At 66.2% G+C, this 57671-nt stretch carries 43 protein-coding genes, 1 tRNA gene, 1 rRNA gene, 4 pseudogenes and 1 riboswitch; of the genes and pseudogenes, 26 read left to right on the forward strand and 23 right to left on the reverse strand.

Going from position 1 to position 57671, the window contains the following annotated elements:
- Positions 1 to 110: 110 nt before the first annotated feature.
- From rrf to ACX80M_RS12845, 4 genes are all read left to right on the forward strand, one after another.
- Positions 111 to 227, forward strand: a 5S ribosomal RNA gene (gene rrf / locus ACX80M_RS12830).
- 422 nt (positions 228 to 649) lie between these two features.
- Positions 650 to 937, forward strand: a complete 288-nt coding sequence (locus ACX80M_RS12835; protein ID WP_056341443.1) for an HU family DNA-binding protein — start codon at positions 650 to 652, stop codon at positions 935 to 937.
- Between the two features lie 118 nt (positions 938 to 1055).
- Positions 1056 to 3206: a cytochrome c oxidase assembly protein gene (locus tag ACX80M_RS12840; RefSeq protein ID WP_459309787.1), complete on the forward strand. Its 2151-nt coding sequence runs from the start codon at positions 1056 to 1058 to the stop codon at positions 3204 to 3206.
- Entirely contained in the window at positions 3206 to 5257 is a 2052-nt protein-coding gene (locus ACX80M_RS12845) for an NHL domain-containing thioredoxin family protein (RefSeq protein ID WP_459309788.1), read from the forward strand. Before ACX80M_RS12840 ends, ACX80M_RS12845 begins: the two co-directional genes overlap by 1 nt.
- A 257-nt stretch (positions 5258 to 5514) precedes the next feature.
- Here ACX80M_RS12845 and ACX80M_RS12850 read toward each other — a convergent pair whose 3' ends face one another.
- The 4 genes and pseudogenes from ACX80M_RS12850 to ACX80M_RS12865 all read right to left on the reverse strand — a co-directional run.
- The gene (locus ACX80M_RS12850; RefSeq protein ID WP_459309789.1) at positions 5515 to 6507 is read right to left on the reverse strand and encodes a hypothetical protein; all 993 of its coding nucleotides are present in this window, start codon (positions 6505 to 6507) and stop codon (positions 5515 to 5517) included.
- 130 nt (positions 6508 to 6637) lie between these two features.
- Entirely contained in the window at positions 6638 to 8374 is a 1737-nt protein-coding gene (locus tag ACX80M_RS12855; protein ID WP_459309790.1) for a helicase HerA-like domain-containing protein, read from the reverse strand.
- A gap of 4 nt (positions 8375 to 8378) precedes the next feature.
- Positions 8379 to 8848 (reverse strand): annotated as a pseudogene (locus tag ACX80M_RS12860) (GNAT family N-acetyltransferase).
- Between the two features lie 92 nt (positions 8849 to 8940).
- Positions 8941 to 9227, reverse strand: a pseudogene (locus ACX80M_RS12865) (hypothetical protein); the annotation flags it as partial.
- Between ACX80M_RS12865 and ACX80M_RS12870 the strand changes: the two are divergent.
- A pseudogene (locus tag ACX80M_RS12870) lies at positions 9222 to 10242 on the forward strand (LLM class flavin-dependent oxidoreductase); the annotation flags it as partial. The pseudogenes ACX80M_RS12865 and ACX80M_RS12870 overlap by 6 nt on opposite strands.
- Positions 10239 to 10400: a hypothetical protein gene (locus tag ACX80M_RS12875; RefSeq protein WP_252608026.1), complete on the forward strand. Its 162-nt coding sequence runs from the start codon at positions 10239 to 10241 to the stop codon at positions 10398 to 10400. The pseudogene ACX80M_RS12870 and the gene ACX80M_RS12875, both read left to right, overlap by 4 nt.
- On the opposite strand, the gene ACX80M_RS12880 is transcribed toward ACX80M_RS12875, so the two are convergent.
- The 6 genes and pseudogenes from ACX80M_RS12880 to ACX80M_RS12905 form a co-directional block, all read right to left on the reverse strand.
- The gene (locus ACX80M_RS12880; RefSeq protein ID WP_252599199.1) at positions 10397 to 11998 is read right to left on the reverse strand and encodes an APC family permease; all 1602 of its coding nucleotides are present in this window, start codon (positions 11996 to 11998) and stop codon (positions 10397 to 10399) included. The genes ACX80M_RS12875 and ACX80M_RS12880 overlap by 4 nt on opposite strands.
- Before the next feature lie 90 nt (positions 11999 to 12088).
- Complete coding sequence (locus ACX80M_RS12885) at positions 12089 to 13732, reverse strand: GMC family oxidoreductase (protein ID WP_459309791.1); 1644 nt, start codon at positions 13730 to 13732, stop codon at positions 12089 to 12091.
- Complete coding sequence (locus ACX80M_RS12890; protein WP_459309792.1) at positions 13733 to 15271, reverse strand: aldehyde dehydrogenase family protein; 1539 nt, start codon at positions 15269 to 15271, stop codon at positions 13733 to 13735.
- Positions 15272 to 15347: 76 nt separating this feature from the next.
- The gene (locus ACX80M_RS12895) at positions 15348 to 15941 is read right to left on the reverse strand and encodes a TetR/AcrR family transcriptional regulator (protein ID WP_252614300.1); all 594 of its coding nucleotides are present in this window, start codon (positions 15939 to 15941) and stop codon (positions 15348 to 15350) included.
- A gap of 101 nt (positions 15942 to 16042) precedes the next feature.
- Positions 16043 to 16483: a GNAT family N-acetyltransferase gene (locus ACX80M_RS12900; RefSeq protein WP_459309793.1), complete on the reverse strand. Its 441-nt coding sequence runs from the start codon at positions 16481 to 16483 to the stop codon at positions 16043 to 16045.
- Positions 16484 to 16624: 141 nt separating this feature from the next.
- Positions 16625 to 17608 (reverse strand): annotated as a pseudogene (locus tag ACX80M_RS12905) (ABC transporter substrate-binding protein).
- Between the two features lie 274 nt (positions 17609 to 17882).
- On the opposite strand from ACX80M_RS12905, the gene ACX80M_RS12910 reads away from it, so the two are divergent.
- The 8 genes from ACX80M_RS12910 to ACX80M_RS12945 all read left to right on the forward strand — a co-directional run bounded on the left by ACX80M_RS12910 (position 17883) and on the right by ACX80M_RS12945 (position 29532).
- A complete protein-coding gene (locus tag ACX80M_RS12910) occupies positions 17883 to 18872 on the forward strand; it encodes an LLM class flavin-dependent oxidoreductase (protein WP_252614298.1) in 990 nt (329 codons plus the stop codon).
- Positions 18873 to 19161: 289 nt separating this feature from the next.
- Positions 19162 to 20238, forward strand: coding sequence for a LacI family DNA-binding transcriptional regulator (locus tag ACX80M_RS12915; RefSeq protein WP_252614297.1), 1077 nt, complete (start codon positions 19162 to 19164; stop codon positions 20236 to 20238).
- A 35-nt stretch (positions 20239 to 20273) separates the two neighbouring features.
- On the forward strand, positions 20274 to 21575 hold the full coding sequence (locus ACX80M_RS12920) for an extracellular solute-binding protein (RefSeq protein WP_252614296.1): 1302 nt from the start codon (positions 20274 to 20276) through the stop codon (positions 21573 to 21575).
- A gap of 13 nt (positions 21576 to 21588) precedes the next feature.
- The gene (locus ACX80M_RS12925; RefSeq protein WP_252614295.1) at positions 21589 to 22554 is read left to right on the forward strand and encodes a carbohydrate ABC transporter permease; all 966 of its coding nucleotides are present in this window, start codon (positions 21589 to 21591) and stop codon (positions 22552 to 22554) included.
- Between the two features lies 1 nt (position 22555).
- A complete protein-coding gene (locus tag ACX80M_RS12930; protein WP_459309794.1) occupies positions 22556 to 23488 on the forward strand; it encodes a carbohydrate ABC transporter permease in 933 nt (310 codons plus the stop codon).
- A gap of 3 nt (positions 23489 to 23491) precedes the next feature.
- On the forward strand, positions 23492 to 24577 hold the full coding sequence (locus ACX80M_RS12935; RefSeq protein WP_459309795.1) for a glycoside hydrolase family 130 protein: 1086 nt from the start codon (positions 23492 to 23494) through the stop codon (positions 24575 to 24577).
- Positions 24578 to 24579: 2 nt separating this feature from the next.
- Positions 24580 to 26694 carry a hypothetical protein gene (locus ACX80M_RS12940; protein ID WP_459309796.1) on the forward strand — a complete coding sequence of 705 codons (2115 nt, stop codon included), beginning with the start codon at positions 24580 to 24582 and terminating at the stop codon, positions 26692 to 26694.
- Positions 26695 to 26892: 198 nt separating this feature from the next.
- Positions 26893 to 29532 (forward strand): trehalase-like domain-containing protein, encoded by a 2640-nt coding sequence (locus tag ACX80M_RS12945; RefSeq protein ID WP_459309797.1) that lies wholly within the window; start codon positions 26893 to 26895, stop codon positions 29530 to 29532.
- Between the two features lie 222 nt (positions 29533 to 29754).
- Here ACX80M_RS12945 and ACX80M_RS12950 read toward each other — a convergent pair whose 3' ends face one another.
- The 3 genes from ACX80M_RS12950 to ACX80M_RS12960 form a co-directional block, all read right to left on the reverse strand.
- Positions 29755 to 30681, reverse strand: a complete 927-nt coding sequence (locus ACX80M_RS12950; RefSeq protein WP_252599173.1) for an AEC family transporter — start codon at positions 30679 to 30681, stop codon at positions 29755 to 29757.
- Positions 30682 to 30732: 51 nt separating this feature from the next.
- Positions 30733 to 31158, reverse strand: coding sequence for an aspartate 1-decarboxylase (gene panD, locus ACX80M_RS12955; protein ID WP_248763631.1), 426 nt, complete (start codon positions 31156 to 31158; stop codon positions 30733 to 30735).
- 106 nt (positions 31159 to 31264) lie between these two features.
- The gene (locus tag ACX80M_RS12960) at positions 31265 to 32191 is read right to left on the reverse strand and encodes a LysR substrate-binding domain-containing protein (RefSeq protein WP_252599172.1); all 927 of its coding nucleotides are present in this window, start codon (positions 32189 to 32191) and stop codon (positions 31265 to 31267) included.
- A 154-nt stretch (positions 32192 to 32345) separates the two neighbouring features.
- Here ACX80M_RS12960 and ACX80M_RS12965 point away from each other — a divergent pair, with 154 nt between their 5' ends.
- On the forward strand, positions 32346 to 33809 hold the full coding sequence (locus ACX80M_RS12965; protein ID WP_058930841.1) for an amino acid permease: 1464 nt from the start codon (positions 32346 to 32348) through the stop codon (positions 33807 to 33809).
- A gap of 400 nt (positions 33810 to 34209) precedes the next feature.
- The gene (locus tag ACX80M_RS12970) at positions 34210 to 37689 is read left to right on the forward strand and encodes a proline dehydrogenase family protein (RefSeq protein ID WP_459309798.1); all 3480 of its coding nucleotides are present in this window, start codon (positions 34210 to 34212) and stop codon (positions 37687 to 37689) included.
- A gap of 602 nt (positions 37690 to 38291) precedes the next feature.
- Here the strand turns inward: ACX80M_RS12970 and ACX80M_RS12975 are convergent.
- A complete protein-coding gene (locus ACX80M_RS12975; protein WP_056341377.1) occupies positions 38292 to 39146 on the reverse strand; it encodes a LysR family transcriptional regulator in 855 nt (284 codons plus the stop codon).
- Between the two features lie 160 nt (positions 39147 to 39306).
- Here ACX80M_RS12975 and ACX80M_RS12980 point away from each other — a divergent pair, with 160 nt between their 5' ends.
- A complete protein-coding gene (locus ACX80M_RS12980; protein ID WP_252599169.1) occupies positions 39307 to 40701 on the forward strand; it encodes an MFS transporter in 1395 nt (464 codons plus the stop codon).
- A gap of 69 nt (positions 40702 to 40770) precedes the next feature.
- On the opposite strand, the gene ACX80M_RS12985 is transcribed toward ACX80M_RS12980, so the two are convergent.
- The 3 genes from ACX80M_RS12985 to ACX80M_RS12995 all read right to left on the reverse strand — a co-directional run bounded on the left by ACX80M_RS12985 (position 40771) and on the right by ACX80M_RS12995 (position 42281).
- A complete protein-coding gene (locus tag ACX80M_RS12985) occupies positions 40771 to 41925 on the reverse strand; it encodes a N(5)-(carboxyethyl)ornithine synthase (protein ID WP_252599168.1) in 1155 nt (384 codons plus the stop codon).
- Positions 41922 to 42059 (reverse strand): hypothetical protein, encoded by a 138-nt coding sequence (locus tag ACX80M_RS12990; protein WP_167349828.1) that lies wholly within the window; start codon positions 42057 to 42059, stop codon positions 41922 to 41924. Before ACX80M_RS12990 ends, ACX80M_RS12985 begins: the two co-directional genes overlap by 4 nt.
- A gap of 148 nt (positions 42060 to 42207) precedes the next feature.
- Positions 42208 to 42281 (reverse strand) — tRNA-Gly (locus ACX80M_RS12995).
- A 252-nt stretch (positions 42282 to 42533) separates the two neighbouring features.
- On the opposite strand from ACX80M_RS12995, the gene ACX80M_RS13000 reads away from it, so the two are divergent.
- Positions 42534 to 42977, forward strand: coding sequence for an SRPBCC family protein (locus tag ACX80M_RS13000; RefSeq protein WP_058930847.1), 444 nt, complete (start codon positions 42534 to 42536; stop codon positions 42975 to 42977).
- 3 nt (positions 42978 to 42980) lie between these two features.
- Here the strand turns inward: ACX80M_RS13000 and ACX80M_RS13005 are convergent, their stop codons facing one another.
- On the reverse strand, positions 42981 to 44702 hold the full coding sequence (locus ACX80M_RS13005; protein WP_308216163.1) for a CAP domain-containing protein: 1722 nt from the start codon (positions 44700 to 44702) through the stop codon (positions 42981 to 42983).
- A gap of 138 nt (positions 44703 to 44840) precedes the next feature.
- Here ACX80M_RS13005 and dcd point away from each other — a divergent pair, with 138 nt between their 5' ends.
- Both dcd and ACX80M_RS13015 read left to right on the forward strand, forming a co-directional pair.
- Positions 44841 to 45416 carry a dCTP deaminase gene (dcd, locus tag ACX80M_RS13010; protein ID WP_252599167.1) on the forward strand — a complete coding sequence of 192 codons (576 nt, stop codon included), beginning with the start codon at positions 44841 to 44843 and terminating at the stop codon, positions 45414 to 45416.
- 322 nt (positions 45417 to 45738) lie between these two features.
- The gene (locus tag ACX80M_RS13015) at positions 45739 to 46404 is read left to right on the forward strand and encodes a hypothetical protein (RefSeq protein ID WP_252599165.1); all 666 of its coding nucleotides are present in this window, start codon (positions 45739 to 45741) and stop codon (positions 46402 to 46404) included.
- A 164-nt stretch (positions 46405 to 46568) separates the two neighbouring features.
- On the opposite strand, the gene ACX80M_RS13020 is transcribed toward ACX80M_RS13015, so the two are convergent.
- The 3 genes from ACX80M_RS13020 to ACX80M_RS13030 form a co-directional block, all read right to left on the reverse strand.
- Positions 46569 to 47750 carry a cation:proton antiporter gene (locus ACX80M_RS13020; protein WP_252599164.1) on the reverse strand — a complete coding sequence of 394 codons (1182 nt, stop codon included), beginning with the start codon at positions 47748 to 47750 and terminating at the stop codon, positions 46569 to 46571.
- 5 nt (positions 47751 to 47755) lie between these two features.
- On the reverse strand, positions 47756 to 48238 hold the full coding sequence (locus ACX80M_RS13025) for a cation:proton antiporter regulatory subunit (protein WP_056341364.1): 483 nt from the start codon (positions 48236 to 48238) through the stop codon (positions 47756 to 47758).
- Positions 48239 to 48385: 147 nt separating this feature from the next.
- The gene (locus ACX80M_RS13030; protein WP_252599163.1) at positions 48386 to 49789 is read right to left on the reverse strand and encodes an MFS transporter; all 1404 of its coding nucleotides are present in this window, start codon (positions 49787 to 49789) and stop codon (positions 48386 to 48388) included.
- 192 nt (positions 49790 to 49981) lie between these two features.
- Between ACX80M_RS13030 and ACX80M_RS13035 the strand changes: the two genes are divergently transcribed.
- The 6 genes from ACX80M_RS13035 to mnhG are packed head-to-tail and all read left to right on the forward strand — an operon-like array spanning position 49982 to position 56464.
- Entirely contained in the window at positions 49982 to 53044 is a 3063-nt protein-coding gene (locus ACX80M_RS13035; RefSeq protein WP_252599162.1) for a Na+/H+ antiporter subunit A, read from the forward strand.
- A complete protein-coding gene (locus tag ACX80M_RS13040; protein ID WP_252599160.1) occupies positions 53041 to 53631 on the forward strand; it encodes a Na(+)/H(+) antiporter subunit C in 591 nt (196 codons plus the stop codon). Before ACX80M_RS13035 ends, ACX80M_RS13040 begins: the two co-directional genes overlap by 4 nt.
- Positions 53628 to 55235, forward strand: a complete 1608-nt coding sequence (locus ACX80M_RS13045) for a Na+/H+ antiporter subunit D (protein ID WP_459309799.1) — start codon at positions 53628 to 53630, stop codon at positions 55233 to 55235. Before ACX80M_RS13040 ends, ACX80M_RS13045 begins: the two co-directional genes overlap by 4 nt.
- Positions 55232 to 55777, forward strand: a complete 546-nt coding sequence (locus ACX80M_RS13050) for a Na+/H+ antiporter subunit E (RefSeq protein ID WP_252599156.1) — start codon at positions 55232 to 55234, stop codon at positions 55775 to 55777. The genes ACX80M_RS13045 and ACX80M_RS13050 overlap by 4 nt, the downstream gene beginning before the upstream one ends.
- On the forward strand, positions 55774 to 56052 hold the full coding sequence (locus ACX80M_RS13055) for a monovalent cation/H+ antiporter complex subunit F (RefSeq protein WP_056341351.1): 279 nt from the start codon (positions 55774 to 55776) through the stop codon (positions 56050 to 56052). The genes ACX80M_RS13050 and ACX80M_RS13055 overlap by 4 nt, the downstream gene beginning before the upstream one ends.
- Complete coding sequence (mnhG, locus tag ACX80M_RS13060; protein ID WP_252599155.1) at positions 56042 to 56464, forward strand: monovalent cation/H(+) antiporter subunit G; 423 nt, start codon at positions 56042 to 56044, stop codon at positions 56462 to 56464. The genes ACX80M_RS13055 and mnhG overlap by 11 nt, the downstream gene beginning before the upstream one ends.
- A 114-nt stretch (positions 56465 to 56578) precedes the next feature.
- Here mnhG and ACX80M_RS13065 read toward each other — a convergent pair whose 3' ends face one another.
- Together ACX80M_RS13065 and ACX80M_RS13070 are read right to left on the reverse strand one after the other, a co-directional pair.
- Positions 56579 to 56842 carry a DUF4235 domain-containing protein gene (locus ACX80M_RS13065; RefSeq protein WP_056341347.1) on the reverse strand — a complete coding sequence of 88 codons (264 nt, stop codon included), beginning with the start codon at positions 56840 to 56842 and terminating at the stop codon, positions 56579 to 56581.
- A 41-nt stretch (positions 56843 to 56883) separates the two neighbouring features.
- Positions 56884 to 57426 carry a heme-degrading domain-containing protein gene (locus tag ACX80M_RS13070; protein ID WP_252599154.1) on the reverse strand — a complete coding sequence of 181 codons (543 nt, stop codon included), beginning with the start codon at positions 57424 to 57426 and terminating at the stop codon, positions 56884 to 56886.
- A 56-nt stretch (positions 57427 to 57482) separates the two neighbouring features.
- Positions 57483 to 57624: riboswitch (TPP riboswitch) on the forward strand.
- Positions 57625 to 57671 lie beyond the last annotated feature (47 nt).

Genomic DNA, 57671 nt, shown 5'->3' on the forward strand with positions numbered 1-57671 from the left:
AAAAACACAACACAATAACAACACCACACCTGCAACCAAAAGTTGCAGGAGCATGTTGTAACCAGATTTCCCACACACCCCCCTTTTTCGGGTGTGACGGGTCGAAGGGTTACGGCGGTCATAGCGTGGGGGAAACGCCCGGTCCCATTCCGAACCCGGAAGCTAAGACCCACAGCGCCGATGGTACTGCACCCGGGAGGGTGTGGGAGAGTAGGTCACCGCCGGAACATCATTACAGGTCGAGAGCCCCCCAACCACCAGGTTGGGGGGCTCTCCCATGTTAACCACCACACCACAAACACCCCACCAAACGCAGGACTAGCCCGGCACCCCACCGAAAACGCGGCACCCACCACACCCGCCGCCGTCGTGCACCACACAACCCGGCACCCGAAGTGACAGAGCGTCCGGCTGAACGTCGCACGAACTGAGAGAGCATCCGGCGGAACACTCCAGGAACTGCGAGAGCGTCCGCTGAGGGCGCAATTCCCCCGCAATTCCCTGGAAAACCGGTGATTTTAGTCAAAAAATGGCGGAAACACGCGGAATTTGCGGACCTCGGGGGCCCAAGCTGGTAAGTTTTCGAACAGTGGCTTGCACGCATGCCGCGTTCAGGCTCCAGAAATCGTGACCGTCCAGGAGGACATCAATGGCTAAGAACCGTAGTGAACTTGTTTCAGAGGTAGCAGGCAAGGCCGGCACCAGCCAGGCAGCCGTCAACTCCGTCCTCGATGCACTGTTCGAGGTATTCGAGACTTCCGTCGCCGCCGGCGAGAAGATCACCATCCCGGGCTGGCTCGCAGTTGAGCGCACCGACCGTGCAGCACGCACCGGCCGCAACCCGCAGACGGGCGAGACCATCCAGATCGCGGCAGGCCACAGCGTCAAGCTGACCGCCGGCTCCAAGCTGAAGGCTGCAGTCGCCAAGAAGAAGTAGTCTTCTTCAGCAACAGCAGCAAAGGAGCGGCAACCTCAGGGTTGCCGCTCCTTTGCTTTAAGCCGATTCTGCTTTAATCCGATTCGCCGCGCGGGCACCCGTAGCGGACAATGGATAGGTGCCTTCTGCAGCAAAATCCCGTCCCACAGCACCCCAGCCAGGCCCCGACAGGGGCGCCCCGGCCAGGGCTGGCGGCGTCGTGGGGATTTCCCGGCCGTGGCAGCTCGCGGGCCTTGCAGCCCTCTTCCTGGGACTGACGGCGGCACTCCTTTTCTCCGGCGCCGCCGCGGCCCGTGAGGTCTCTGACCCGGGGGCACTGGTCCGCTGGGGGCTTCCCGTCAGCAAGGCCATCCACAACGTGGCACTGGCGACGGTGATCGGCGGACTGATCTTCGCCGTCGGCATCCTCCCCAGAACTGCGGGTCCCCGGTCCCGGACCCACAAAGGCGATGCTCCGGAACATCCGGCGTTCGCCCGGGCCCTGGCCATTGCTGCCGCTGCGGGTGCTGCCTGGACGCTGTCGGCGGTGGCCGTACTGGTCCTTACTTACTCAGACGTTGCGGGCCAGGCCGTCGGCGGGGACGCCGAGTTCACCCGCGCGCTGGTGTACTTCATGACGGACATCGAGACCGGCCGGGCATGGCTGAGCGTGACCATCATCGCGGCCGTGGTGACCACCGCGCTGTTCGGCGTCAGATCCCTGGACGGCCTTGCCCTCACGCTGATCCTGGCGGTGGCCGGGCTGGTTCCCGCCGCCCTGATCGGCCACTCCTCAAGCTCGTCGGACCACGAAGGCGCCATCAACTCCCTGGGCCTGCACCTTGTGGGCGTCAGCGCGTGGGTTGGCGGCATCATCGTCCTGGCGCTGCTGTCCGGAATCCTGACCGGCTCGAAGCCCGGTGCCGCCGCCGACATCACCGAGCCAACGCTGCGGCGGTTCTCTTCACTGGCCGGCTTTGCGTTTGTGCTCGTCTTTGCCTCCGGCGTCATCAATGCAAGCATCCGCATCACCAACTGGGGTGACCTATTTGGTTCCCCCTACGGCCAACTGATCCTCGCGAAGACGGCGGCAACCCTTGTCCTTGGCGGCATCGGTTTGATGCACAGGCAATGGGTCATCCCCCAGCTGGGCCGCAAAGGCTCGGCCATGTCCTCACGCCGCGTCTTGTGGCAGCTCGTGCTCGCGGAACTCATGGTTATGGGAGCCACCTCCGGCGTCGCCGTGGCCCTAAGTCGGTCGGCCCCGCCGCAGCCCACCACGTTTGCGCCGGACGCGTCGCCGGCGTTCATCCTCACCGGCTACGAGCTGCCGCCTGAACTGACGCCGGAACGCTGGCTGACGGAATGGCGCTTTGACTGGCTCTGGGTGGCCGTGGTGCTCTTCGGGCTGGTGGCGTACTTCCTGGGCGTCGCCAAGGTGGTCCGACGCGGCGACAAGTGGCAGTGGTTCCGCGCCGTGAACTGGGTGATCGGCCTCCTGGTGCTGACCTTCATCACGTCAGGGCCGCCGTCGGTCTATGGCAGGATCCTCTTCTCCGCGCACATGGTGGACCACATGGCGCTGACCATGGTGGCCCCCATCTTCCTGGTGCTCGGCGCCCCGGTGACGCTGGCCCTGCGGGCGTTGCCTGCCCGCGGCGACGGCACCCGTGGGGCCCGCGAGTGGCTGCTCGTGTTTATCCACTCCAGGTTCTCCCAACTGGTCACGCACCCCATCTTCGCGGCGGCCAACTTCGCGGGCTCCATCGTGCTGTTCTACTACTCGGACGCGTTCGGCTTCGCCATGCGGGACCACGTGGGCCACGAGCTCATGATCCTGCACTTCTCGCTTACGGGTTACATCTTCATCCTGAGCATGATCGGCACGGATCCGTTGCCCCGCCGCGCTCCGTATCCCATGCGCCTGCTCCTGCTGCTGGCGACCATGGGCTTCCACGCGTTCTTCGGCGTCGCCATCATGGGCGGCACCAGCCTGCTGGCGGCCGACTACTTCGGCAACCTTGGCCGCGCCTGGGGGCCGTCCGCTCTCCTGGACCAGCAAATGGGCGGGGCCGTGGCCTGGGGCATCGGCGAAGTGCCCACGCTCCTGGTGGCCATCGGCGTCGCCATCATGTGGGCCCGCTCCGATGCCCGGGAGTCCAAGCGCACCGATCGGGCGGCCGACAGGAATAACGACGCCGATCTCACTGCTTACAACGATATGTTTGCCAAATTGGCCGAACGCGATGCCAGACTGGCTGAACGCAACTCAAAGCTGGAAGGACGCTGATGAGCGAAACCGTACGCACCCAACTCCGGGTCCGCGCCTCCGAACTGGTGGGCCGCAACTGGCTCAACACCGGCGGCAAATCGCTGGACCTCGAAGCCCTGCGCGGCAAGATCGTGCTGCTCGACTTCTGGACTTTCTGCTGCATCAACTGCCTGCACGTCCTGGATGAGCTGCGCCCGCTCGAGGAACAGTACTCCGACGTCCTGGTCACCGTGGGCGTCCACTCGCCCAAGTTTGAGCACGAAGCAGATCCCGTGGCCCTGGCCGCCGCCGTGGAACGCTACGAGATCCACCACCCCGTCCTGGACGATCCCGAGCTGGAGACCTGGAAGGCGTACACGGCGCGCGCCTGGCCCACTCTGGTGGTCATCGACCCCGAGGGCTACATCGTGGCGCACCTGTCCGGTGAGGGCCACGCTGACGGCCTGGCCGTGCTCATCCCCGAGCTGATCGCCGAGCACGAGGCCAAAGGCACGCTGCACCGCGGTTCCGGCCCGTACGTGGCGCCGGAAGCGACCTCTGGCACGCTGCGCTTCCCCGGGAAGGCTCTGTTCCTGCCCGCCGGGCGCGGTTCCGCCGGACCCGGTTCAGGCGCGCAGGGTTCAGGCGTCCAGGGAACGTCCGACGGCGGGACTCCCGCCGCCGCTGATACCGCCACCGACGGTTCCTGGCTGGTAACCGACACCGGGCACCACCGCCTCGTGGAGCTTGGCACCGACTTCGAGACCGTCCTGGCGACGTTCGGCTTCGGTACCAGGGGCCACGCTGACGGCCCGGCCGCCGCCGTCGACTCCGTCGAGCCGACCGCACGGTTCAACGAGCCGCAGGGCCTCGTGCTGCTTCCGGAAGAGGTGGCAGCGAAGGCGGGCTACGACGTCGTGATTGCCGACTCGGTCAACCACCGCCTCCGGGGACTCTCGCTCACGGACGGCAAGGCCACAACGATTGTTGGCAACGGCGTGCAGCGCCTGCTGGAAACCGGCCCCGCCCGGGTGGACGAGGACGCTGCCGGTTTCACGGGCCAGCTCAGCGAGCACCCGCTGGAGGTGTCCCTCAGCTCGCCGTGGGACGTCGTCTGGTCCACCAAGCTCAACGCCGTGGTGATCGCCATGGCCGGCACGCACCAGATCTTCAGCTTCGAGCCCCTCACCGGCGCCGTGGCAATTATCGCCGGCAACGGACTGGAGGGCCTGCTGGACGGGCCCGCCCACGAAGCCTGGTTCGCGCAGCCCTCCGGCCTGGCCGAGGACGCCGACGGCAACATCTGGGTGGCGGACTCCGAAACCTCCGCCCTCCGCAAGCTGGTCATTGACGACGGCGGCACGGTCACCGTGGAGACCGCCGTGGGCAAGGGCCTGTTCGACTTTGGCTTCCGCGACGGCCCCGCGTCCGAGGCACGCCTCCAGCACCCCCTCGGCGTCACCGTCCTGCCTGACGGATCCATTGCCATCGCGGACACCTACAACGGTGCCGTGCGGCGCTACGACCCCGCCGCCGGGACCGTGTCCACGCTGGCCCGCGGACTCTCGGAACCCTCCGACGTGATTGTGGACCACACGCACGCCGCAGGCTCCGAGCCGCTGCTGGTAGTGGTGGAGGCCAACCAGCACCAGCTGGTCTACGTGCCCATCCCCAAGGAAGCCCAGCAGGTGGACGAGGGCGCCTCGCAGACCCACCGGCCCAAGAGCCCGGTAGCCCCCGGGCTGCTCGAGCTCACCGTGCGTTTCACCGCGCCCACCGGGCAGAAGCTCGACGACCGCTGGGGAGACCCCACGCAGCTGAAGATCTCCTCCACGCCGCCGGAGCTGCTTGTGGCCGGCGGCGGAACCTCGGTGGGGCTGCTCCGCACGCTGGAACTGGCTTCCGACATTCCGGAGGGCGTCCTGCACATCACCGCCCGCGCCGCGGCCTGCGACGGCCCGGAGGACGCGGACGGCGAAATCCCGGACCACGCCGCCTGCCACCTGTACCAGCAGGACTGGGGCATCCCGGTTCTCCTGACGGACGACGGCGACACCGAGTTGGTCCTGGACCTTCGCGGAATGGACTGATCACCGCCGCCGTGGTTTAGATCAAGAGGCTACGGCTTTGCGGCGCCGGCTTGCTGAGCCGGTGTGCAGAGGCTGCCTTCTGTGACCCTCGTGTCACGGGGGGCAGCCTTTTGCGCGCCAAGGCAGCTCCCGGCCGCGGATTTCCGGGGTTAAAGCCGCCGGTCGTGAGGGGGAACCCCGGAAACTCAGGGGCTGGCGCGCCCACCGGTGGCAAAAGCGTGCTGTGCGTGACACGAGGCCCGCCGATAGCCCAGGCGCTAGTAGCTCAGGAGCGGGGTGACCCTGATGGTGTCGCCGGCGACGTCCAGGCGGGTGGTGAAGCTGAAGTCCACCTCTTCGTTGAGCGGGGACCAGACGCCCGTGAAGGAACTCTGCTGGACCGCCTCCACCTTGGCCTTCCCGTCGAGGGGAGCAACCACCCAGCGGCCGCCAAAGGGCTCGATGGATATCTCCGGGTACTCCGTGATGGTCCACTTGATGGTGCCGTCGTCCACGTTGTTGGTGCTGGCGAAGTAGAAGGGGCAGTCCGGCTGCAGCTTTTGCTGCTTCACGGCTTCGGCGGCGCAGGTGTCCAGGAATTCCTTGACCTTCGCGCCCACATCCTTCCGCAGCTGGTCGGTGGCCTCGGTCAGCAGGTTCAACGGAGCCGCCGGGACATCGCGGGATGTCACCGTGGCGCGGGTGGCGGGCGCGGCGAAGTATTCACCGTTCAGGGAGGCTTCGTATTCACCCGGATAGAACACGGCGAACGAATTCCTGCCTTGGGGCATGTTCACCGGGACGCCGTTGAGGTTGGCTTCGCTGGCATTCACCACTGTCAGGCCCACCGTGGGCAGCCGCGACGGCACAAACGCCCACGTATTAAAGAACAGCCATTCCGTGCCGGTCTTCTCCAGCACGAAATCGGTGCGAAGCTTGCTGCCATCGATTGTGTACTGCATGGGCACCATCACCTGGTTGCCTGAGCGTTCCTCCGCCTCGCCGATGCTGACGTTCGCCAGCCGGGAAGTGGCAGTCTGCAGCGCTGTGCCGTCGAGCATGGCGGCGTTGCTGGGCGGCACCGTAGCCCGCAAAAGGCCCAGCGCCTTGCCACCGTCACCCTCGTGGAGGGCGTCCAGATATTCCCGGACAGGCTGCTGTGGACTGGCCACCGTATTGTTCACCACGTTGACCCCAACGATGGCCGCGGCCACGGCAAGCATGAGGCCAAGCAGCCACCCTGCTGCCATCCTCACCAACGCCTGACTCATCTGCACTTCCCTTACGTTACCTGCAAGGCCGCTGAACACAGGTGTTGCCGCCGCCCCGTGTAGCAGGGTGCGGCGGCTTTCCTGACGCCCGACGGCGGGAAGTCCAGGGCGGGACATCGTCCGGTTTTGCCTACCGGCGGCGCCGGGACGAGGTGCCGAAGACGCCGCGGAGCAGCTCCCGGCCAAGCTGCGTGCCCAGGGAACGGACCATACTCTTCAGCCCGCCGCCCAGTGCCCCGCCGAGCGCACCGGCGATGTCGCCCACCATCCCGCCGCCGGCCGGGGCCGCAGGCGCCGGTGCACGCCGCGCGGGCGCATTAGTGTCGGCGCCACGGTCCGGCGCGGGACGGCTGCTGGGCCGGCCCAGGATTTCCTCTTCGATCCTGCGGGCCTCGGCGTCGACGTCGGCCTGCCCTGAACGTGGTTGCCCGGAACCGGCCTGCCCCGGACCTGGCTGCCCGGAAGTCCCCGGAACCGGGGGCTCGCCGGGCGCGGCTCCGCCGGTGGGCGCAGCGGCCTTGCCGGTGAGTTTCTCGTAGGCGGAGACGTTGTCCACGGCGGTCCCGTACTTGGCGAGCAATGCCGACCCGCCCACCGTGCTCTTGATGAGCTCCTCAGTGCTGGGGCCCATGACGGATTCCGGGGCGCGCAGGCGAGTGTGCGCGACCGGCGTCGGGGCGCCCTTCTCATTCATGACGGTAATGACGGCCTCGCCGATCCCCGCGGACGTGAGGGTCTCCTCGAGGTCATAATCGCTCATCGGGAACGTGGACACGGTGGCTTTCAGGGCCTTGGCGTCCTCCGGGGTGAAGGCGCGGAGGGCGTGCTGGATGCGGTTGGCCAGCTGGCCCAGGACGTCGGCGGGGACGTCCTTGGGTGTCTGGGTGACGAAGAAGATCCCCACACCCTTGGAACGGATCAGCCGGACTGTGGTGGTGATGGCGTTCAGGAAGGCCTTGGATGCGCCGTTGAACAGCAGGTGGGCCTCATCGAGGAAGAACACCAGCTTGGGCTTGTCCAGGTCGCCGGCCTCGGGGAGGTCCTCGAACAGGTCCGCCAGCAGCCACATCAGGAAGGTCGAGAACAGCATCGGCTTGGTCTGCAGCGTGGGCAGCTCCAGGCAGGTGATAACGCCGCGCCCGTCCGGGGCGGTCCGGAGCAGCTCGGCGGTGTCGAACTCAGGCTCGCCGAAGAACCGTTCCAGGCCCTGCGCTTCGAGGTTCACCAGTTCGCGGAGGATGACGCCGGCGGTGGCCTTGGACAGGCCGCCCAGTTCCTCCAGCTCGTCCTTGCCCTCGTCCGAGGTGAGGAACTGGATGACCGCGCGGAGGTCCTTGAGGTCGATCAGCTCAAGGTTGTACTTGTCCGCAAAGTGGAAGACCAGCTGCAGGCTGGATTCCTGGGTGTCATTGAGGTCCATCACACGCGAGAGCAGGATGGGGCCAAACGAGGTGATGGTGGCACGGACGGGAATGCCGTTGCCGTCGCTGCCCAGGGCCAGGAACTCCACGGGGAACGTCTTGCCGGCCCAGGCCTGGCCGATGCTGTCGGTGCGGGCCTTCAGCTTCTCGCTGCCGGCGGCCGCCGTGGCCAGGCCGGACAGGTCGCCCTTGATGTCCGCGAGGAACACGGGAACTCCGGCCGCGGACAGCTGCTCGGCCATCATGTGCAGCGTGACGGTCTTGCCGGTGCCGGTGGCGCCGGCTACCAGGCCGTGCCTGTTCATCATGGCCAGCGGCAGGCGGACCTGGGCTTCCTTGTGGAGTTCGCCGTCCACAATTGCGGCTCCCAACTCGATGGTGGCACCTTCCACGGTGTAGCCCTTCTGGATGGTGGCGAGCTTTTCTGCAGTGGTTTTGTTGGCCATGCCGCTAGCTTAGCGGGGCGGCCGGGAGATTCTTCGTGAACGCGAGCGACGTGATGATCTCCGGATCCTGGTCCAGGTCGAACTGCGGCTCATAACCCGAGGCGAGGTACAGGTGCTTTGCTTCAGGCTGGCGCGGACCGGTGGTCAGGAAGACTCGCCGGTAGCCCCGCCGGGCCGCCAGCGCCTCCAGCTCCGCCAGGACGAAGCGGGCGAGGCCGCGGCGGCGGTGCGCCGAGTGGGTCCAGATCCGCTTGAACTCCGCCGTGTCGTTGTTGTACCGGCGGAAAGCTCCGCCGGCTATGGACTCGCCGTTTCCTGGACCACCAGCAGCGCACCGCCCGGTCCCTTGAATTCCGACGCCGGGTAGCGGTTGAGTTCGTCGGCAGCGTCTCCGCGGCCAAAAAGGTCGCCGTAGCGGGAGTCGTATTCCACGGCCAGCTCATCCAGGAGCGGCCGGACCCGCGGATCGTGCATGGGAAGGTTGAGGACGGTCAGCGCGGACCGGTTCAGCGCGGACCTGTTCAGGGCTGCCGGGTTCAGTGCAGCCGGGCTGCCTATGCTGGTTTTCACGCCGCGACGCCCAGGACAGTCCTGGCCAGGGCATCGTTCTCGCGGAACGGGGCGGCATTGGTGCCAGGCCTGGCAAAGGCGCCAGCGCCCCAGCCGGACGTTCCCGCCCCACACCGAAGAGCCGACCGCCCGCCCGGCCGTGCCCGTCCAGCAGCTCGTGCCGGTCCGAGACGAGCAGCTTTCCGGTGGAGTGGATGCCGTCCGCCGTGAGCAGCTGCTGTTCGCTGCCCAGACCGGACAGGTGCAGCGACGCCAGCAGCGGGTTGAGCGACCGGGCCACCGACTCTCGTCCCTCGACCTGATTTCCCGTGGCCGTACCGCGTGGAACATCGTGACCACGGACAACGCCTGGACCGGTGCCAACTTCCGGCGCGGGGGATACCTGGACCACGCCGACCGTTACAGGCACGCTGAAGCATTCGTGGAGACGGCTAAGCGCATCTGGGATTCCTGGGAAACTGCGGAGGGACCGCGGGCCGTGTGCTCCATGAAGGGCAGCACTACACCGTGGACGTGACGCCCCGGCTGCCTCGAAGTGCGCAGTACCGGCCCGCGCTCTTCCAGGCAGGCGACTCCCCGGAAGGCCGCGACTTTGCTGCCCGCCAGGCGGATGTCATCTTTTCGGCCCACCCGAAGTTTGATGCTGCCGTCGAGTTCCGCAAGGACCTCGTGGCACGCTCGCTGAACGCGGGCCGCGGAGCCAACGCGGTACAGATCATGCCGGCCAGCGAATTCATCCTGGCACCCACAGCTGACGAGGCTGCGGCGAAGAAGGAATGGGTGCGCAGCCTGCAAATCGGTCCGCAGCAGGCCGTGGCTTACCTGGAGCAGTTCTGGGGCCGCGAGCTGTCGGCATACGATCCGGACGGGCCGTTCCCGGAGATTGATCCAGTGGTGGAGGAAACCTCCGAAACCCGCGGCAGCGGCTTCCACGGCGCCAAAGCCCGGCAGCTGGCGGACCAGTGGCGGGCAGAGGCCAACGACAAGGGCCTCTCCATCCGCCAGTTCGTCACCTCCCGCACAGCCCGCGTGGACGCCACACCTTCACGGGTTCGTACTCCGCGGTGGCGGACCAGCTGGCTGAATATGCACGGGTCGGCGCGGTGGACGGCTTCAACATCTCGCCGTGGCTGATCCCGTCCGGCCTGGATGACATCGTGAACCACCTGGTGCCGGAATTGCAGGAACGCGGCGTCTACCCGACGGAGTATCGGGGCAGCACCCTGCGTGAAAACCTGGGCCTGGCAACTCCCGCGCGCACTGCTGACGAAGCTGCTGAAGCGGCCCGCGCTTTATGAGCGCGGACCGCCCCGGCGGCTTGTGGCAGCGCCTGTGGGGGACGGTGCGCTGCAGCTACATTGGGGTGTTCGACGGCGGCTGCGCTGGGGACGGTGCCGCCGTGCCCGACGGTGGCGCGGTCAGACTGCAGCTGACGGTGTGGGAGCAGCGCCTCTAAGGTACTTTGGCGTCCGCCACACCGGTTTCAGCCGATGATAACTGCAGGGCGGAGCCCGACGACGGATGGGCTGCTACGGCCGCGGCGTGCTCGGCCAGCACGCCCGTTTGGTGGCGGATCTTCAGCCGGTACAGCAGGGCCCCGCCGCCGGCGACCGCTGCCACGAAGATCACCCCGCCCCACTGCAGGTACCACTCGAACGGCGGCACCGAGTTGTAAATCTCCTGGCGCGGCCACACCAGGTTCAGTGTCATGGCACCGCCCCACAGGACCGCGAGGATGTTCACAGGCAGTCCCCACTTGCCCAGGCTGAATCCGGGTTCGGAGCCGTCGTCGGCAAGCGGCCACTTCTTCAGGAGCCGGTTGCGCAGCATCGGAAAGGTGACCAGCAGGTAGGACAGGTAAATCAGGACGATGCTGATGCTGGAGAGGATGGTGAAGATGGCCGGCTGCATTACGTTGACCAGTAGCGGGATGACGGCCATGATCCCGACCACGATGGCAGCGACAGTGGGGGTCCTGCGGACCGGATCCACTTTGCTGAGCTGCCGGCTGAACGGCAGGTTGTTGTCTCTGGCCATGGCGAACATCATGCGGATGGCGGCAGCATGGACGGCCAGGGTGCAGACCACCACGGCCACTACGATGCAGGCGAGGAAGGCCTTGCCGAAGGGGCCTCCAAGCACGGAGAGCACCAGATACTGCAGGCCGCCGTCGGCCGCCCCGAGCTTGGGGTCAGCCAGGTCCGGGGCTGCCAGGATGCTAAAGAGCAGAATCAGGCCGCCCAGCACGAAGGATGCCGTGATGGCGCGCAGGATGGCCTTGGGTGCCGTGCGTTTGGGGTCCTTCGTTTCTTCACCCAGGGAGCTGGCGGTGTCGAAGCCGTACATAACGTAGCCGGAGGCCATGGCGCCGATCAGGAACACACCGAAGAAGCCGAGGTCGTGGCCTTCCCCGAAGCCGGCGGTGTCGAAGAAGACCTCAGGCCCCCGCACTACGTGCCACCCCAGCGCCAGGATCAGCAGCACGGCCGCGGTCAGCTCAACAAAGACGCCGATGCTGTTGATCCTGGTCATCAGCTTCACGCCGAAGGCGTTAATGAGCGTGGAGATGGAAATCATGATGCTCGCCAGCAGCACGCCGTTGAGGGCGAAGTCGTAGGTGCCCGTTCCGTCACCGATGATCTGGAAGCCGGACCAGAGCTGCGGAAGGGTGAGCTGCAGGGCCAGGGCCACGGCGCCGAGCGCCACGATGGACGAGATGAGCAGCAGCCAGCCCGCCAGCCAGGACCAGGTCCCGGAGGTGAGCCGCTTGGCCCAGTTGTACACCGATCCGGCCACCGGGTACCGGCCCGCCAGCTCGGCGAAACACAGGGCCACCGTCAGCTGGCCTGCGAAGACGAGGGGCCAGGACCACGCGTACGCCGGGCCAGCCATGGAAAAGCCAAAGTAGAACAGTTGAAAAACACCAGTGAGGATGGAGATGTAGCTGACACCTGCCGCGAAGCTGGCAAACTTGCCGATGCTCCGGTCCAGGGTCTGCGTATAACCAAACTCGTCCATGCCGCTTGAATCAATACTCTTGCTGGGTTCCGCCATGTGGACTCCTAAATCAGAAAAGCACGATAGTGATGACCGGCCGGCCGTGGCGCATGGAAGGTCGATGCCCTGCCGCCGGGACCTTGCCGCTTAGGCGAGGGACGCGGTGAGCTCCATTTCTCCTGAGGTCATGGTTTCGCCGGACCGGCTGTCGCGGATGAGGTCCGCACAGCGTTCGCCGATCATCATGACGGTGATGTTGGGGTTGACGGTGACGTGTTCCGGCATGACGGAGGCATCCGCGACGCGCAGGCCGGTGACGCCTTTGACCCGTAATTCCGGATCGAGGGGCGACATGTCGTCGTCGGCCGGGCCCATCCGGACGGTGCCGACGGGATGGTACACGGTGTTGTGCGTCTTGCGGATGTAGTCCCGCAGTTCCTCGTCCGTCTGCGCCTCGATGCCGGGTGAAAGCTCGCGTCCGGTCCACTCCGCCATGGCGGGCTGCGCGGCGATTTCGCGGGCCTTGCGGATGCCGGCCACCATGACGCGCATGTCGTGGCCGTCCGGGTCCGTGAAGTAGCGCGGGTCCACCTTGGGCTTGTCGCGGAAGTCGCGGCTGCGCAGCCGGACGGTGCCTCGGGAGCGGGCGTGCGTGACGTTCGGGGTGAGGCTGAAGCCGTTTTCCGTGGTGGGATAGCCGTGCCGCAGGGTGTTCATGTCGAACGGGACGGAGCCGTAGTGCATCATCAGGTCCGGGCGGTCCAGGCCGTCCTCGGTGGGGGTAAAGATGCCGATTTCCCACCATTGCGTCGAAGCCTCCACCATCGGCTGCCTGGCCTCGAACTGCACCACGCCTTCGGGGTGGTCCTGCAGGTGCTCGCCCACGCCGGGGGAGTCAACCAGGACCTCGATGCCGTGTTCGACGAGGTGTGCTGTGGGGCCGATGCCGGAGAGCAGCAGCAGCTTGGGCGAGTCGATGGCGCCGGTGGACAGGATGACTTCCCGGCGCGCGGAGAGGCGATGGGTCCGGCCGAACGCGGAGTCCACCACGTCCACTCCGGTGCAGCGCTTGTGCTCGTCGAACACCAACTGGCGGGCGCGCAGGCCCGTCAGCAGGGTGAAGTTTTCGCGCTCCATGATGGGGTGGATATAGGAGACGGAGCTGGAGGAGCGGGTGCCGTCCGCCCTGCGGTTGATCTGGAAAAAGTTGGCGCCGTTGATGACAGTGGTCCCGGTGTTGAACTTCGCACGCGGAATGCCGGTCTGCTCGCAGGCATCCAAAAGCGCGACGCCGGCAGGATCCACCGGGGGCACGTTCATCAGGTGCACGGGGCCTGAGTCCCCGTGGTGCGGCGCGTCCGGGCCGGCGTCCTCGTTGGTCTCCAGCCGCTGGTAGAGCGGCCAGGCGGTTTCAGCGGTCCAGCCGGTGGCGCCGTATTTGGATTCCCACTCGTCCAGATCTTCGCGCGGGGCCCAGAAGGCGATGCAGGAGTTGTGGCTGGAGCAGCCGCCCATGACCTTTGCCCGGGCGTGGCGCATAAAGGAGTTGCCGTTCTCCTGCGGTTCCACCGGGTAGTCCCAGTCATAGCCGGATTCCAGCAGTTCCATCCAGCGGTCCAGCTGCAGGATCTCGGGAAGGTTCCGGTCATCCGGGCCGGCCTCCACCAAGGCAACGGACACGTCCGGATCCTCGCTCAGCCGCGCGGCGACTGCGGCCCCCGCGGATCCGCCGCCGACGACGATGTAGTCGAACCCGCGCTCGCTGAGGTTCTCGACGTTGTCTGTATGCATCTAGTTCTCCTTCCCGTGGTCAGCGAACCAGCCGGTCACCTGGGGGCTGGTGTTCTGGTAGATGTGCTTTGCTTCCTGGTACTCGGCCAGGCCTGTCGGACCGAGTTCGCGGCCGACGCCGGACTGGCCGAAGCCTCCCCACTCGGCCTGGGGCAGGTAGGGGTGGTAGTCGTTGATCCAGACCGTCCCGTGCCGCAGCCTGGAAGCCACGCGCTGCGCCTTGCCGGCGTCCTGGGTCCAGACCGCGCCTGCCAGCCCGTAGATGGTGTCGTTGGCCGTGGCGACGGCCTCCTCCTCGGTGCGGAAGGTCTCGACGGTCACCACCGGACCGAACGCTTCATCCACGACGACGGACATCCCGCGCTGCACGCGGTCCAGGACCGTGGGCTGGTAGTAGAAACCGGCGTCGTACTGCTGCCCTTCAGGGGCCGCGCCGCCACACCGCAGCCGCGCGCCCTCCTGTATGCCGCGCTGGACGTAGGCATCAACCTTGTCCCGGTGAGCCCCGGAGATCAGCGGCCCGGTTTCGGCGTCGTCATCAAACGGCCCTCCGATACGGATTTCCCGCGCACGGCGGACCAGCTCATCGACGAAGCGCTCGGCGATTGATTCCTCCACCACCAGCCGCGCCCCGGCGGAGCAGACCTGCCCGGAGTGGACGAAGGCCCCGTTCAGGGCGTTGTCGACGGCGGCGTCGAAGTCCGCGTCGGCAAACACCACGTTGGGGTTCTTACCGCCGAGCTCCAGCGCCACCTTTTTCACGGTGCCGGCGGCGGCCGCGGCGATGCGCTTGCCGGTTTCCAGTCCGCCGGTGAAGGAGACCAGGTCGACGGCGGGGTGTTCGGAGAGCGGTGCCCCCGCCTCCGCGCCGGGTCCGGTCACGAGGTTGGCGACGCCGTCCGGCAGGCCGAGGTCCTGCAGCAGCTGCATGGCCAGGATGGCGGTGGACGGCGTCAGCTCGGACGGCTTAAGAACGAAGGTGCAGCCGGCGGCCAGAGCGGGTGCGATCTTCCAGGCTGCCTGGAGCAGGGGATAGTTCCATGGCGTGATCAGGCCGCAGACGCCCACGGGTTCGTAGACGATCTTGCTGACGACGGCGGGGTCCCCGGCGTCGACCACACGGCCCGCCTGCTGCCCGGCCAGCCGTCCGAAATACTCGAAGCAGGCGGCGATGTCGTCGATGTCGATGCGGCTTTCGGCTATCCGCTTCCCGGTGTCCAGTGACTCGGCGCGGGCGAACTTTTCCCGGCGTTCGCGCAGTTCCGCGGCGACCTTAAGCAGGAAAGTGCCGCGCTCGGGTGCCGGCACCGAAGCCCAGACGCCGGAGTCGAAAGCCGCCCGGGCCGCAGCGATGGCACGCTCGGCATCTTCCCGGCCGGCCTCGGACACTGTGGCGGCCAGCTCGCCGTCGGCGGGGTTGCGGATTTCGCGGACAGCGCCGGAGACGGCCGGCTCCCATGCACCGTTGATGAACAGGGTGGATGCTGTTTCAGTTTTTTTGGTTTGGGGGACGTCCCGAAGGGGTGTGGCGTAAGTCATACGAAGGACAGTAATGCAGATTGAACGACTGTTCAATACTTTTATTGAACAGTCGTTCAATGCTACGTAGCAGGGCTTACTCCTGCAGGGGCGCGAAGGCTATTTGCTCTGTGCGGGCAATGCTTCGCTGGATGGAGGCCTCATCAACGCCGAGAAGGGCCGTCAGCCACATGCCGTTTTGGATGACGACAATGTCAGCCGCCCGCTCCCTGCATGTCTCCCATGACAGACCCGTTTGGGCATTGGAAACCAGTGCAGCGAGGCCGTCGAGATACCGGTCGAAGGCCTCGGCGTTGATCTGTGCATAGCCCTCGTCCGCTTGGGCGAGGGCCCAAAGATGCAGGCGCAGGGACAGGTAGCGGGTGGTCAGCAGGTCAGCGGCTGCCACCCGCCGCAGGGCCTTGCGCAGTTGTTCGTCCGGGGCCGACGAGGGGTCAGGTGCGACCAGCCTAAGGTCGTGCTCGTCCACCCGGTGCAGGGCCGCCCGGATCAGGCTCAATTTGTCGTCGTAGTAGTAGTTCACCAGGCCGAGCGCGACGCCAGCTTCGCGGGCCACGGCCCGCATGCTCACACCCGAAATCCCATGGCGGGACAGCAGATCCAGCGCCGCCTCGAGAATGCGCGACTGCCTGTCGATCTGTTCGCCGGAGTTCACGGTATTTGTCCCCATCTGGCCAGACTATTGCCAAACCCGCCGTTAGTGCATTTTCCAGATCAGGCGGACCACATCGTCAACCACCTAGACCCGGAACTCCAGGAACGCGGCATCTGTTAAGAGGCCGGTGCCACCATAAATACGTCCACAGCGTCCTCCGATTCCACCGCAAAGCCGTGTCGCTCATACAGCCGCCGGGCGGCACTTCCCTGGAGGACGTTCAGGCGGAAGGGACGGTGGTCCTGGGGCGCGTCCATGGCCTGCCGGAGCACGGCGCCGCCGAGGCCCTTTCCCTGATGCTCCGGGGCCAGGTAAAAGTGTTCGATCCACTGCGCGTCGGGCTCCGGGCAGACAGCAATCACGCCCGCATTCTGCCCAGCCACCTCGACGACGAAGGTGTGCTCCGGCTGGAACCCGTTCAGGAAGCGCTCGCGGACGCGGACCGGGTCAAAGCGGCCCAGCCGCTCAAGGTCCGGACGCATCACGACGGCGCGGAGGTCGGCGATCCACGGGCCGTCAGTATCGAGGCCGGGGCGGAGCTTGTAGGAGTGGGGCATTCCACTATTCAACGGGGCGCGTCGGAGCGCCGCAAATTCTGGTAGCGCCAGACGCAGCGAACGCGCCAGGCATTGTGGGGCGGGACACGAAGAATCCCCGCCTCGCTGAAGCAAGGCGGGGATTCTCCGTGGTTGGCGGCCCTACTTCTTCGGCAGGCCGGGCGGGTTCAGTTCGGAGGTCTTGATGGCCTCCGAGGACAGGCCCCGCCGGTCCAGAATCTCGGCGTAGCTGCCTTCCTTAATGAGAGTGTTCAGGGCAGCCTGGGCTGCAACGGCCAGGCCGTTTCCCTTCTGTGTGGTGAAGGCGATTTCGGCGGTCAGCGGCCAGCCGCCGTTGAGCGCGCCCACTTCCTTGGTCTTGCCGTCCTTCGCGGCCTTGTAGGCCGCCCCGGCGTTCGGGCCGAACGTCAGGTCCGCACGGCCGGACTGGAGTGCCAGCGTGGAGGCGGAGTCGTCGTCGTAATACTGGAACTCAACCGGCGCGAGCCCCTTGGCCTTGTTCTCTTCGTCCCAGCGCACCAGGATCGCTTCCTGGTTGGTGCCCGAGCCGACGATGATGCGCTTGCCGGCAACGTCCTTGGCTTCCGTGATGTCGCCGATGGTGGAATCGGTCTTGGCGTAGAAGCCCAGGAGGTCGTTGCGGTAGCTCGCAAAGTCGAACTTCTCCTTGCGGGCCTCGGTGACGGTGACGTTGGAGAGCACGGCCTCGTACTTGCCGGATTCAACGCCCAGCGGCTAGTCGGCCCAGGCCACGGGCAGGACCTCCACGGTCAGCCCCAGCGTCTCGCCGACAGCGTAGGCGATGTCCACTTCGCTGCCGATGAGCGTCTTGTTGTCCGTGGCGAACAGGCTCAGCGGGGCTGTGCCGCCGGTGGTGACTACGGTCAGTTTGCCGTCCGCCTTGTTGGCGTCGGGGACCAGTGCGGCGGCTTTCTCATCTACCGTCACCTTGACGCGGTTCTGCTCCGGGGCCAGATTGAACGTCTTGCCTGCTGCGCTCGTCGTAGAGCCCGACGACGGTGCTGTCGGCGCCGTCGCGCCCGGGTCCGAGCAGGCGGCCAGCGCCAGCAGCGTGACTGCTGCGAGTGCTGCACCGGCAGCCTGTCTTGTCTTGATTTTCGCCATGATTTCCCCTTGCAAGTTGCTGATTTTCGGAACGGAACGGTGTTCTTGGCAGCAACTATCCGGGACCGCTGGTGCGGGATCAAAGGCCGCCGAAACGGTGCGATACCGGGAGTAACGGCAGTTCACCGGGCGACCGCCGCGGTCACAAATGAGACTGTGGGCCACCCCACCGCAGGCCGCAGAAATAACCCGGACGCCGCCGTCGTTGTCCACAGTGTGCCCGCCGCGACCCGGCCGGCCACCCTACGCAACGCATTGAAAGGCCGGCACCGACGTGACGCTTCCCCTCTCCATCCTTGATCTGGCAACCATTGGCAAAGGCCAGACGGCGGCGGAGAGTTTCGCCGGCAGCGTGGCCATGGCACAGCGGGCGGAGGAGCTGGGCTACCGGCGGGTCTGGTACGCCGAGCACCACAACATGTCCGCCATCGCGTCATCGGCCACAAGCGTGCTGATCGCCCACGTGGCCGCCCACACCAAGACCATCAGGCTCGGCGCGGGCGGCGTCATGCTGCCCAACCACTCGCCGCTGACCATCGCCGAGCAGTTCGGCACCCTGGAAACGCTGCACCCGGGCCGGATCGACCTTGGCCTGGGCCGCGCCCCCGGCAGCGACCAGAACACCATGCGCGCGCTGCGCCGGGACCCCATGTCCGCGGACACTTTCCCCCAAGACGTCCTGGAGCTGCAGGGCTACCTCACCGGTCCCACGCGGATTCAGGGCGTGGAGGCCACCCCCGGCAAGGGCACCAACGTCCCGCTGTACATCCTCGGATCGTCGCTGTTCGGCGCCCGCCTCGCTGCCCAGCTGGGCCTGCCGTACGCCTTCGCCTCGCACTTCGCCCCCAACTCCCTGCAGGATGCCGTGGCGCTCTACCGCAGCGAATTCAAGCCGTCGGCGCAGCTCGAAGCCCCGCACGTGATCGCCGGCGTCAACGTGATCGCCGCCGATTCCGCTGCCGAAGCGCAGGCGGCTTTCCGGGCCACCCTGCGCGCCCGCGTCGGTCTGTTCTTTGGCGGCGGGCGCGAGTTCACCGACGACGAAGCGGACATGATCCTGGACTCCCCGCAGGGCCAGCACGTCTCGCAGATGATGACGTACTCGGCCATCGGCACCCCGGACGTTGTGAACGACTACCTCGAGGAGTTCGCCAAGCTCTCCGACGCCGACGAACTCATCGTGGCGCACCAGAACACCGGCACCGAGGCCAGGATCCGCTCCGTGGAGCTGCTGGCGGGGGTTGCCGGGCTGGCCCGGATCTAGGTCCGGCGCCACCGGCACGTGGGGGCGCGCCCGCGTCACGCCAAGCACCCTTTTAGGAAGCCCGACGGCGGGATCCCCCGGAATCACGCGGCGGGCGCCGCCGTCGTGGTCCAAAAGCGTGCCCTGCGTGACGGCGGAAGCCGGCCAGGACGGAACCAACGCGGCCGCCGGAAAGCACCAATGTGGCGGCGGGCCCTTGACATCCCTCAACTGAACCGGTTTAGTAGAGCCTACTGAACCGGTTCAGTGGCGTGAGTCACGGGACCCACAACCTGAAGGGTCCCACATCATGGCAGTAACCATCAGCGACGTCGCCCATGCGGCCGGGGTCAGCAAAGGTGCTGTCTCGTATGCGCTGAACAACCAGCCCGGCGTCAGCGACGCCACCCGGGGCCGGATCTTGCAGGTCGCCAAAGAGCTTGGCTGGAAGCCGAGCCTCCGCGCCAAGGGCCTGTCCTCCGCGAAGGCCTACGCGCTGGGCCTTGTGGTGGCCCGCGACCCAAAGCTCCTTGGCACGGACCCGTTCTTCCCGGCGTTCATTGCTGGCATCGAGACCACCCTCGCCGAGCACGATTACACGCTGGTCCTGAGCGTTGCCACCGCCCCCGGCGCCGAAGAGCGGGCCTACCGCAAACTGGCCGACGGCGGCCGCGTGGACGGCGTGATCCTGACCGATGTGCGGCACCATGATTCCCGGATCGGTCTGCTGCGCGAGCTCAAGCTGCCGGCCGTGACGCTCAACAGGCCGGATTCGGACTCACCCTTCCCCGCGGTGTCCATGGATGACACGGACGGCATCACGGCCGCCGTCGAACATCTTCTGGCCCTGGGCCACGTCCGGATCGGCCACGTGGGCGGCGCCCAGGAATACATCCACGGCCGCAGCCGCCGCCGGGCCTGGGAAGCGGCCATGGCCGCTGCCGGCCTGGCAGCGGATCTGTTCGCGGAGGCTGACTTCACGGCGCCCGGGGGAGTGGCCGCCACCGCGGAACTGCTCCGCCGGCCGGACCGCCCCACCGCGATTGTCTATGCGAACGACCTCATGGCGACGTCCGGCCAGTCCTTCGCCCAGTCTCAGGGCCTGAACGTCCCGGGTGACCTGTCAGTCACCGGCTACGACAACGCCGAGTTCACCAAGTACCTCAACCCGCCCCTCACCACTATCGCCACTGACCCCATGCGCTGGGGCAGAGTTGCCGCGCAGGCCCTCCTGGACCAGCTCAACGGCACCCACTCCGGTGAGGATACGGACCTGCAGGCACCTTCCCTGCTGGTCCGCGCCTCCACCGGCCCCGCCCCATCCACAACCACCAAGCCAGTCCCCCAGCAATCCCCAAAGCAAGCAAAAAAGCACACCAACCCGTAGCAGATCCCCACCGGGACCAGTATCAAGGAGTCGCAATGAAGCGCTTTACCAAAGCCACGCGAATATTGTCAGTGGCCGCCCTGACCGTAATGGGGGCAGGCCTGGCTGCCTGCGGCGGCAGCGGAGGGGGCGGCGATGGCGGTTCGGCCACGTCCGCCAAGGGGCCCATCAAGATCTGGTACTCCAACAACGAGTTCGAGGTGAAGTGGGGCAAGGCGATGGTGGAATCCTGGAACTCCGCCCACCCGGACGAGAAGATCGATGCGCAGGAGATCCCTGCCGGCAAGAGCTCCGAGGAAGTCATCGGTGCAGCCATCACGGCCGGCAACGCTCCCTGCCTGGTCTTCAACACCGCGCCTGTCGCAGTTCCCCAGTTCCAGAAGCAGGGTGGTTTGGTGGCCCTGGATGAGTTCCCGGACGGGCTCCAGTACATCAAGGACCGCACCGGTGACCTGGCGGACCAGTACAAGTCCGCGGACGGCAAGATGTACCAGCTGCCGTGGAAGTCCAATCCCGTTGTCCTCTTCTACAACAAGGACATGTTTGCCAAGGCCGGGCTGGATCCGGAGAACCCGAAGCTGGGGACGCACCAGGAACTGCTGGACACCGCCCGGACCCTGGTGTCCTCAGGTGCTGCCACCAACGCCATGTGGCCATCACCGGCCAGTGACTTCTTCCAGGCCTGGTTCGATTTCTACTCCTTCTACGCCGCCAACTCCGACGGCACCCCGCTGGTGAAGGACGGCAAGGCCACGTTCGACAGCGAGGAGGGCAAACAGGTAGCCACCATGTTCGAGACCTTCTATAAGGAGAAACTGGCCTCCAAGGAGGTCTACCAGGGCGATTCATTCGCCGAAGGCAAGGCGGCAATGTCCATGGCCGGTCCGTGGGCCATTTCCGCCTACAAGGACAAGGTGAACTGGGGTGCGGTCCCGGTCCCGGCCGCAGCGGCCAAGGCTGATGCCTCAACGTTCTCCGATGCCAAGAACGTGGCCATGTACTCCGCGTGCGAGAACCAGGGCACGGCGTGGGAGGTCATGAAGTTCGCCACCAGCGAGGAGCAGGACGGCAAGCTGCTGACCGACACCGGCCAGATGCCCATGCGCAAGGACCTCCAAACGGTCTATTCGGACTACTTCGCCAAGAACCCGGCCTACACCCAGTTCGCCGAGCAGGCCGCGCGGACTGTGGAGGTCCCCAACGTCACCAACTCGGTTGAGGTCTGGCAGACCTTCCGCACCGCCTACGCCAAGGCCGTGATCTTCGGGAACGAAAGCATCGACACCTCGTTCAAGGACGCGGCCGACAAGATCAACCAACTGGTAGCCCAGAAGTAGCGGTGACCCCCCAATGTCACTCCGCTCTTCTAGTGGGAACCCCGTCACGGGGAAACCGGCTGGTGGACCGGTGGACCGGCGGCTGGTGCCCAGGAAGCGTAAGAACTTCCTGGGCCCCCAGCCGCTGGGCCTGCTGTTCAGCGCCCCGTACGTCATCTACGTGCTGGCCGTCCTGGCGTTCCCCCTCGGCTACGCCGTCTACATTTCCTTCCACGATTTCTTCTTCACGGCACCACGGGTCAAGGTGGACCGGCCGTTTGTAGGGTTCGACAACTACATCGCCGTCCTGTCAGACCCCGCCGTTCAGCGCTCGTTCCTGAACATCGGCGTTTTCCTCATCATCAACGTCCCGCTCACGGTGGGCCTGTCGCTGCTGCTGGCCAACGCCTTGAACCGCATCACCCGGTTCAAGACGTTCTTCCGCCTCAGCTACTACGTGCCGTATGTGACCGCGAGCGTCGCCGTCGTCGGGGTCTGGCTGTTCCTCTTCCAACAAAACGGGCTGCTGAACACGCTGCTGGGGCCCCTGGCCCCAACCCCGTCCTGGCTGGTGAATTCGTGGCTGGCCATGCCTACCGTGGCCCTGTACGTGACGTGGAAACAGCTGGGATTCTTCATCCTGCTCTACCTCGCGGCGCTGCAGAACATCCCCGATGAGCTGTACGAATCAGCGGCCGTGGACGGCGGCAACAAGTGGGTCCAGTTCTGGAACATCACCGTGCCAGGCGTCCGGCCCGCCAGCGTCCTGGTCACGCTGCTGGCCACCATTACCGGCGCAAACCTCTTCACCGAGCCGTACCTGCTGACCGGCGGCGGCGGTCCGGACGGGGCCTCGGCCTCCCCGGTGTTCATCATGTACCAGCGGGGCCTCCTGCAGGGGAACCCCGACGTCGCCGCCGCACTGGGTGTGGTGCTGGTGATCGGCGTCCTGCTGATCGCCCTGATCCAGAAACGCCTCGTGGGCGGGAAGGAGGACTGACATGTCCGTCACCAACGCACAAAACGCCAAAAACGACGACGCCGCCAGCCGGCGTCCGGAACCAGCGGAACCTGTCCTTCGTCCCGACTTGGGCGTCGAAAAACGCCGCAACCTGGGCGTGGGCAGCTCCATCCTGCTATGCGTGGGCGCCTTCGTTTTCCTCTTCCCGTTCTATTACATGCTCATCGGTTCACTGCAGACTGCCCCGGACACGTCGATTTTCGGCGCGTTTCCCAACCCGGCCAACATCACCGGCGCGAACTATGTGCAGATCAACGAGTCCATCAACCTGTTCCGCGGCCTGCTCAACTCCGGCATCTTCACCGGCGGCGTCATCCTCTTCACGGTGATTTTCGGGCTGCTGGTGGGCTATGCCCTGGCGCAGATGAAGTTCCGTGGCCGCGGCGTGGTGTTCGGGATGATGCTGCTGGTGCAGATGATCCCGTTCCAGCTGCTGCTCATCCCGCTCTACGTCATGATCGTGCGCGATTACGGCCTCGCGGACAGCTACCTGGGCATGATCATGCCGTTCGCCATCAACTCCACGGCGGTGTTTGTGTTCCGCCAGTACTTCCTCCAGCTGCCCTCAACCCTGTTTGAGGCCGCCCGGATCGACGGCGCCTCGGAGCTGCGGATCCTGTGGCAGATCGCCATCCCGCTGGTCCGTCCTGCCATCGTCACCGCCGTGCTGCTGACCTTTATCGGCCCGTGGAACGAGTTCCTGTGGCCGTTCCTGGTCACGAAGGAGCAGTCCCTGCAGCCGTTGGCCGTGTCACTGGCCAACTTCATCTCCAACATCGCCGGCCAGGCCGGAAACCCGTTCGGTGCCATCCTTGCCGGTGCCTGCGTGCTGGCGGCCCCCGCCGTCGCACTCTTCATTTTCTTCCAGCGCCAGTTCATTTCCACCAATATCGGTTCCAGCGTAAAGGGCTAATCCATGACTTCCCCCCACACTTCAGCACTCCCCACTGTCCCCTTCACCCTCACCCGCGCCGGCGTCATCATGACCCCCGAGCCCGGCAACGACTTCGAAGCCGAAGGCGTCCTCAACCCCGCCAGCGGCCGCGGCCCGGACGGCGAGCTGTACCTGCTGCCGCGGCTTGTGGCCACGGGCAACGTGTCCCGTGTGGGGCTCGCCAAGGTGGTCATCAACGACGACGGCGTGCCCAGCGGCGTGGAACGCGAGGGCGTGGTCCTGGCCCCGGACGAGGGCTGGGAACGCGGCATGAACAATGCCGGCACCGAGGATCCGCGCACTACCTGGGTGCCCGCCCTTGGCAAGCACCTCATGACCTACGTGGCCTACGGCCCGCTGGGCCCCCGCCTCGCCTTCGCCCACTCCGAGGACCTCCGGAACTGGGACCGCCTTGGCCCGTGCTTCTTCGAGTACCAGGCCGATCTCTCCATGGACCTGAACCTGTTTCCCAACAAGGATGCAGTGTTTTTCCCGGAGCCGGTGAACGACCCCGACGGCGTGCCCTCCTACGCCATGCTGCACCGCCCCATGTGGGACCTGGGCTGGATCCGTCCCGGCGAAGGCGAGCACCTGCCCGCCGGCGTCACGGACAACCGCCCCGGCATCTGGATCTCCTACGTGGCCGTGGCCGACGTCGAACGCGACCTGCGCAACCTGGTGCACATGGGCAAGCACCGGCTGGTGGCCCTCAGCGAGTTCCCCTTTGAGGAACTGAAGATCGGCGGCGGCCCGCCCCCCATCCGCGTGGACGAAGGCTGGCTCCTGATCCACCACGGCGTGGCCGGAAAGATGGCCGCCTCCGCCTTCGAGCAGCAGCAGAACGTTAACTACACCGCCGCGGCCATGATCCTGTCCGCGGACGATCCCTCCACGGTGATCGCCCGCAGCGACAAGCCGCTGTTGGCGCCGGAAACCGAGGACGAGATCTCCGGGATCGTGCCGAACGTGGTGTTCCCCACCGCGATCGAAAAAATCGGCGACCAGCTGTTTGTGTTCTACGGGATGGCCGACTCCAAAATCGGTGTCGCCAAACTGGACCGGATCTGACGGTGCTGCCTTCACCGAAGGCCACACGGCCGGTGGTGACGGCGGTGGCCGTTTCCATGCTGGCTGTTTCGCTGCAGGCAGGTGCCGTCACGGCGGCCCCTGCCGCGCCGCCGTCGTCCGCCAGTGCGCACACTGCAACGGCGGCACCCGTCCTGGAACCCGCATTGGCCGACGGCGGGAGTCTGACCAACCTGGACCACCTCGACTTCCTGGTGGACACGGTGCCGCTGGCTCCGGTGGCCGGGCACGCCACCTACCAGCTCGAGCAGGACCCCGAGGCCGAAGCGCCGTGGACCTACGCCGATAAGAACGACGACGGCAGTTATGACCGCGTGGGCGGCGGGGACCTGGACCCGGCCACCGGCGACTGGACCCAGGGTGCCTACAACGCGGACGATATCGCCCGCACCGCCGTGGTCTACCTGCGGCACTGGAAGCAGACCGGGGACCTGGCGAGCAGGGAGCACGCCTTCCAGAACCTCCGTACGCTTACGTACCTGCAAACGGTGGATGGCCCGAACGCCGGCAACGTCATCCTCTGGCAGCAGGCGGACGGCAGCCTGAACCCCAGCGCCATTCCCGTGGAACTGCCGGATCCGTCCGACTCCGCGGAGTCCTACTGGCTGGCCCGCACGGTGTGGGCCCTGGGCGAAGGCTTCGCAGGGTTTGCGGGGTCCGATCCGGAGTTCGCCGCGTTCCTGCAGGACCGGCTGCACCTGTCCCTGGGTGCCCTGAACCGCCAGTCTCTCGCCAAGTACGGAACGTTCGACACCGCCGACGGCGTCCAGGTCCCGGCCTGGCTCATTGCTGGCGGCGCGGATGCCTCCGCCGAGGCCGTGCTGGGCTTGGCCGCGTACGTGGAGACCGTTCCGTCCGATGCCGTGGCCACCACGGCGCTGTCCCGGCTGAGCGAGGGTGTGGCCGCTATGTCTTCCGGCTCGGCCACGCAATGGCCGTTCGGCGCGATCATGCCGTGGAACAAGTCCCAGAGCCTCTGGCACGCGTGGGGCGGCATGGCTCCGGCCGCTGTTGCCACCGCATCCACTGTCCTGGACCGGCCTGACCTGCTGACGGCAGCCGTGAAGGACACCGCGCAGTTCACGCCGCAGCTGCTCGCAGCGGGCGGTCCGGACAACGCCTGGAGCCCCGCTCCCGGCGAGGCCCAGATCGCGTACGGCGTGGACTCCCGCGTCCAAAGCCTGGTGGCGACGGCGGAAGCCGCTAAAGCGCCGGGACTCCTGGACGTGGCAGCCATCGCCGCGGGCTGGTTCTTCGGCGCCAGCCCCAACGGCGCCCCCGCCTACAACCCGGCAACCGGCACGGCCATCGACGGGATCGAAACGGACGGCCGGATCAACCCCAACTCCGGCGCCGAATCCACCATCCATGCCCTGCTCACCATGCTGGCCCTCGACGCCGACCCGGAACTCCGGGCCAAGGCCCTAGGGATCAGCGTGACCGACGGGACCAACGGGCTCAACGTGGTGGAAGCCGAAGCCGGCACCATCACAGGCAACGGCACAGTGGTGCGGCCGCCGTCGGCCTGGACCGGCGAAGCGAACATCTCCGGCGGGGCATATGTGGACCTGAACGCTGGCGGCAGTCTTTCCATCCCGTTGCCGGCAGCGGACCAGCCCAGCAACATCTTCCCCATTGTGAACCAGGCAATTGCGCCCTCGGGCACCACCACCTGGACCTCGGCCAAGGGCCTGCTCGGCACCACGGCCAACGGCAGGGCAGGGGCGCAGGGCATCACCGATGCCCCCGGCATCCTCATCCCGTTCACCTTGCGGCGCGCCCTCGCTGCCGGCCTGACCTCGGTCACCGCCAGCACCGACGGCCAGGCGGCACTGGACGCACTCCTGGTCCAGCCGCTGATCTCCACGGTGTCCGTCTCCGGTTCGGGCGGCGACTCCACGCTGTACGTCAGCGCGGCCAAGTCCGCTACCGTGCGGCAGGTGGGCGTGCCGGAAGGGTTTGTGCTGGTCCAGCGCCAGTACGACTCCGCCGGCCAGCCGGTCAAGGGCTCCAACGGCAGCGCCGGCGCCACGTCCGGACGCGTCACGGTGGCCCCTGGCGGCTTCACCCTGGCGACGCTGACCGTCGTCGGGCGTTAAGGCCTGCCCTGCGTGACACGACGCGACGGGAGGCTGCGTGACACGACGTGACGCGAGGCCGGCGGCGGAGGGTGGGTCCCGCCGTCGGACTTTACACGGTGGCAATAGCCGGGACATTCAGGCGAAACCACCCGGCGGAAACATGGGATACGGCCCCTCCGGCCTTTCCGGGCCAGGCTCTGCTGAAGGAGTGCACGCATGGCTACGCCGTTGAACCAGAGCGTGGCGGATTCCGCCCTGCTGACCAGATCGCTGCCGCTGGGCCTGCTCCGGACGTTCATCCAGTCGGACCTGGCGGACGAAGGTTTCACCCCCACCCTCCTGGCCGAACTGAAGGTCCTCGCCCGTGTCCCCGGGCTGCTGGTGGCCTGCAACTACGGCGGAACACTGTGCGACGCGGAGGGAATCTCCACCGAGACCCTTCCCCTGGGGAGCGCCGCGATCGCGCTCCGCGCCCTGGCCGCCCTACCCAACACCCATGCCGCCGTCATCTCGGGGCGCTCGCTGCGTGACCTCGCCGCTGTGTCACGGCTGCCCGCGGAGGTGCACCTCATCGGCTCGCATGGCGCGGAGTCGGACATGGCCTTCGCCCACGTCCAGGACCTCGCCACCGAAGCCACGCTCCACAAGGTAGGCACCGCGCTGACTGAGGCCGTGGGTTTCCAGGAGGGAATCTGGATCGAGCGGAAGCCGGTGGCCGTGTCGGTGCACACCCGGCCGGCCTCCCCGACGGTGGTGCAGGTCGTGACGGAAACGGCGCGGGAGATCGCCAGGGCCCATGGGCTGTTCTTCATCGTGGACGGTTCGGTCCTGGACCTCTCGGTGATGGAACCGGCCAAGGCGGACGCCCTGGAAAACCTCCGGTCCCGGCTGGGCGCGAGTGCTGCGCTGTACGCAGGGGACGCCCACAGCGACGAAATGGCCATCGCCACGCTCCGCGGCCCGGACCTGGGGTTACGAGTGGGGCCGGGGGAGACCCGCGCGTCCCACCGGCTGCGGGACCCGGAATCCTTCGCCCGCGTCCTGGCCCTCCTGTTCGAGCTGCGGCGGGCTTGGCTTTTCGGCGAGGACGCAGTGGGGCTCGAGCGCCACACGATGATCGGCAACGGATCATCCACCGCTTTGGTCACTCCGGATGCCAAGGTCTGCTGGATGAGCCACCCGCTCCCGGATTCAGGGTCGCTGTTCGCCCACATCCTGGGCGGGGACGCCGCCGGGCACTTCTCCGTAGAGCCGCTCAAGGCCTCGCAGGTTCTGGGCCAGCGCTACGTGGACAGCACCATGATCGTGGAGACGCGCTGGGCGGACGTAACCGTCACGGACTACCTGGAGCCGGCACCGGAAGGGATCACCAGCCTGGTCCGGGTGCTCTCCGGAACCGGCGGCGCCAAGATCGTCTTCGCGCCCCGGCCGGATTACGCCAACGCGCCGTTCAGCATGGAGGCCCGCGGCGATGAACTCCATGTGGTGGGAACCTCCGATCCCATTTTCCTTTTTGCCCCGGGCGTCAGTTTCACCATCACCTCGGACGGCCTCCATGCCACCGCCACCGCTTCGGTCAACCTCCAGGACGGGCCGGTGGTCCTCAACCTGCGCTGCGGCGACACCGAGCCTGCGTTGGCGGACCCCCGCGGGGAGACGGACCGGCGGGCGGGCGTGGCGCTCCACTCCCGCCGCTGGGTGCAGGAACTGGAACTGCCCTCGGTGAAGCCATCGCTGGTCCGCCGCTCAGCGCTGGTCCTCCGCGCCCTCGTGCACGAGCCCACGGGTGCCGTGCTGGCCGCGCCCACCACGTCGCTGCCAGAAGGAATCGGCGGCACACGGAACTGGGATTACCGCTACTGCTGGCTGCGGGACGGCTCCATGACGGTGAACGCGCTGGTGGACCTGGGCTCCACGGCGGAGGCGGCCGGGTTCCTCAGCTGGCTGGGCCGGATCCTCGAACATGCACCGGGCCCGGAATGGCTGCATCCGCTGTACTCGGTGACGGGGGCGCCGCTGTCCACGGAGGCCGTCATCGACAGCCTGCCCGGGTATGCGGGGTCCCGGCCGGTCCGGATCGGCAACGCCGCAGACCACCAGGTCCAGCTCGATGTCTTCGGGCCGGTGGCTGAACTGATCCACGGCGTCAGCTCACGGAATGGTGGCCTCGAGGACGGCCACTGGGACCTGTTGGTGCAGATGGCGGCCGCCGTCCTGGCCCGGTGGCACGAGCCTGACCACGGCATTTGGGAAGCCCGGCGGCCGCCGCGGCACCACGTCTACACCAAGGTGATGTGCTGGGTGACGCTGGACCGCGCACTGCGGACCGCCGACCGGCACGGCAGGACGCCGGATCCGTCGTGGGAACCCACGGCGCAAACCATCCGGGAGGAAGTCCTGCGCGAAGGCTGGGATGACTCGGCCACGTCCTACACCGTGGCCTACGACAGCCCCGACCTGGATGCAGCCGTCCTCCACATCGGGCTCTCCGGCCTGCTGGATGTCACTGACCAGCGGTTCCTGGACACCGTCACCGCCGTGGAAAGGGAACTGCGGGTGGGCCCCACCGTGTTCCGGTACAGGTACGACGACGGCCTGCCGGGTTTGGAGGGCGGCTTCCACATCTGTACTACCTGGCTGATTGAGGCGTACGTTGCGGTGGGCAGGATCGAGGAGGCCTGGGACCTGTTCGACCAGCTGGTGAACCTCTTCGGCCCCACCGGCCTGCTGCCCGAAGAATACGATCCCAGTACGGAGACGCACCTGGGGAACCACCCGCAGGCGTACTCGCACCTGGGGTTCATCCGCTGCGCCCGGATCCTGGACCGGCACAAGCCAGAGGCCAAAAGGACATAACCCGGCGCGAACGTACACTTGAGGCCCTGTCGGGAGGGCCCCAACTGCTCGTGCGCGCTGGTTTTTTCCGCCGGTTTATCACGCACAGCGCCTTTTTGGGAAGCACGACGGCGGCCTGCCGCGGAACTGCGCGGTGGGCGCCGCCGTCGGGCGCTAAAAGCGTGCCTGGCGTGACGAGGGAACCTAGCGGGAGCACAAACCGCTGGTCAGTTCAGCAGCCAATCAGTTCAGCAGCAGCGCGACGCCGATCATGGCAGGTACCGCCACCACCGTGGTGATCAGGACGGTGTCCTTGGCCACGGTGAGGCCGGTCTGGTAGCGGCTGGCGGCAACAAAAACGTTCTGCGCGGTGGGGAGGGACGCCACCACGACGGCCGCGAACAGGGCCGGGCCGTCGAGCCCTACGGCAAAGCGGGCAAAAACGTAGGCGATGGCCGGCTGGACCACCAGTTTGAAGGCACTGGCCAGGAGAGTGTCCACGCGTCTGCCGGCGGCGGCCTGCAATGGCCGGCTGCCGTTCAGGCTCATGCCGAAGGCGATCAGCATGGCCGGAATCGCAGCGCCGCCAATGAGGTGGATCGGCTCCAGGAGCAGCGGCGGAACCTTCCAACCGGTCCCCGCCACCAGCAGGCCAAGGCCCGAGCCAACAATCATCGGGTTCCGCAGGATCATCAGAATGAATCCCCAGGGCGTGGTGCGGTGTGAGCTGGTGCTGGCGTCCAGGATCATCAGGAAAATCGGTGTGAAGAACGCCAGTTGGAAGATCAGCAGCGGTGCCACGTAGCTGGCGTCGCCCAGAACATATACCGCGATGGGAATACCGAGGTTCGCGGAGTTGGCCAGGGAAGCGGCCATCGAGGACATCAGTGCTTCCGGCAACGCGCGCTTAAGGACGAACTTGACGATGCTGAAGAAGATAAGGGCGGTGCAGACGGCGGACACAGCCGTGACCAGCAGCGGTTCCGCGAAGACTTCCCGCAGCTGCGCTTTGCTGAGCGTCTCGAAGAGGAGTGCAGGGCTGGCCACAAAGAAGGTCAGGCCACTGAGGACCTGGCGGGCGTTGTCGCCCAGGATCCGTTGGCGGCCGACGAACCAGCCCACCATGATGATGAACCAGACAACAAAGAAGCCCTGCAGCACGCCTACCAAGAAAAGCCTCCGAGGCTGCGGCGGCGGTGTCTGCCCGGACTCACGCTCCGGCTACAGGGCGGCGTTGTTCAGGGCGAACGGCGGACGCATCAGGCCGGGCGTGTGGCACTCGGCGGGGTCGTTTCCGATCTGGACAATCTTGTTGTCCTCATCCACATGGATGACCTTCGGGGTGTAGGCATGGGCCTCTTCCGTGGTCATCTGGGCATAGGTGATGAGGATGACGATGTCGTTCTCGTGCATCAGGTGGGCTGCTGCCCCGTTGATGCCAATGACACCGGAGCCGCGCTCGCCGGCGATGGTGTAGGTCTCCAGGCGCGCACCGTTGGTCACGTCCACGATGGCCACGAGCTCGCCGGGAAGGATATCGGCAGCATCCAGCAGGTCCAGGTCAACGGTGACCGATCCTACGTAGTGCAGGTCGGCATGCGTGACGGTGGCCCGGTGGATTTTGGACTTGAACATTGTGCGATTCATAACCCGCCCAGTCTAGCGTCGGCACCCGGATCGCGCTGTGACGCACTGAACATGCCGGCGGAAGCTGTTTCCCCGCCTACCCGCACGTGACCGGGCGATCCGGCACCTAACTCGATGCGCCGCCGTCGTCCGTCCTTGCTACTGAGGTGGCGGTGGCGGCCAGCGTCTCGCGGGCGGCGAGGATGGCCGGCCGCTGCGCGCTGGAGCGGCGCACCGATGTGAACACGGTGCGGTGCGGGTTGCCGGGCAGGTCCAGCAGCTGGGCGGTGGTGCCGCGGCCGGTCCAGACGAGGTCCGGCATCAGCGCCACGGCATTTCCGGACTCGATCAGCCTGATCTGCGCCTGGAGATCGGCTGTTTCGAAGCGCACATCGGGCTCGAACCCGGCACTCCGGCAGGCCTGCTCCGCCCAGTGCCGGGATGCCGCGCCGCGGGGCTCCATCACCCAGGGCAGCGCGGCAGTATCTTCCAGCGACGTGATGGGCGGCCGGCCGGGAGCGGCCGGCGGAACGGCCAGCCGGATCACGTCAGTGGTCAGCTTGATGCGGTCCAGCTCCGGGTACCGCGGGGCGGCGTGGCCCGGATACTGTTCGGCGATGACCAGGTCAAAATCGCGCGCCCACGTCTCATGAAGTGCCGTTTCGGGTTCGCGCTGGATCATTTCGATCCGGACCTCCGGGTACTCCGCCGTCATCCGCGTGAGCGTGTCCGGCATCAGCGCCAAGGCCGCGGACTGGAACACCGCAATCCGGACGGTTCCCGTGACAGTCGTCAGCGACGCCGCGAGGTCTGCTTCAGCCTGCTCCATGGTTTCGAGCAGCTGGGCGGTGTGGGCCACCAGGACTTCGGCCTGGGGCGTCAGCTGCACGCGCCGCCCCGTCTTCCGGAGCAGCTCCACGCCCACTTCCTTTTCCAGCAGGGCAAGCTGCTGGGAGACCGACGACGGGCTGTACTGCAGTGCCTCCGCCACCTCCGCCAGGGTGCCCCGGATCTTCAGTTCGCGGAGAAGCCGCAGGCGCCGGACATCGAGCATGGCCACATTCCTTGATGAATCTAATGAATATAGGTTAGAAGTAGTCACTTTATCTAACGCAACTGCGCTTGCATACTGGTGTACCTGAGTTACCCCCGTCACAGCCCCTCGCCGGGGCGCCGTGTTGGGGCCGCACCCCACGCAGGAGTTCCTGATGAGCACAAGAGATATGTCCCAGTCGATTATGCGGCGCAAGCCCATCGACGATATCGAAGAAGAAAACAAGCACAGCGGGCTGTTCAAGTCCCTCGGGCTCTGGCAGCTCACCGCCATTGGTGTCGGCGGCATCATCGGCGTTGGAATTTTCTCCCTCGCCGGGTTGGTCGCGGCCGGAAGCGAAGATACTCCCGGAGTGGGGCCCGCTGTGCTGATCTCGTTCCTTGTTGCTGGTCTCGCATCCGCCGCGGCTGCCCTGTCCTACGCCGAGTTTGCAGGCATGATTCCGCGCGCAGGGTCCGCCTACACCTACGGCTACGTTGCTCTGGGTGAGGTGATTGGATGGTTCATCGGCTGGGACCTGCTGCTCGAATACATTGCCATTGTGGCCGTGGTGGCCATTGGCATTTCGGGGTACTTCGACGCCTTCCTGTCGGGAATCGGCGTTAACATGCCTGTCTGGATGACGTCCACGCCGGATGAGGGTAAGGGCGGCATCGTCAACATTCCCGCCATCGTCGTCTGCCTCCTGGTGACCTGGATCCTGTCCCGCGGCACCAAGGCATTCGGCCGTTTTGAACTCGTAGCCGTGGCCATCAAGGTCATCCTGATCCTGTTCATTATCGGCCTCGGCGTTTTCTATATCGACACCAACAACTACAACCCGTTTATGCCCAGCGGCTTTGGGCCCGTCCTGGCCGGTGCCGCGACCGTCTTCTTCGCGGTGTTCGGGTACGACGCCATGAGTACCGCGGCGGAAGAAGCCACGGACGGCAAGAAGCACATGCCGAAGGCCATCATCCTTTCGCTGATCATCGCCATGCTGCTCTACGTCGCTGCCACCCTAGTCCTGACCGGCATGCAGAACTACAAGGACATCGACCCCACGGCCGGCTTCGCTTCCGCCTTCACCGGCGTGGGTCTGCCCGTCATCGCCACCATCATTTCGGTCTTCGCCGTCCTGTCCATCCTCACGGTGATGCTGACCTTCCTCCTGGGCGTCACGCGTGTCTGGTTCTCCATGAGCCGCGATGGCCTGCTGCCAGGCTGGTTCGCCAAGACGGACCGGCACGGAACCCCGCAGCGCGTTACCTGGATTGCCGGCGTCGCCTCCGCCCTGCTGGCCGGTGTGTTCCCCATCAAGGCCGTCGCGGACCTCACGAACATTGGCATCCTGGCCGCGTTCGTCGTCGTCTGCTTCGCCGTGATCGTGTTCCGCTACAAGAAGCCGGACGCCCCGCGCACGTTCCGCCTGCCGCTGATGCCCGTTATTCCGGCCTTCGGTGTGCTGGCGTCCGCCTTCCTCATGTTCCAGCTGCACTGGGAGACCTGGGCGCGGTTCGGTGTCTGGCTGGTTATCGGCCTGGCCATTTACTTCTTCTACGGCCGCAAGCACTCCCTGATGAACCCGGACAGCCCACGCCACGAGGAGATTGTGGAGATGCACCGCCCCATCGGCTGACCCCCGGGTTCCCGGGCGTCCACCCGCCCACCCGTTCCGGCCCACCCACCCCCGGACGCTCACTCACTTCCTGCACGTTTTCACCAAACGCTCGCTCACTTTCGGGGCGCGAACGACGAACCCTCTCTCACATCCTGTGGGGAGGGTTCGTCCGTTTTTCATTGAGTGCGAGAGCGTTGCCCCAAAACCTGCAGGAAGTGAGGGAGGGTCGCCCAAAAACCCGCTTTAAGTGAGAGAGCGTTGCCCAAAAATCGGGGATTTCCTGACCGTTTGGACGGCAAATCAAAGCATTGGGTTTCCTAACCTGTATTGCTTAGAAAACATCGCTTTATCTTATGTGATTGCAAGTTCATACTGATGAATAAGACCCCTTCCAGACCAAGGAAAGAACGAGCAAACCATGACTCACACTGCAACGGAAGCCACCGGACAGACAGACGTCCCGCAGGCCCGTGCCCTCGCGGCGGACACCATCACGCTGGTGCGCCGCTGGCTGACCGAGGCTTCGAAAGTTCCTGTTGATGCCTCGGCTGAGCAGTTGGCCGGTGTGCTGAAGGACCCGAACGGCCTGGACTTCACGGTGGGCTTCGTGGACGGCGTGGTCCGCCCCGAAGACCTCCAGGTCGCCGCCCGAAACCTCGCCGCCCTGGCGCCCAAGGTCCCGGCGTTCCTGCCGTGGTACATGCGCAGCGCCGTCCGCCTCGGCGGAACCATGGCGCCGGTCGTTCCGCAGGTGGTCATCCCGATCGCCCGCCGTGTGCTCCGCGAAATGGTGGGCCACCTGATTGTTGACGCCACCGACGCCAAGCTGGGCCCGGCCATCGCCAAGATCCGCAAGGACGGCATCAAGCTCAACGTGAACCTCCTGGGCGAGGCCGTCCTGGGCGAGCATGAGGCTTCCCGCCGGCTCGCGGGCACCCACACGCTCCTGGCCCGCCCGGACGTGGACTACGTCTCCATCAAGGTGTCCTCCACCGTGGCCCCGCACTCCGCGTGGGCGTTCGACGAGGCCGTGGAGCACGTCGTCGAGAAGCTCACGCCGCTGTTCACCAAAGCCGCGTCCTTCGCCGGCGCGGGACAGAAGGCCAAGTTCATCAACCTGGACATGGAGGAATACAAGGACCTGGACATGACCATCGCGGTCTTCACCAGGATCCTGGACAAGCCCGAGTTCAAGAACCTCGAGGCCGGCATTGTGCTGCAGGCCTACCTCCCGGATGCACTCGCCGCCATGACCCGCCTCCAGGATTGGGCCGCAGAGCGCCGCACCAACGGCGGCGCCGCCATCAAGGTCCGCGTGGTCAAGGGCGCCAACCTGCCCATGGAACAGGTGGAGGCCTCGCTGCACGACTGGCCGCTGGCCACCTGGCACACCAAGCAGGATTCGGATACCAACTACAAGCGCGTCATCAACTACTCGCTGCACCCGGACCGGATCAACAACGTCCGGATCGGCGTGGCCGGCCACAACCTCTTCGACATCGCCTTCGCCTGGCTGCTCGCCAAGCAGCGCGGCGTGGAGTCCGGCATCGAATTCGAGATGCTGCTGGGCATGGCGCAGGGCCAGGCTGAAGCCGTCAAGAAAGACGTCGGCTCGCTCCTGCTGTACACCCCGGTGGTGCACCCGGCCGAGTTCGACGTCGCCATCGCCTACCTGATCCGCCGCCTCGAAGAGGGGGCCAGCCAGGACAACTTTATGTCCGCCGTGTTTGAACTCAGTGAAAACGAAGTGCTGTTCGAGCGCGAGAAGCAGCGCTTCCTCGCCTCCCTGGACAAGCTCGACGGCGAGGTCCCCCCGGCCAACCGGCAGCAGAACCGCAGCCTCCCGCCGCAGCCCCTGCCGCGTGACGCGTTCGCGAATACGCCGGATACTGACCCGTCCTTGCCCGCCAACCGCATCTGGGGCCGGGCCATCCTGGATCGTGTCCCGTCCTCCAGGCTGGGCAACGCCGCCGTCGAAGCCGCCACCATCACGGACGCGGACACCCTCAACACCGTCATCGCCACCGCTGTAGAGAAGGGCAAAGCCTGGGGCGCCCTGACCGGCGACCAGCGCGCCGAGATCCTCCACCGCGCCGGCGATGTCCTCGAAGCCCGCCGCGCCGACCTCCTGGAGGTCATGGCCAGCGAGACCGGTAAAACCATCGACCAGGGCGATCCCGAGGTGAGCGAAGCCGTGGACTTCGCCCACTACTACGCCGAGTCCGCCCGCAAGCTGGAAATGGTCGACGGCGCCACGTTCGTCCCAGCGAAGCTCACCGTCGTGACCCCGCCGTGGAACTTCCCGGTCGCCATCCCGGCAGGGTCCACCCTCGCGGCACTCGCCGCCGGCTCCGCCGTCGTGATCAAACCCGCCAAGCAGGCCCGCCGCAGCGGTGCCGTGATGATCGAGGCACTCTGGGAAGCCGGCGTCCCGAAGGACGTGCTGACCATGGTCCAGCTCGGCGAGCGTGAACTCGGCCAGCAGCTGATCTCCCACCCCGCCGTGGACCGCGTGATCCTGACCGGCGGCTACGAAACCGCCGAACTCTTCCGTTCCTTCCGCAAGGACCTGCCCCTGCTGGCCGAGACCAGCGGCAAGAACGCCATCATCGTCACCCCCAGCGCCGACCTGGACCTGGCCGCCAAGGACGTGGCGTACTCAGCGTTCGGCCACGCCGGCCAGAAGTGCTCCGCCGCGTCCCTGGTGATCCTGGTGGGCTCCGTTGCTAAGTCCAGACGGTTCCACAACCAGCTGGTTGACGCCGTGACCTCGCTGAAGGTGGGCTACCCGCAGGACCCCACCAGCCAGATGGGCCCGATCATCGAGCCCGCAAACGGCAAGCTCCTCAACGCCCTCACCACCCTCGGCGACGGCGAAACCTGGGCCGTGGAACCGCGCAAGCTTGACGGAACCGGCCGCCTCTGGAGCCCGGGCGTGCGCTACGGCGTCCGCCGCGGGTCCTACTTCCACCTCACCGAATTCTTCGGACCGGTCCTGGGCGTCATGGCCGCTGACACGCTGGAGGAGGCCATCGCGATCCAGAACCAGGTCGAGTACGGCCTCACCGCCGGCCTGCACGCCCTGGACCCGGACGAGCTCGGCACCTGGCTGGACTCCATCCAGGCCGGAAACCTCTACGTGAACCGCGGCATCACCGGCGCCATCGTACAGCGCCAGCCGTTCGGCGGCTGGAAGAAATCCGCCGTCGGCGCCGGCACCAAAGCCGGCGGACCCAACTACCTCGCCGGCCTCGGATACTGGGTCAGTGCCGAAGCCTCAGCCGCGGCAAGCGTCACCAACGCAGGCGTCCGCCGCATCCTGAACGCCGCCGCAGGCGCCCTGGACCCGGCCGAGCTTGAGTCGCTGCAGCGCTCGCTGGGGTCTGACGCCCAGGCGTGGGCCGACGAGTTCGGCACCGCCAAGGACGTCTCCGGCCTGAGCGCCGAGCGGAACATCTTCCGCTACCGTGCGCTGCCGGTCACCGTGCGGCTCTCCGAAGGGGGCGTGCTGGCGCACCTGGTGCGGACTGTGGCGGCCGGCGTCCTGGCCGGTTCGGTATTGACCGTGTCCACCGCCGTCGAACTTCCCGCCCAGCTGCGCGCCGTGCTCACCGGGCTGGACGTCAACGTCACGGTTGAGTCCGACGCCGGCTGGCTGGCTTCGGCGGTACGCCTCGCCGCGGCGGGCAAACTGTCCGGTGCGCGGATCCGCCTGATCGGCGGCGACGCCACCGCACTCGCCGAAGCCACGGACGGGCGGCCGGACCTGGCGATCTACGCCCACGCGGTCACCGAGGCCGGACGGGTGGAGCTGCTGCCGTTCCTGCACGAGCAGGCCATCAGCATCACGGCCCACCGCTTCGGCACCCCGGACCACCTCTCGGATGAGCTGATCTAGGCGGGCCGAAAAGCCCAGCAAACACGAAAGGCCCGGTGGCCGCCTTCGGGGCGGTTGCCGGGCCTTCGCTGTCGAATGGTTGCGTAGTGATCAGGTGGCTGCGCGGGGGCGAGCCTGGAGACAGTTGGTAATTAGCCCAGATACCAGCCTGGGGGAGTCCACGATGCAGGAACATTGTGGGCCGAGAAATCTTCGCAATGGGTGCAGGTGTAGGCGACTTCGCCCAGTGTCCTGACCGCCCCGTCACGCCGGTAAACCGGTGGAATGTAGGACTCAAGATAAATGAATTCATCCGTGCCGCACTTGTCGCACGTGGGTTTGCCGACGTACTCGGCCGCCCGCGAAATACCGGCGTTATGGCTGGAATGATGCGTGACCAGCGGCCGTATGGTGCTATGTCGCTGGGTATATACAGTGTGTAAATGGGTGTTCTCGGCTGTCGTCATTGGCTGCCTATCCCGAGTGCGGCCGCATCATGGGCTGCATGGCGCACTCGTAGTGTTGAACCGGCCACTGCTTGACCCATGGATATTCCAGCATAGGCGAGGCGGGCTTTTACTTCAATGGTTCGTTTCCAGTCCTGATTCCTGCGGCAAATTCGGTCAAACCGACTTCTTGAGCGTCCGCCCGACGATGGTCTGGGTCAGCGCATCGATCACTTCGGCGTTGGCCAGCGGGTTCCGGATCAGGGTGAAATCCACATCGCCCACTGGAGGCAGGTCGAACCGGCGGGTGATGATCTTGAGGTCTTCGGGAACCAGCGACGTCGGCATCACAGCCACGCCGATGCCTGCCCGGAGTGCCGCCAGGACACCACTGATCTGCCGGGTAGTGCACGTGATCCGCCAGGTCCGGCCGCTTGATTCCAGTGCATCGATGGCCAGCTTCCGGCTGAGGCTGGGGGAGGGGTAGGAGATCAGCGGTACGGGATGCCCGGGCTCCAGCGACGTCTGTTCCAGCCCCACCCAGGAAAAGGTGTCGTGCTGGACCACCGTGCCGTCCTTGACGCCAGCCACCCACTTCACAAACACCAGGTCCAGCTGGCCGGCATTGAGTTTCTTGTACAGCTGGTCGCTCTGGCCAACGGTGAGCTCAAGGTTGATCTGTGGATAGACCTGGCGGAACTCGCGAAGGATCCGGGGGAGGCCGGTGATGGCGAGGTCGTCCGCCGTGCCGAACCGCAGCCGGCCGCGCATGGCCGAGCCGGAGAAGTATCGGGTGGCGGCATCGTGGGCCGAAAGGATGGTGCGGGCGAAGCCGGCCATCGCGTCACCGTTGTCCGTGAGCCGGACATCGCGGGTGTCCCTGCTGATGAGGATGCGCTTCGCCGCCGTCTCCAGCTTGCGGACATGCTGGCTGACGGTCGGCTGTGCCAAGCCCAGGCGCTCCGCCGCCTTGGTGAAGCTGAGCGTCTCGGCTACGGCCAGGAAGGAACGGAGCTGGGTGGGTTCGTACACAGTGGACTCCTTTGGCTGCGGCTGACTGTCCACCCACGTCAGAGTGGGCAATATTACGCTTTGTAATGCTAGTTATAGGCGAGATAGGGCTACATAATCACCTTGAACCAGCCTAGCGTGGGAAGCATCCCAGTCCGCCCGCTTCCCTGAGGACATCCCTGTGGCACCCCCACCGCCAACGTCGGCAACCGTCAGCCAGCCCGTCATCGACTCCGACTCCGCCTCCGCGTCCGCTACCGCCGCCTCCGCCCAGACCCAACCCATCGCCGTCGTTAGTGAACACCTCCCCTGGCGGCACACGTTTATCTCCCTGAAAGTCCCCAATTTCCGCATCTTCGCGATCGGGCACTTTGTCGCCGTCGTCGCCCTCTGGATGCAGCGGATCGCCCAGGACTGGCTGGTGCTGGAACTGTCCGGCTCCGTCACCGCCGTGGGCATCACGGTGGCCCTGCAGTTCCTGCCGTCGCTGCTGTTGGGGCCGTGGGGCGGCATGATGGCGGACCGGTTCGCCAAACGCCGGATCCTCATCCTGTGCCAGAGCCTGGCCGCGGTCCTCGCCGCAGCGCTCGCGGCACTTGCCCTGACCGGCGCCATCGAAGTGTGGCACGTGTACGTCATCGCGCTGCTGCTGGGCCTGGTCACCGTGCTGGACCAGCCCGCGCGCCAGGTGTTCGTCAACGAACTGGTGGGCCCCAAATACCTCCGGAACGCCATCAGCGTCAACTCCACGACGTTCCAGCTGGGCGGCCTGATCGGTCCGGCACTGGCGGGACTGCTGCTCACCGCGGTCGGCGCAGGCTGGGCCTTCGCCGTGAATGCGCTGGCGTGCTGCTCCACCGTGGCTATGCTGCTGCTCCTGCGCAAGAACCAGCTGTTCGTTAGTGCCCCTGCGCCCAAGAAGAAGGGCATGCTGCGGGAAGGACTGCAGTATGCGCTCAGCAAGCCCACCATCTACTGGCCGTGGCTGATGGCCGGTTTCATCTCCGTCTTCGCCATGAGCCTGCCCGTGCTGCTCGCCGCGTTCGCGGACCACGTGTTCGACGTCGGCGCCGGCGGCTATGGCCTTCTGAACGCCCTGGTGGCACTGGGGGCATTGGCCGGTGCCGTCGCGTCCACACGGCGCCGCCAGTTGCGGCTCCGCTCCGTGGTGTTCTGTGCCGGAATGTATGGCCTGATGCTGTGCCTGGCCGCCCTGGCGCCGTCCATGCTCTGGTTTAGCGTGGTGATGGTCCTGTCCGGATTCTGGTGCCTGATGTTCCTCACCGGCTCCAACCAGCTCGTCCAGATCAGCTCCAACATGGGCATCCGGGGCCGGGTCATGAGCCTGTACATCATGGTGCTGATCGGCGGCCAGGCCATCGGCGGGCCCATGCTCGGGTGGATCGCCGAGCACGTGGACCCGCATGTGGCACTCATGGTGTCCGGCGGGGTGCCGGCGCTCGCCGCGGTGACTGTCGCCGTCGTCCTGGCCCGAAAAGGCGCGCTGGCGCTCAGGGTGGACCTCAAGGACCGCCGCCACCCGCTGCGGATCGTCCGCCGGGTGGCCACGGCGTAGGGGGCCACGGCGTAAAGGGCTGCAGACCTTGGGCCGCGGCACCTACGCCGCGGCCCAAGGCGGCAGAGCCTACGCCGGCAGGTGCGGGTACTCGGCCTCGCGCCGCTGGAACTCCAGCACGTCCTTGTTGAGGACCACGCCTTCGCGGATTTCGATGGCGCGGGAAATGGTTTCGTTACCGTCCCACTCCGCGGGGCCGCCGATGACTGTCTCAAGGAACGGCAGCAGGGCCTGGCTGATCTCCCAGCTGGAGGAATTCCAGAGGTAGGACGGGCTGTGGTCCACCGCGTAATAGTTGATGTGGTCGCCCATGGTAAACATCGGTTCTGCGAACGTGGTGGAGCGCGCCCAGCTGAAGCCCATTCCCTCGTCGCACGAAACGTCCACGATCAGGCTGCCCGGGCTGAACGCCGCGAGGTCCTCAGTCCGCAAATAAGTCAGCGGATTGTTCGGATCCTGCAGCGTGCAGTTGACCACGATGTCGCTCTCGGCCAGGAACGGCGCCAGCGGTACCCGGCCCCGCTCGGTGATGACCTGGCTCAGGAAGGGGGCCTTGTCGTCGTGATCAAACTGGACGATGTTGACCGAGTGGATCGGGGCACCAACCGCCGCAACTCCGCGGTTGGTCAGCACCTGAACGTCGTGGATGCCATGCGCGTTCAGCGCGGTCACGGCGCCGCGGGCGGTCGCGCCGAAGCCGATCACCACGGCACTGAGCCGGCGGCCGTAATCACCCGTAGAGCCGGTGAGCGAGAGCGCATGAAGCACCGAGCAGTAGCCGGCCAGCTCGTTGTTTTTGTGGAACACGTGTAGCCCGAATCCGCCGTCGCTCGCCCAGTGGTTCATCGCTTCGAAGGCGATGAGCGTGAGCTTCTTGTCGATGGCCAGCTGGGTGATGGCGCGGTCCTGGACACAGTGCGGCCAGCCCCAGAGGATCTGGCCGTCGCGCAGTTCCGCGAGGTCCTCAGGCTGTGGCTTGGGCAGGAGTACGACGTCGGCCTCCGCAAGCAGCGCTTCCTTGGTGGCCATTTTGCCCACGAGGGTTGAGAGCTGGTCATCCGAGACGCCGAAGCGCTCACCGTAGCCCTGCTCCAGGATGATGCGCTGGCGCAGTTCCGGAGCGATCCGCTCGAAATGCAGGGGGTGGATGGGGAGGCGGCGTTCGTCCGGTTTCCGGGTGGATGCCAGGACGCCGAGGGTCAGGTGGCTCTGTTGGCCACTCACTTCTTTTTTGCGGCCTTGGACGTGATGTCCAGGGAGGTGGCCGGCGCTCCGGCGGCCCGCTTGTCGGCGCGCTTTTCCTTGATGGACTTGCCGGCTTTTTTGGATGCTGCTTGACGCGGGGACTTGTCAGCCATGATTGCTCCTGTAGCGGAACCGAAGAGGTTCCTGACTTCTGACGATACACGGCTGGGCCTAACGGCCCCCGGGTGATGGCCGTTTGGAGTGGGATTCGCCGCGCCGGCGCGCCCGCTGCTGTGGTGCGAAAACGGTAGTGAGAAACATTGGAGCGGCTGACGGGAATCGGACCCGCGTATCAAGCTTGGGAAGCTAGCGCTCTACCATTGAGCTACAGCCGCATCGCCCCGTTTTGAGCGGGGCAGAACTTAGCTTAGCGCAGATGCGATCACGCGCCAGCAACCGTGACCACGCACTGGACCCGTGTCCGCCGGGATGGCCGCTACCGGCCGCGTCATCCAGTAACTCTTCAATAACGGCGCCGTCGGTGGCTAGGTCCGGGGCGGGCCGAGTGGCTACTCTGAACCCGTTAGCTGCGGTGTCATGGGGGTGGGGCGGGCTACCACCTGACCAGCCGCTAACTAAGGACTCCCATGGTATTTGCAGAGCACGAGGTGCTTATCCGGTGCGACGCAATGACCGTGTACGCGTTCCTGGTGGACGGAATGAACCTTCCCCTATGGCGCAAGGGCATCCGCAGCATCGGCTTGATGTCCGGTGCTGCCGGAACCAAGGGCGCCGTTTACCGGCAGACGACCACGGGCCGGTCAGGACGGACAATCCCCGCCGACTTCGAAATAACGCAGGCCAGGCCGGGCGCCGAGATCCAGTTCCGTGTGATCTCGGGACCGTCGCAGCCCACCGGCGGGTACTACCTCAGCACCGAACCGGCCGGCACCCGCGTCAGGTTCGCCCTCGAGTACCAGCCCAAAGGCCTCCTGGGCCTGATGAACACCGGCATCCAGCGCACCATCAGGGCCGAAGTGTCCCAGCTCGCACGGCTCAAAGATGTCCTGGAAGTGCGGACGGCCGCCTGAGGGCTACTGCGCCAGCCGCTGGCCCGCCCAGCTGCCGGTAATGTTCGACGGCGACGCAAGGCTTCCGCTGCTCAGGTCCCAGTACTGCACCACATCGTTGGCTCGGCGGAGCGCGACCCCCGTGGAATTCAGGGCTGTCACGTCGCGCAGCGGACGGATCCCGGTGACGTCTTGCCAGCCGGTGGTGACGGTGAGCCGGGCTTCGACGCGTGGCGCCGGAGTGCCAGCTCCGCGGTAAAGCTGCACACCGCCGTCGGACCTAATGGCCAGGAGATCCTGGAAACCGTCGGCGTCATAGTCCACCATGCTCAGCTTCCTGGCCGATACTCCCGTGGCCATGGTTGTGCGTGATGACATGTCCGCCAGGCCCACGTTCGGGTAGAGGTACAGGTTGCCGGCGGTATCCAGGGCGACCAATTGGGGGAGCCGGTTGTTGGCGCACCAGCCGCCGACGGCCAGTGTCAACGTCGCCCAGCCGCCCGAGCCCAGCGTGAACGAGGTTTGGAACCCTCCGGTAGCGATACCCCGGTGGAGCGTCAGCCGTCCGTCGTTCCACTGCGTCAGGAGGTCATAGGCGCCGTCGCGGTCCCAGTCCGTGGTGAATACTTCCTTGGCCGTTCCGAAACCGGAGCCGATGACCTTGGCAGCACCAAAGGTCCTGTTCCCTGTGGAGGGGCGGTTGATGAGCTGGCCTGAGGCGTTGATGGTCACCAGATCAGCGGCACTGGTGATGGCCGCGCTGCCTAAATCCAGGGTGGGCGGCATGTGTTTGACGGAGGGGTCGCACACGGTTGGCGTTGGGGCGGGGAAGGCGCCCCCGCCGGCGGAGCTGCCTCCAGGGGAGGTGACGGTGCCGGCGGGCAGGGTGGTGTAGCCGAAGAAGTTCACCACACCCCAGATGGTGTACAGATTGTTCGTGTACGAGATCCCGGCGCCCATGACGTTGAAGCGCGGGTCTAGCAGCATGGCGTTGTGGCCCTCGGAGTTTTTCCACCACTCCACCAACTGCGCCGCGTTGCGGTCCGTGCGGATGGCAATGACCTCGCCGGCGCCATTGTTCGGACTCAGGGCGCGGGGATCGGTCCAGAAACTGGCGCGGTGCTCAATGACGTCCCGGGACGCGATGCTGTCGGACCATTCCTGCGCCATGCCGGCCACCGTGGGGTGGTACTTGACCGGGGCCAGGCTGTTGGCCGCCCGGTAATTGTTGATTTCGTTGAAAACCGTGAGGATGGCGGCCGTGTTGCTGTCCGGCACCAGGGCCTCGGTGCCAAGGGATTCGGTAGTGATGGATTCCGTTGCGGGGGTCGGCGGGGTGGGAGCCGCGGTTTTGTTCTGGCTCAGTTCCGCGTCGGGGGCCCAGAGGGGTGGCAGGGAAGGCGGCTCGGGGGCGAGGGGCTCGGAGGTGGCGGTCTCGGGGGCAGCCACCGTCGCCGTCGGCGGCGCCGCTGCGGTCCCTGACGTGCCTTCTCCGGCGGGTGATGCCGGTGTGATCACCGGTTCCACGGCCGGGGCGAGCGGGGAACCGGTGCCGGTCTCAACGTCGGGCGCGCCGCCGTCGTCCGCTGTTCCCGACGGTCCCAACGTGACCGTGCGCGGTCCAAAGGCACCAGCCTGGACGGACGGCGCATTCTCCGGCGGGCCGGAATACATGCCGGCGGCCGGGGACACGAGGGCGAGCGCGCACAACATGGCCACAACGGCGGGCGCCGCAAATTTATTCAAAACCAACCCCAGATCAGTTCAGTTGTACCAACCGGGAGACCATCCGGCGGCTGACATGCTGAGGCAACATTAGCCCCACTAGGCGACAGCAACAACGAAAAAGTGTGCGCTGTGGACAACGCATAGTAATTTGGGACGGTGCTGATCTCTGACCGCGACATTCGTGCCGAACTAGACACCCAACGGATCGTCCTCGAACCGTACGATCCCGCGATGGTCCAGCCATCCTCGGTGGACGTGCGGATCGACCGGTTGTTCCGACTTTTCGACAACCATAAGTACGCGCACATCGACCCCGCCGAAGAGCAGCCCGAGCTGACGCGGCTTGTGGAGGTGGAGAGCGGTGAGCCGTTCATCCTGCACCCCGGCGAGTTTGTCCTTGGTTCCACCTACGAGGCCGTCACGTTGCCGGACGACATTGCTGCGCGGTTGGAAGGTAAGTCGTCCCTGGGCCGTCTGGGCCTGCTGACGCACTCCACGGCCGGGTTCATTGATCCGGGGTTTTCCGGCCACGTCACGCTGGAGCTGTCCAACATGGCCACGCTGCCCATCAAGCTCTGGCCCGGCATGAAGATCGGCCAGCTGTGCTTCTTCCGGCTGACCTCTGCTGCTGAGTTCCCGTACGGTTCCGGCGAATACGGCAACCGCTACCAGGGCCAGCGCGGGCCGACAGCCAGCCGCAGCCACCTGAACTTCCACCGCACGAAGGTCTGAGCCTTTTCCATCGAGGGGTGAGGTCTCGGCTCTAACCGTCCGTCTTGGCGCCGAGATCTAACCTCTCGGTGCGGCAGCTTGGGAACCACTACTCCTCCACTCTGTGGATAACCGGGTTGGGGCAGCCCGGCTGTGCCAACAATAGGTCATGCGGCAGCCCTCACCTCTTCCGGACCACTTCGCTGGACGTTCCTTGACCCTTCATGAGCAGGTCCACGCCGGCGTCCCCGCTGCGCGTGCATGGCGGCGTGATCTCCGCGTGGCAAGCCGCGGAGTACGGGTTCCCTGGGGTGCGTCGCAGCCTCTTCACCACACCTGCGCATTGCTGGCCACACTCTCTCCCGGTCTCGTCTGCTGTCTGGCCACCGCGGCGCTGCTGTGGGGCTGCCCGCTGCCATTGGCACTTCAGAACGAGCTGAAAATCCACTTGGCGAAGATCGGCGGAGGCGCCCGGCCGGTGCGCAAGGGGGTATCCGGTCACCGGCTGGGCCTTCGCAGCCAGGATATGGGGGAACTCGACGGCGTCCCGGTCACCTGCCCTGCGCGGACGTGGCTGGACTTGGCCGCGGTCCTGGACTTGGAGGATTTGGTGGCGGCGGACTACTTCATCTGCAGCCAATCGAGGAGCTTCGGGCCTAAGAAGGACGCGCTGTGTTCACTCGGGGACCTTCTTGAGCAGGTCCACTCCACCCCGGGCGCCCGCGGTTTCCGGAAAGCCAGGCAGGCTCTGGAACTGTGCCGGGTCGGGGCCGATTCCGCGCCGGAGACCCGGCTGCGGCTGGCCATCGGAAGGCTCGGACTGCCGGAACCCGCGCTGAGGTACGTGGTGCAGGACGCTACTGGGTGGGAACTTGCCTGGCCAGACGTGGCGTTTCCGGACTTCAAGGTGGCCGTTAATTACGATGGCCGGCATCACTTGGAAGAACGCAGCGTGAGTCAGACATCCGGCGGGACGAGTCCATCGCGGCCATCGGCTGGGCATCGGTGACTGTCACAGCCGGGCATGTACGCCAGTGGGGCTTCGACGGGTGCGCCCACCGGGTACTGGACTCCCTTGCTCGGGCGGGATGGCGGATCGAGGGGTGAGGTCTCGGCGCCAACGGTCCGTTATAGCGCCGGGATCTCACGTCTCGGTGCGGGGAGTGTGGTGGCCTACGCCTTCGCGGCCAACCGGACAGGCCCGCCGAACGCCTTGAGCACCGGTTCCACATAGCGCGCGGCCAGCGGCCCGAGGACGGCCATGATCAGCACGTAGGCGGTTGCCAGGGCGGCGAGATCGTCCGGGACCACGCCCGACGCCACGGCCAGGCCGGCGATAACGATGGAGAACTCGCCGCGGGCTATCAGGGCGGCGCCTGCACGGAAGCGGCCCGGGCGTGCAATTCCGGCCCGCTTGGCAGCCCAGATGCCCGTGAGCATCTTGGTAGTGGCAGTGATGGCCGCCAGGATCAGAGCCCAGCCGAGTACCGGCGGGATGGTCGACGGGTCTGTGTTGAGCCCGAAGGCCACAAAGAAGATGGCCGCAAAGAGATCCCGCAGCGGTTCCAGGATCCGGGTGGCGCTGTGGGCGGTAGCCCCCGAGATCGCGATGCCCAACATAAACGCGCCCACTGCGGCCGAAACCTGCAGGGCGGACGCGACGCCGGCCACCAGCAGTGCGGCACCGAGCAGGTTGAGCAGGAATACTTCGGAGTTTTCGCTGTGCACCGCTTTTGATACACGGTGGCCGTGCCGCAGCGCCACCATTAAGACGACGGTGACCACCGCCAGCGAGATTGCTACCGTGGTGAGCCCGCCCAGGAAGCTCACACCCGCGAGGGTGGCGGTGAGGATGGGCAGGTACACAGCCATGGCCAGGTCCTCGAACACCAGGATGGACAGCACCACGGGGGTCTCGCGGTTACCGATCCGGCCCAGGTCCGTGATGACCTTGGCAGCGATCCCTGAGGACGATATGTACGTGACGCCGCCCATAACCATGGCGCCCACCGCTCCCCAGCCGAGCAGGAGCGCCAGTGCCGCGCCGGGGATGAAATTCAGCACCAGGTCAAGAACACCGGCCTGCCAGGACCTGCGCAGACCGGTGAAAAGCTCGGCAGCCGTATATTCCAAACCGAGCATAAGCAGCAGCAGGATCACGCCGATTTCGCCGGAGAGATGTGCGAATTCCTGCATACCTTCAAGCTTGACCACGCCGCCTGCGCCGAAGGCGAGTCCGCCAACGAGGTAGAGCGGTATGGGTGACATTCCGATCCGTCCGGCCAGCCTGGCCAGGAGGCCGAGACAGAACACAACGGCCCCCAGTTCAATGAGGGTCAGGGCCAGCGGGTCCATGACGCTCAGCCGTTGCGCAGGATATCGGCCGCCGAATCGAGGCCTTCTTGCGTTCCAACTGCAACGAGGAGGTCACCAGAGTGAAGTACGACGTCGGGTCCCGGCGACGGGAGCACTTCGCCTTCACGCATGATCGCCACGATCGAGACTCCGCAGCGGGTGCGGATGCAGGCCTTCCCCATGGGCTGGTTCTGGAACGGGGATTCCGGGGCGATGGAGAACTGCCGGGTCACGATGCCCGGGATCTCCCGGTGCTCTTCAGTCAGCTTCATGGCAAGGTGCTGCCCGCCCAGGAGGTTACCCAGGGTGGCGGCCTCATCGCCGGTCAGGGGAATCGACGCCTGGCAGGTGTCGGGATCGTCCCAAGTGGAAACGATGAGTTCCATCGTGCCCTCGCGCAGCTCCACGACGCCGATGCGGCGGCCGGAAGTCGTCATGAAGTCCTTCCGCCGGCCCAGGCCGGGGAGGTCAGTCTCGTCCACGTTCATACCACCAGCCTAGTCTTTGCAGGCCGGTTTCGGGCGGGGGTGCCGAAGACGGCGCGAGCGGGCAGCAGATGACGTCAGACCCCGGATTTGAGGTCATCTGCTGCCCGTTCGCGCTTCAAGGGGGTGGGGCTTAAGTGTCCGTTCGCGCTAGGAGGCTGGAACGACGGCGATGGCGGTCTTGTCCGGCGACTTTACCGGGAGCAGGACCAGCAGGCCGGCGAGCAGCACCACCATGATGCCCAGGATTCCCCAGCGCTGGGCCTCGCCGGGCGCAACCAGGGGAGTGGCCAGCGTGATGCACAGGGTGAACAGCGCCGGAGCGAGGAAGCTGACGGCACGCCCGGTGGTGGCGTAAAGGCCGAACAGCTCGCCGGATTCGCCGTGGGGTGCCAGCCGGGCCAGGTATGCCCGCGACGAGGACTGGGCAGGCCCCACAAACAGGCACAGGAACAGCCCGAAGACCCAGAAGGTGGTACTGCCGGCCCACGCCGTGCCAAAGAAGATGTAGTTTTCGTTGCCGAGGACCAGGATCATGGTCCCGGCGACCAGCAGCCCCACCAGGGAACCCATGATCACGGCCTTGGGCCCTACACGATCGTCCAGGAACCCGCCGATGATGGCGCCCACGGCCGCCACCACATTGCCGAAGATGGCAAAGAAGATGACCTGGGACAATTCGAAGCCAAACGTGCCGGCCGCGATGATCCCGCCGAAGGTGAACACGGCCGCGAGGCCGTCCCGGAACACTGCGCTGGCCAGGAGGAAGTAAATGGTGTGCGGGCTGGTGGCGTAGATTGCCTTGATCCGGCGGATCAGCAGGCGGTAGGAGGCCAGGACGCCCAACGGTTGGGCCCGCTCCGGCCGCGGCAGCTCCGGGACAGCAAACAGCACCGGCAGGGCAAAGATGAAGAACCACAGGGCGGAGAACACGGCCACCAGCCGGATGTTCAGGCTGTCCTCGGTGGAGGCGCCGAACCAGTCGAAGCTCGGTTGCACAAACAGCTGCAGCACAATCAGCAGGGCCACAATGCCGCCCAGGTAGCCCATGCCCCAGCCGAACCCGCTGACCTTGCCGATGTTCTTCGGCGTGGAGATCTGGGCCAGCATGGCGTTGTAGTTGACCCCGGCGAACTCAAAGAACACATTCCCCAGCGCGATCAGGGAAACGCCCAGCAGCAGGAACTCCGGCCGCGGGAACACAAAGAAGCACAGGCCCGTCAGGATGGCGACGGCGGCCGTGTTGACCCCCAGCCACAGCTTGCGGCGCCCGCCGTTGTCCGAGCGCTGCCCGGTCACCGGAGCGAGCAGCGCGATGGCGATCCCCGCAACGGCCAGCGCACCGCCAAGAACGGCCGAAGCCTGATCTTTGCCGCCGAAGGCATTGGAGGTGAGGTAGACGGTGAAAACGAAGGTGGTCATGATCGCGTTGAAGGCCGCAGATCCCCAGTCCCAGGCGGCCCAGGCGAGGACTCGGCCCTTGCCGGTGGCCTGGGTTCCGGACGCGAGTTCCGATGACGGCTGCATGGCCTCAGGAGCGCTTGCGGTGTTCATAGGCTGAATCGTATCCGCCCCTGGCGAACATCGCGGAGATGGTACGCCGGACACCGGCGAAATTCCAGGGACCCACGGTCCGGTGCGGGAAAAGTGTCAGTGGTGCCTTGATAAACTGTGGCCACCGAACCTGACGAATGACCGCCTGCCCTGACTTTTGACAATCGAATCCCTGACGTTGCGGAGCTACCAGTGATCACAGTCCTTGCCGTGCACTTTGCGGTGGCTGCCGTGGCGCCGTTTCTCTTCAGGGCATGGGGCCGCAACGCTTTTTATGCGCTGGCCGCTGTTCCTGCCGTTTCGTTTGGCTGGCTGCTGTTCCAGCACGGCGCCGTGTACTCGGACGTCGGCGCGGTCTCGGAAGTCTTCCCGTGGATCCCCGGGCTGGATCTTGAATTCGCCTTCCGGCTCGATCCCCTTGCCTGGGTGATGTCGCTCCTTATCCTGGGCATCGGCGCCTTGGTGCTCGTCTATTGCGCGCGGTACTTCAGCCTCAAGGACCAGGACCTCGGAGGCTTCGGCGCCCAGTTCCTCGCCTTCGCGGGAGTGATGTTCGGCTTGGTGATCGCTGACGATCTTCTTCTGATGTTCATTTTCTGGGAACTCACCACCATCCTGTCCTACCTGCTGATCGGCTTCGCCCGCACCAGGCTGGCGGCCCGCCGTTCTGCGCTGCAAGCTTTGATGGTCACCACAGCGGGCGGGCTGGCCATGCTGGTGGGCCTGATTATGCTGGGCCACAGTGCCGGCACGTACCGGATTTCGGCGATCCTGGCGCAGGCTCCCACCCTGATCAGCGGACCTTCCGGAGGAATCGTGGCCGCCGCCGTCGTACTTATCCTGGCGGGCGCCATCAGCAAGTCCGCGCTGGTTCCCTTCCACTTCTGGCTTCCGGGAGCCATGGCGGCCCCCACCCCGGTGAGCGCGTACCTCCACGCCGCGGCGATGGTGAAGGCCGGGATCTACCTGGTGGCGCGGCTGGCCCCGGGATTTTCCGACACCGCCTACTGGCAGTCCATTGTGCTGGGCCTGGGCCTGGCCACCATGCTGGTTGGCGGCTACCGGGCGCTCCGGCAGACCGACATCAAGCTCATCCTGGCCTACGGCACGGTCAGCCAGCTGGGTTTCCTGACCATGGTTGTGGGGCTGGGCACGCCGGACGCGGCCCTCGCCGGCCTCGCGATGCTCCTCGCCCACGGATTGTTCAAGGCCACCCTGTTCCTGGTGGTGGGCATCATCGACCACCAGGCCGGTACCCGCGATGTGCGCCAGCTTTCCGGCGTGTTCCGGCAGTCCCGGGCGCTCGGAATTGTGGCCGGCATCGGTGCCGCCTCGATGGCCGGCGTCCCGCTGCTCGCCGGATTTGTGGCCAAGGAATCAGTCCTTGAAGCCTTTGTCCACCACGCTTCCGGCGGCGAGGCCTGGAGCATGGTGGTGCTCGTGGGCATCGTCCTCGGGTCCGTTCTCACGTTCGCCTACAGCGCACGCTTTCTGTGGGGAGCGTTCGCGGTGAAGCCCGGGATTGAGCGGACAATGTTCAAGGCGGTCAAGCCTTCCTTCCTGGCGGCCCCGGCCGTCCTCAGCGTCCTCAGCATCGTCTACGGCCTCTGGCCGGCGTCGGTGGACGCCTGGGTCCAGCCCTACGCCGCGCTGTTCGCCTCCACCGCGTCCGGCGCCGGCACACCGGCCGAGCAGGCCGGCCACCTTGCGCTGTGGCACGGTTTCACCCCCGCCCTGGGACTAACCGCCCTCACGTTTGCCCTGGGCCTGGCGATGTACTTCGGACGGAACCTGGTGGCCCGCGCGCAGTCCCGCGTTCCCGGCTGGATCGACGGCGACCGCATGTACCAGCTCACCATCGGCGCCCTGGACGACACTGCGGTCTGGATTACGGGCCGCACGCAGCGTGGTTCCCTGTACTTCTACCTCGCCGTGATCCTCACGATGGCGTTTGCGCTGCCGCTGACCGCCATGGTGCTGGCGGGCAAGCCGCTTCCGGACAACCTGTACTTCATCGATCCCTACTCGCCGCTGCAGCCCGTGGTCGGGGCGGGAATTGTGATCGGCGCGCTGGCCGCGGTCAAGGCCAACAAACGGTTCCTCGCTGTGCTGATGGTGTCCGTCACCGGATACGGGATCGCCCTGATGTTCGCGCTCCAGGGCGCGCCGGACCTGGCCCTCACGCAGATGCTTGTGGAAACCATCATCCTGGTGGCCTTTGTCCTGGCCATGCGCAGCCTGCCCGCGGAACTCCGCGACCGGACCGGCGGCAAGTACCGGGTGATCCGCGTGATCATCGGGGCGGCGTTCGGCGTCACCATGGTCTTCGCCGCCATCCACGCCATGGGCGCCCGGGTGGCCGTCCCAGTGTCCCTGGAATTCCCGCGTCTTGCCTATGAAGGCGGCGGCGGGCTGAACATCGTCAACGTGACCCTGGTGGACATCCGCGCCTGGGACACTTTCGGTGAAATATCCGTCCTTGCCCTGGCCGCCACAGGTGTTGCCAGCCTCATCTTCGTCCGCGGCCGCGGCGACCGGACCAGGGTCTCTGAAACTATTGCCGAGGGCAGCGTCGGCCGCCAGGTCGCTGTGGATCCCGGGTCGCGGGAAGCCGCGGCCCTGGCCATCAGCCGCAAATTCGCCGCCTCCGCCCGGGACGCCTGGATCGTGGCGGGGCGCACGCTGGCACCGGAACGGCGTTCCATCATCTTTGAAGTGGTCACGCGGCTGATCTTCCACTCCCTGATCATCTTCTCGCTCTACCTCCTCCTGGCCGGCCATAACCTGCCCGGCGGCGGCTTCGCCGGCGGCCTGACTGCCGGACTTGCCCTGGCCATCCGCTACCTGGCCGGCGGCCGGTTCGAACTGCGCGAGGCCACGCCCGTCGGCGCCGGAACGCTGCTGGGGATCGGGCTCGCCACTGCGGCGGCGTCCGGTGTGGTGCCGCTGCTGCTGGGCGGCCAGGTATTCCAGACCGCCATCATCGAACTCTGGCTTCCGGTGTTCGGGGACATCAAGTTCGTCACATCCACCATCTTCGACATCGGCGTCTACATCGTGGTGATCGGCCTGGTGCTGGACGTCCTGCGCAGCCTGGGCTCCGAGATCGACGAACACTTTGAAGAGCAAAGAACTGCGCCTGCCGAGGACGCGCCAGCGGACGACGCTCCTGCCGCTACCGAGGTGCAGGCCGACGTGCACGCCGAGGAACCCGTGGGTGTCCCCGCCGAAACCACCGCGAGGGGCCAAGGATGAGCGTCAACCTGACCCTGCTGACCGTGATGGGTGCCCTGTATGCGTGCGGCATCTACCTGATCCTGGAACGCAGCCTCACCCGGGTGCTGCTCGGGCTGATGCTGCTGGCCAACGCCACCAACCTGCTGATCCTGGCCACCGGCGGCTATGCCGGCCTGGCGCCCCTGTACAACAAGGCCACCGGCGCGCATGAGTACGCGGACCCGCTGCCGCAGGCCCTGATCCTCACGTCGATCGTGATCTCCTTCGCCGTGACGGCCTTTATGCTCGGCATCATCTACCGCACGTGGGTCCTGGCCCGCCAGGACGAGATCCAGGACGACATCGAGGACCTCCGCGTCGCCGAGACGCCCCGCTTCGACGCCGAGGACGACACCCCGATCCCGGCCGAAACTTCCGAGTTTCCCCTAACCATGCTGGGCGGCGACGGGAGCACGGTCTCAGATCACCCCACGGCGGCGGACGGCCCGGATGAGGCCGGTTCCGTCACCGCCGGTGCCAAGGAGATTTCTGCCCGGGACGCCGCCGCCGAAGAGCAACCCGGCTCGCAGAACGTAACCCCTGGTCCCGAAGGAGGTGTGAAGTGAACATGGCAAGCTTTGCCCCGCTCGCCGTCGTACTTCCCATCCTCGGTGCCGCCCTGGCCTTCCTGCTGATCCGGCACTCCCGCGCGCAGCGCGCGGTGAGCATCGGCGTGCTGTCCCTGACGCTCCTGCTGGAGTGCCTGCTGCTGGCGTCGGTGTGGGACGGCGGAACGGCTGCCGTGAACATCGGTGGCTGGCTGCCGCCGTGGGGCATCACGATGGTGGTGGACCAGTTCTCGTCCCTCATGCTCGTGGTGTCGTCGGCCATTAGCCTCGCTGTGTTGGTCTACGCCACCGGGCAGGGAATGGCCGACGGCGACCGGGACGCCCCGGTGTCGATCTTCCACCCCACCTACCTCATCCTTGTGGCCGGAGTGTCCAACGCGTTCCTGTCCGGGGATCTTTTCAACCTCTATGTCGGCTTCGAAATCCTGCTGACGGCAAGCTATGTCCTGATGACCCTGGGTGGGACCGGCCCCCGCATCCGCGCCGGCGTCACCTACGTGGTGGTGTCCGTGGTGTCCTCGGTGCTGTTCCTGATCTCCATCGCCATGGTTTACGGGGCCACCGGCACCGTGAACATGGCCGATCTCGCCGTCAAGCTCGCGGACCTGGACGAAGGAACCCGCACCCTGCTCCATGTCATGCTCCTGGTGGCCTTCGGCATCAAGGCGGCCGTTTTTCCGTTGTCCTTCTGGCTGCCGGACTCCTATCCCACCGCCCCTGCGCCGGTCACGGCCGTGTTCGCGGGCCTGCTGACCAAGGTGGGCGTCTATGCGATGGTGCGTACCGAAACCCTGCTGTTTCCCGGTGACAGCCTGGACACGCCGCTGATGGTGGCGGCGCTGCTGACCATGGTGGTGGGAATCCTGGGCGCCCTGGCCCAGAGCGACATCAAGCGTCTGCTGTCCTTCACCTTGGTCAGCCACATCGGATACATGGTGTTCGGCCTGGCCATGTCTTCGGTGGCCGGACTGGGTGCCGCCGTGTTCTACGTGGCCCACCACATCACCATCCAAACAAGCTTGTTCCTGGTCACCGGGCTGATTGAACGCCGTGGCGGCAGTTCATCCGTGGACCGGCTGGCGGGCCTCGCCAAGCTGTCACCCATCCTGGCCCTGCTGTTCTTTATCCCCGCCATGAACCTTGCCGGGATCCCGCCGTTCTCCGGTTTCCTGGGGAAAGTGGGGCTCATCCAGGCGGGCATCGAACTGGGCACACCCCTGGCCTACGCCCTGGTGATCGGCGGTGTGGTCACCAGCCTCCTGACCCTGCTGGCCGTCGCGCGCGTCTGGAACCGCGCCTTCTGGCGCAAGCCCTCGGACGCCGAGCACCCGGACCCCGTCCTGCTGGCCGAGCCGGAGGATTCGGACACCGGCAGCCGGGCCGGCCGCAAGAACATCACGCTGCTGCCCCGCACCATGGTGGGCTCAACCCTGGGCCTGGTGGTCCTGGGCGTCTCGCTCACTGTTTTCGCGGGCCCGCTGTTCACAGTCTCGGACCAGGCCGCCCACGAAATGCTGGACCGGTCCGCCTACATCCAGGCCGTGCTGGGCGAGGACACGGACGTTCCCCCGCTGGCCCTGAAAAACGGTGGGGGCAAATGAGCCGCCGCCGGATTTCCCTCCGCCAGGAACTGCCCCTGCTGGTATGGCTGGTGCTTGTCTGGGGCGCCCTGTGGCAGGACTTCAGCCCCGGCAACCTGCTCTTCGGCGCGTTGCTGGCGGTGCTCGTGGCCCGGATATTCTATCTGCCGCCGGTGGAACTCAGCGGCCGGTTCAACATTCTTTATGCAGTGCCATTTGCCCTGCGTTTCCTGGGCAGGGTGGCGGCAGCCAGCGTCGAGGTCATGTACCTGGCGGCGGTCCGCGGCCCGCGGGTCATCAACGCCGTCGTCGCTGTTCCGTTGCGGAGCCACCAGGACCTGATGGTCACCGCCACCGGGCACGTGATCTCGCTGATCCCGGGCTCCCTGGTGGTGGAAGTGGACCGGTCAACGTCCACCCTCTACCTCCACGCGCTCAACGTCAGCAGCCCGGAAGAAGTGGAAAGCCTGCGCAAGGAAGTCCGCTCCATCGAAGCGGGCCTGATCAGGATCATGGGCACCCGCGAAGAACTCGAAGCAATCCGGCAGGAGGCCGCAGCATGATGCAGACCGTCCTGGCTGTCACGGCAGTCATTCTTTCGCTGGCGGCGGCAGGAGCCATCATCAGGATCTCCCGCGGCCCGTCGCTGCTGGACCGGGTGCTGGCCTCCGACGTCCTGCTCGCAATCCTCGGCGCTGCCCTGTGCATCGACATGGCCGTTAACCGGCACCTGAACAACCTGATGCTGCTGGTGGCGCTGTCCGTGGTTGGCTTCATCGGTTCGGTGACCGTTGCGCGCTTCGTGGCCGACCGGCGGGAGCAAGCCAATGAATCCTGAGGCCAGCGTGGTTGACAATGTCATCGACACCGTCTCGGCGGTGTTCCTGGTGGTGGGTGCCCTTATGTCGCTCGCCGCCGCTGTGGGCCTGCTCCGCTTCCCGGATCTGCTGAGCCGCATGCACGCGGCCACCAAGCCCCAGGTGCTGGGTCTGTTCCTGCTCCTGGCGGCGATCGGCCTGCAGCTGCGCAGCTGGTGGGTGTGGCCGGTGGTGCTGGTGGCCTGGATTTTCCAGCTGCTGACGGTGCCGATTTCCGCCCATATGGTGGGCCGCGCCGGGTACCGCACCAAACACCTGCACCGCGAGCTGCTCAGCTCCGATGAACTCGAGGCCGTGGTTCAGAAGGCGGCCCAGTCGGCCCGGGATGAGTCGTCCAGGGATGAAGCGTCTGACGGCGGCCGGCGGGACTGAGCGTCACGCGCAGCCCCCAGCGTCCCTTGTGAGTTCACCTTCCAGATACTGCGGGCATCTCGGCCGGTTTGAACCGATTAGCTGGACGGTGAAACTCAGGGGATGGTGATGCGGTCAGACGATGTCCTGGGACTTGGCGAAGCGGGTGATGGCCCGCTGCGTGCCGCGGTTGGCGAGCACCTGGATGATAGTGCTGACCGAGGCCGAGATGAGCGCGAACGTCAGCGCCGAGCGAAGGCTCGTGGGGGTGTCTTCATCCCTGCCGGTCGGGGGCTTCCGGCCGGTGGACTTTTCCCATACGGTATTGACCATCTTGGTGCCGACGAATCCGGCGCCGAGGCTGATTGCAGTGCCGAGCAGCTTGATGAACAGGTTCATTCGTTGAACTCCTTTTGAGCGGATCCGGGATTGTCTTTAGCCTAACCCGCATGCATGGACTCCAGAATCTCCCGCAGGGCCTCCACCACGAGATCATGGTCCTGTTGCTGGGGCAGGCCCGAGACCGTTACCGTGGCCACTGCACCCACACCGGTGACGTAGACCGGGAAGCAGCCGCCGTGCGGGGCATAGGTGGACTCGTCGAACCAGCCGTGGTCCTCGATCCGGCCGCCGTGCAGCCTGCCGCGGAGGCCCACCAGCAGCGACGGGATCTCATACCTGGCGGCGGTGCGCTGCTTGGCCCGGACCCAGTGCTCGTTGTCCGGGGTGGCGCCGTCCAAGGCCACGTGGAACAGGACCTGGTCACCCTTGGTGATGTCGATCGCGATGGGCAGCTTCCGGCTCTTGCCCAGCTCCACCAGGAGCAGCCCGAGGTTGAGGGAGTCGTCCTTGCTGAAATGCGGAAACTGCAGCTCGTTGATCTCGGCTTCGACCCGGGCAATCAGGGCCTCAAGCAGCCCCGCCGGCTGGGGCACTGTCGAATCGGGATTGAACGCAGTCACAGTCGGGTTGTTGGCAGTCATGGCCCACAATCTACCCCGCCCGCGGTGTAAACTGGAGCACGCCCATCAGGGCAGATTTATTACGACAGGGGAGCGCCGCCGTCGGACATCACTGGCATTGCCAGGGAACCGCAGGTGGGCGCTGAGAGTGCGGACAGCCGCAGACCCTCGAACCTGATCCGGTTAGTACCGGCGCAAGGGAGTCGAGTTCTCGAAGTGTCCGGAAACGGCGGCAGCGCCGCACGCCGGGGCACTTTCCCCTCCTG

The sequence above is a fragment of the Pseudarthrobacter sp. MDT1-22 genome, assembly GCF_054511035.1.

What these genes read in the sequence shown, in the direction of transcription:
- ACX80M_RS12880 (WP_252599199.1), bottom strand. Translation starts at nt 11,998, where the DNA reads ATGGCGGAACCCAGCAAGAGTATTGATTCAAGCGGCATGGACGAGTTT.
- ACX80M_RS12970 (WP_459309798.1), top strand. Translation starts at nt 34,210, where the DNA reads ATGACTCACACTGCAACGGAAGCCACCGGACAGACAGACGTCCCGCAG.
- ACX80M_RS12930 (WP_459309794.1), top strand. Translation starts at nt 22,556, where the DNA reads ATGTCCGTCACCAACGCACAAAACGCCAAAAACGACGACGCCGCCAGC.
- ACX80M_RS13040 (WP_252599160.1), top strand. Translation starts at nt 53,041, where the DNA reads ATGAGCGTCAACCTGACCCTGCTGACCGTGATGGGTGCCCTGTATGCG.
- ACX80M_RS12920 (WP_252614296.1), top strand. Translation starts at nt 20,274, where the DNA reads ATGAAGCGCTTTACCAAAGCCACGCGAATATTGTCAGTGGCCGCCCTG.
- ACX80M_RS12960 (WP_252599172.1), bottom strand. Translation starts at nt 32,191, where the DNA reads ATGCTCGATGTCCGGCGCCTGCGGCTTCTCCGCGAACTGAAGATCCGG.
- ACX80M_RS12835 (WP_056341443.1), top strand. Translation starts at nt 650, where the DNA reads ATGGCTAAGAACCGTAGTGAACTTGTTTCAGAGGTAGCAGGCAAGGCC.
- ACX80M_RS13055 (WP_056341351.1), top strand. Translation starts at nt 55,774, where the DNA reads ATGATGCAGACCGTCCTGGCTGTCACGGCAGTCATTCTTTCGCTGGCG.
- ACX80M_RS12850 (WP_459309789.1), bottom strand. Translation starts at nt 6,507, where the DNA reads ATGAGTCAGGCGTTGGTGAGGATGGCAGCAGGGTGGCTGCTTGGCCTC.
- ACX80M_RS12915 (WP_252614297.1), top strand. Translation starts at nt 19,162, where the DNA reads ATGGCAGTAACCATCAGCGACGTCGCCCATGCGGCCGGGGTCAGCAAA.
- ACX80M_RS12845 (WP_459309788.1), top strand. Translation starts at nt 3,206, where the DNA reads ATGAGCGAAACCGTACGCACCCAACTCCGGGTCCGCGCCTCCGAACTG.
- ACX80M_RS13020 (WP_252599164.1), bottom strand. Translation starts at nt 47,750, where the DNA reads ATGGACCCGCTGGCCCTGACCCTCATTGAACTGGGGGCCGTTGTGTTC.
- ACX80M_RS13000 (WP_058930847.1), top strand. Translation starts at nt 42,534, where the DNA reads ATGGTATTTGCAGAGCACGAGGTGCTTATCCGGTGCGACGCAATGACC.
- ACX80M_RS12945 (WP_459309797.1), top strand. Translation starts at nt 26,893, where the DNA reads ATGGCTACGCCGTTGAACCAGAGCGTGGCGGATTCCGCCCTGCTGACC.
- ACX80M_RS13050 (WP_252599156.1), top strand. Translation starts at nt 55,232, where the DNA reads ATGAGCCGCCGCCGGATTTCCCTCCGCCAGGAACTGCCCCTGCTGGTA.
- ACX80M_RS12885 (WP_459309791.1), bottom strand. Translation starts at nt 13,732, where the DNA reads ATGCATACAGACAACGTCGAGAACCTCAGCGAGCGCGGGTTCGACTAC.
- ACX80M_RS12895 (WP_252614300.1), bottom strand. Translation starts at nt 15,941, where the DNA reads ATGGGGACAAATACCGTGAACTCCGGCGAACAGATCGACAGGCAGTCG.
- ACX80M_RS12900 (WP_459309793.1), bottom strand. Translation starts at nt 16,483, where the DNA reads ATGCCCCACTCCTACAAGCTCCGCCCCGGCCTCGATACTGACGGCCCG.
- ACX80M_RS12935 (WP_459309795.1), top strand. Translation starts at nt 23,492, where the DNA reads ATGACTTCCCCCCACACTTCAGCACTCCCCACTGTCCCCTTCACCCTC.
- ACX80M_RS13025 (WP_056341364.1), bottom strand. Translation starts at nt 48,238, where the DNA reads ATGAACGTGGACGAGACTGACCTCCCCGGCCTGGGCCGGCGGAAGGAC.
- ACX80M_RS12990 (WP_167349828.1), bottom strand. Translation starts at nt 42,059, where the DNA reads ATGGCTGACAAGTCCCCGCGTCAAGCAGCATCCAAAAAAGCCGGCAAG.
- mnhG (WP_252599155.1), top strand. Translation starts at nt 56,042, where the DNA reads ATGAATCCTGAGGCCAGCGTGGTTGACAATGTCATCGACACCGTCTCG.
- ACX80M_RS12890 (WP_459309792.1), bottom strand. Translation starts at nt 15,271, where the DNA reads ATGACTTACGCCACACCCCTTCGGGACGTCCCCCAAACCAAAAAAACT.
- ACX80M_RS13065 (WP_056341347.1), bottom strand. Translation starts at nt 56,842, where the DNA reads ATGAACCTGTTCATCAAGCTGCTCGGCACTGCAATCAGCCTCGGCGCC.
- ACX80M_RS12925 (WP_252614295.1), top strand. Translation starts at nt 21,589, where the DNA reads ATGTCACTCCGCTCTTCTAGTGGGAACCCCGTCACGGGGAAACCGGCT.
- panD (WP_248763631.1), bottom strand. Translation starts at nt 31,158, where the DNA reads ATGAATCGCACAATGTTCAAGTCCAAAATCCACCGGGCCACCGTCACG.
- ACX80M_RS13030 (WP_252599163.1), bottom strand. Translation starts at nt 49,789, where the DNA reads ATGAACACCGCAAGCGCTCCTGAGGCCATGCAGCCGTCATCGGAACTC.
- ACX80M_RS13070 (WP_252599154.1), bottom strand. Translation starts at nt 57,426, where the DNA reads ATGACTGCCAACAACCCGACTGTGACTGCGTTCAATCCCGATTCGACA.
- ACX80M_RS12855 (WP_459309790.1), bottom strand. Translation starts at nt 8,374, where the DNA reads ATGGCCAACAAAACCACTGCAGAAAAGCTCGCCACCATCCAGAAGGGC.
- ACX80M_RS12965 (WP_058930841.1), top strand. Translation starts at nt 32,346, where the DNA reads ATGAGCACAAGAGATATGTCCCAGTCGATTATGCGGCGCAAGCCCATC.
- ACX80M_RS12875 (WP_252608026.1), top strand. Translation starts at nt 10,239, where the DNA reads ATGAGCGCGGACCGCCCCGGCGGCTTGTGGCAGCGCCTGTGGGGGACG.